The organism is Streptomyces sp. NPDC050619 (assembly GCF_040654815.1).
Classification (GTDB): domain Bacteria; phylum Actinomycetota; class Actinomycetes; order Streptomycetales; family Streptomycetaceae; genus Streptomyces.
Window position 1 is genome coordinate 1 of the sequence record NZ_JBFAIR010000017.1, and the last position, 53,640, is coordinate 53,640.

General features: G+C 68.9%; 63 protein-coding genes and 1 pseudogene (1 of these 64 only partly in view). 37 read left to right on the forward strand and 27 right to left on the reverse strand.

The genetic code is table 11. The annotated features are described in order from the left end of the window. Positions 1-124: 124 nt before the first annotated feature. Entirely contained in the window at positions 125-730 is a 606-nt protein-coding gene (locus tag AB0I77_RS26520; protein ID WP_363285188.1) for a Uma2 family endonuclease, read from the reverse strand. Between the two features lie 235 nt (positions 731-965). On the opposite strand from AB0I77_RS26520, the gene AB0I77_RS26525 reads away from it, so the two are divergent. From AB0I77_RS26525 to AB0I77_RS26535, 3 genes are all read left to right on the forward strand, one after another. Further along, positions 966-1,763, forward strand: coding sequence for a hypothetical protein (locus AB0I77_RS26525; RefSeq protein WP_363285189.1), 798 nt, complete (start codon positions 966-968; stop codon positions 1,761-1,763). A 117-nt stretch (positions 1,764-1,880) separates the two neighbouring features. Next, positions 1,881-2,147, forward strand: a complete 267-nt coding sequence (locus tag AB0I77_RS26530) for a hypothetical protein (protein ID WP_363285190.1) — start codon at positions 1,881-1,883, stop codon at positions 2,145-2,147. Beyond that, a complete protein-coding gene (locus AB0I77_RS26535; protein WP_363285191.1) occupies positions 2,144-2,596 on the forward strand; it encodes a hypothetical protein in 453 nt (150 codons plus the stop codon). The genes AB0I77_RS26530 and AB0I77_RS26535 overlap by 4 nt, the downstream gene beginning before the upstream one ends. A gap of 78 nt (positions 2,597-2,674) precedes the next feature. On the opposite strand, the gene AB0I77_RS26540 is transcribed toward AB0I77_RS26535, so the two are convergent. The 5 genes from AB0I77_RS26540 to AB0I77_RS26560 are packed head-to-tail and all read right to left on the reverse strand — an operon-like array spanning position 2,675 to position 9,450. After that, on the reverse strand, positions 2,675-4,414 hold the full coding sequence (locus AB0I77_RS26540; protein WP_363285192.1) for an RICIN domain-containing protein: 1,740 nt from the start codon (positions 4,412-4,414) through the stop codon (positions 2,675-2,677). Between the two features lie 40 nt (positions 4,415-4,454). After that, the gene (locus tag AB0I77_RS26545) at positions 4,455-5,264 is read right to left on the reverse strand and encodes a carbohydrate ABC transporter permease (RefSeq protein ID WP_363285193.1); all 810 of its coding nucleotides are present in this window, start codon (positions 5,262-5,264) and stop codon (positions 4,455-4,457) included. Beyond that, positions 5,261-6,244 (reverse strand): sugar ABC transporter permease, encoded by a 984-nt coding sequence (locus tag AB0I77_RS26550; protein WP_363285194.1) that lies wholly within the window; start codon positions 6,242-6,244, stop codon positions 5,261-5,263. The genes AB0I77_RS26545 and AB0I77_RS26550 overlap by 4 nt, the downstream gene beginning before the upstream one ends. A 9-nt stretch (positions 6,245-6,253) precedes the next feature. Then, complete coding sequence (locus AB0I77_RS26555; protein ID WP_363285195.1) at positions 6,254-7,504, reverse strand: extracellular solute-binding protein; 1,251 nt, start codon at positions 7,502-7,504, stop codon at positions 6,254-6,256. Positions 7,505-7,545: 41 nt separating this feature from the next. Then, positions 7,546-9,450 (reverse strand): beta-L-arabinofuranosidase domain-containing protein, encoded by a 1,905-nt coding sequence (locus AB0I77_RS26560; RefSeq protein ID WP_363285196.1) that lies wholly within the window; start codon positions 9,448-9,450, stop codon positions 7,546-7,548. Between the two features lie 197 nt (positions 9,451-9,647). Between AB0I77_RS26560 and AB0I77_RS26565 the strand changes: the two genes are divergently transcribed. After that, on the forward strand, positions 9,648-10,703 hold the full coding sequence (locus AB0I77_RS26565) for a LacI family DNA-binding transcriptional regulator (RefSeq protein WP_363285197.1): 1,056 nt from the start codon (positions 9,648-9,650) through the stop codon (positions 10,701-10,703). A gap of 206 nt (positions 10,704-10,909) precedes the next feature. Here the strand turns inward: AB0I77_RS26565 and AB0I77_RS26570 are convergent, their stop codons facing one another. Continuing rightward, a complete protein-coding gene (locus AB0I77_RS26570) occupies positions 10,910-11,344 on the reverse strand; it encodes a cupin domain-containing protein (RefSeq protein WP_363285376.1) in 435 nt (144 codons plus the stop codon). A gap of 220 nt (positions 11,345-11,564) precedes the next feature. Between AB0I77_RS26570 and AB0I77_RS26575 the strand changes: the two genes are divergently transcribed. Then, positions 11,565-11,720, forward strand: coding sequence for a hypothetical protein (locus AB0I77_RS26575; protein ID WP_363285198.1), 156 nt, complete (start codon positions 11,565-11,567; stop codon positions 11,718-11,720). A 76-nt stretch (positions 11,721-11,796) separates the two neighbouring features. On the opposite strand, the gene AB0I77_RS26580 is transcribed toward AB0I77_RS26575, so the two are convergent. The 3 genes from AB0I77_RS26580 to AB0I77_RS26590 all read right to left on the reverse strand — a co-directional run bounded on the left by AB0I77_RS26580 (position 11,797) and on the right by AB0I77_RS26590 (position 13,382). Further along, positions 11,797-12,462, reverse strand: coding sequence for a class I SAM-dependent methyltransferase (locus AB0I77_RS26580; RefSeq protein WP_363285199.1), 666 nt, complete (start codon positions 12,460-12,462; stop codon positions 11,797-11,799). A 76-nt stretch (positions 12,463-12,538) separates the two neighbouring features. Next, positions 12,539-13,003, reverse strand: a complete 465-nt coding sequence (locus AB0I77_RS26585; RefSeq protein ID WP_363285200.1) for a hypothetical protein — start codon at positions 13,001-13,003, stop codon at positions 12,539-12,541. Positions 13,004-13,184: 181 nt separating this feature from the next. Further along, on the reverse strand, positions 13,185-13,382 hold the full coding sequence (locus AB0I77_RS26590; RefSeq protein WP_363285201.1) for a hypothetical protein: 198 nt from the start codon (positions 13,380-13,382) through the stop codon (positions 13,185-13,187). A 226-nt stretch (positions 13,383-13,608) separates the two neighbouring features. On the opposite strand from AB0I77_RS26590, the gene AB0I77_RS26595 reads away from it, so the two are divergent. Genes AB0I77_RS26595 through AB0I77_RS26605 form a run of 3 tightly spaced genes read left to right on the forward strand, consistent with a single transcriptional unit; the run spans position 13,609 to position 15,247 of the window. Further along, positions 13,609-13,869, forward strand: a complete 261-nt coding sequence (locus tag AB0I77_RS26595; protein WP_363285202.1) for a hypothetical protein — start codon at positions 13,609-13,611, stop codon at positions 13,867-13,869. After that, positions 13,841-14,368: a DUF6879 family protein gene (locus tag AB0I77_RS26600; RefSeq protein ID WP_363285203.1), complete on the forward strand. Its 528-nt coding sequence runs from the start codon at positions 13,841-13,843 to the stop codon at positions 14,366-14,368. The genes AB0I77_RS26595 and AB0I77_RS26600 overlap by 29 nt, the downstream gene beginning before the upstream one ends. Positions 14,369-14,392: 24 nt before the next feature. Then, positions 14,393-15,247 carry a helix-turn-helix transcriptional regulator gene (locus tag AB0I77_RS26605; protein WP_363285204.1) on the forward strand — a complete coding sequence of 285 codons (855 nt, stop codon included), beginning with the start codon at positions 14,393-14,395 and terminating at the stop codon, positions 15,245-15,247. A 61-nt stretch (positions 15,248-15,308) separates the two neighbouring features. Here AB0I77_RS26605 and AB0I77_RS26610 read toward each other — a convergent pair whose 3' ends face one another. After that, the gene (locus tag AB0I77_RS26610; RefSeq protein ID WP_363285205.1) at positions 15,309-15,602 is read right to left on the reverse strand and encodes a GntR family transcriptional regulator; all 294 of its coding nucleotides are present in this window, start codon (positions 15,600-15,602) and stop codon (positions 15,309-15,311) included. Between the two features lie 159 nt (positions 15,603-15,761). Between AB0I77_RS26610 and AB0I77_RS26615 the strand changes: the two genes are divergently transcribed. Further along, entirely contained in the window at positions 15,762-16,103 is a 342-nt protein-coding gene (locus tag AB0I77_RS26615; RefSeq protein WP_363285206.1) for a hypothetical protein, read from the forward strand. Further along, complete coding sequence (locus tag AB0I77_RS26620; protein WP_363285207.1) at positions 16,103-16,474, forward strand: hypothetical protein; 372 nt, start codon at positions 16,103-16,105, stop codon at positions 16,472-16,474. The genes AB0I77_RS26615 and AB0I77_RS26620 overlap by 1 nt, the downstream gene beginning before the upstream one ends. Before the next feature lie 271 nt (positions 16,475-16,745). Here the strand turns inward: AB0I77_RS26620 and AB0I77_RS26625 are convergent, their stop codons facing one another. From AB0I77_RS26625 to AB0I77_RS26645, 5 genes are all read right to left on the reverse strand, one after another. After that, positions 16,746-17,831, reverse strand: coding sequence for an IS630 family transposase (locus AB0I77_RS26625; RefSeq protein WP_363285208.1), 1,086 nt, complete (start codon positions 17,829-17,831; stop codon positions 16,746-16,748). A 42-nt stretch (positions 17,832-17,873) separates the two neighbouring features. After that, on the reverse strand, positions 17,874-19,655 hold the full coding sequence (locus AB0I77_RS26630) for a serine/threonine-protein kinase (protein WP_363285209.1): 1,782 nt from the start codon (positions 19,653-19,655) through the stop codon (positions 17,874-17,876). A gap of 246 nt (positions 19,656-19,901) precedes the next feature. Then, positions 19,902-20,180 (reverse strand): helix-turn-helix domain-containing protein, encoded by a 279-nt coding sequence (locus tag AB0I77_RS26635; RefSeq protein WP_363285210.1) that lies wholly within the window; start codon positions 20,178-20,180, stop codon positions 19,902-19,904. A 171-nt stretch (positions 20,181-20,351) separates the two neighbouring features. Further along, a complete protein-coding gene (locus tag AB0I77_RS26640) occupies positions 20,352-21,611 on the reverse strand; it encodes an MFS transporter (protein WP_363285211.1) in 1,260 nt (419 codons plus the stop codon). A 106-nt stretch (positions 21,612-21,717) separates the two neighbouring features. Further along, positions 21,718-22,476 carry a GntR family transcriptional regulator gene (locus tag AB0I77_RS26645; protein ID WP_363285212.1) on the reverse strand — a complete coding sequence of 253 codons (759 nt, stop codon included), beginning with the start codon at positions 22,474-22,476 and terminating at the stop codon, positions 21,718-21,720. A 222-nt stretch (positions 22,477-22,698) separates the two neighbouring features. Between AB0I77_RS26645 and AB0I77_RS26650 the strand changes: the two genes are divergently transcribed. Genes AB0I77_RS26650 through AB0I77_RS26660 form a run of 3 tightly spaced genes read left to right on the forward strand, consistent with a single transcriptional unit; the run spans position 22,699 to position 24,276 of the window. Then, positions 22,699-22,893 (forward strand): hypothetical protein, encoded by a 195-nt coding sequence (locus AB0I77_RS26650; protein WP_363285213.1) that lies wholly within the window; start codon positions 22,699-22,701, stop codon positions 22,891-22,893. Further along, positions 22,868-23,401: a DUF6879 family protein gene (locus tag AB0I77_RS26655; RefSeq protein ID WP_363285214.1), complete on the forward strand. Its 534-nt coding sequence runs from the start codon at positions 22,868-22,870 to the stop codon at positions 23,399-23,401. The genes AB0I77_RS26650 and AB0I77_RS26655 overlap by 26 nt, the downstream gene beginning before the upstream one ends. Positions 23,402-23,424: 23 nt before the next feature. Next, positions 23,425-24,276 carry a helix-turn-helix transcriptional regulator gene (locus AB0I77_RS26660; protein ID WP_363285215.1) on the forward strand — a complete coding sequence of 284 codons (852 nt, stop codon included), beginning with the start codon at positions 23,425-23,427 and terminating at the stop codon, positions 24,274-24,276. 25 nt (positions 24,277-24,301) lie between these two features. On the opposite strand, the gene AB0I77_RS26665 is transcribed toward AB0I77_RS26660, so the two are convergent. Next, positions 24,302-24,571, reverse strand: coding sequence for a winged helix-turn-helix domain-containing protein (locus tag AB0I77_RS26665; protein WP_363285216.1), 270 nt, complete (start codon positions 24,569-24,571; stop codon positions 24,302-24,304). Between the two features lie 184 nt (positions 24,572-24,755). Here AB0I77_RS26665 and AB0I77_RS26670 point away from each other — a divergent pair, with 184 nt between their 5' ends. From AB0I77_RS26670 to AB0I77_RS26680, 3 genes and pseudogenes are all read left to right on the forward strand, one after another. After that, a complete protein-coding gene (locus tag AB0I77_RS26670; RefSeq protein WP_363285217.1) occupies positions 24,756-25,079 on the forward strand; it encodes a hypothetical protein in 324 nt (107 codons plus the stop codon). Further along, the gene (locus AB0I77_RS26675) at positions 25,079-25,444 is read left to right on the forward strand and encodes a hypothetical protein (protein WP_363285218.1); all 366 of its coding nucleotides are present in this window, start codon (positions 25,079-25,081) and stop codon (positions 25,442-25,444) included. The genes AB0I77_RS26670 and AB0I77_RS26675 overlap by 1 nt, the downstream gene beginning before the upstream one ends. A 325-nt stretch (positions 25,445-25,769) precedes the next feature. Continuing rightward, positions 25,770-26,525: pseudogene (locus AB0I77_RS26680) on the forward strand (DUF6879 family protein). Positions 26,526-26,573: 48 nt separating this feature from the next. On the opposite strand, the gene AB0I77_RS26685 reads toward AB0I77_RS26680, so the two are convergent. Next, positions 26,574-27,494 carry an NAD(P)-binding domain-containing protein gene (locus AB0I77_RS26685; RefSeq protein ID WP_363285219.1) on the reverse strand — a complete coding sequence of 307 codons (921 nt, stop codon included), beginning with the start codon at positions 27,492-27,494 and terminating at the stop codon, positions 26,574-26,576. 59 nt (positions 27,495-27,553) lie between these two features. On the opposite strand from AB0I77_RS26685, the gene AB0I77_RS26690 reads away from it, so the two are divergent. Next, entirely contained in the window at positions 27,554-27,994 is a 441-nt protein-coding gene (locus tag AB0I77_RS26690) for a MerR family transcriptional regulator (RefSeq protein WP_363285220.1), read from the forward strand. 119 nt (positions 27,995-28,113) lie between these two features. Here AB0I77_RS26690 and AB0I77_RS26695 read toward each other — a convergent pair whose 3' ends face one another. Further along, a complete protein-coding gene (locus tag AB0I77_RS26695; RefSeq protein WP_363285221.1) occupies positions 28,114-28,590 on the reverse strand; it encodes an Lrp/AsnC family transcriptional regulator in 477 nt (158 codons plus the stop codon). Between the two features lie 101 nt (positions 28,591-28,691). Here AB0I77_RS26695 and hisC point away from each other — a divergent pair, with 101 nt between their 5' ends. From hisC to AB0I77_RS26715, 4 genes are all read left to right on the forward strand, one after another. Continuing rightward, entirely contained in the window at positions 28,692-29,813 is a 1,122-nt protein-coding gene (gene hisC / locus AB0I77_RS26700) for a histidinol-phosphate transaminase (RefSeq protein ID WP_363285222.1), read from the forward strand. 47 nt (positions 29,814-29,860) lie between these two features. Beyond that, entirely contained in the window at positions 29,861-30,439 is a 579-nt protein-coding gene (locus AB0I77_RS26705; RefSeq protein WP_363285223.1) for a YitT family protein, read from the forward strand. A gap of 139 nt (positions 30,440-30,578) precedes the next feature. Then, complete coding sequence (locus AB0I77_RS26710) at positions 30,579-32,387, forward strand: 5'-nucleotidase C-terminal domain-containing protein (RefSeq protein WP_363285224.1); 1,809 nt, start codon at positions 30,579-30,581, stop codon at positions 32,385-32,387. Between the two features lie 78 nt (positions 32,388-32,465). Next, positions 32,466-32,759, forward strand: coding sequence for a hypothetical protein (locus AB0I77_RS26715; RefSeq protein ID WP_363285225.1), 294 nt, complete (start codon positions 32,466-32,468; stop codon positions 32,757-32,759). Positions 32,760-32,819: 60 nt separating this feature from the next. On the opposite strand, the gene AB0I77_RS26720 is transcribed toward AB0I77_RS26715, so the two are convergent. From AB0I77_RS26720 to AB0I77_RS26735, 4 genes are all read right to left on the reverse strand, one after another. Then, positions 32,820-33,470: a hypothetical protein gene (locus tag AB0I77_RS26720; RefSeq protein WP_363285226.1), complete on the reverse strand. Its 651-nt coding sequence runs from the start codon at positions 33,468-33,470 to the stop codon at positions 32,820-32,822. 152 nt (positions 33,471-33,622) lie between these two features. Next, positions 33,623-34,324 (reverse strand): GntR family transcriptional regulator, encoded by a 702-nt coding sequence (locus AB0I77_RS26725; protein WP_363285227.1) that lies wholly within the window; start codon positions 34,322-34,324, stop codon positions 33,623-33,625. Positions 34,325-34,502: 178 nt separating this feature from the next. Beyond that, positions 34,503-35,858: an aspartate aminotransferase family protein gene (locus AB0I77_RS26730; RefSeq protein WP_363285228.1), complete on the reverse strand. Its 1,356-nt coding sequence runs from the start codon at positions 35,856-35,858 to the stop codon at positions 34,503-34,505. A 122-nt stretch (positions 35,859-35,980) separates the two neighbouring features. After that, entirely contained in the window at positions 35,981-36,496 is a 516-nt protein-coding gene (locus AB0I77_RS26735) for a hypothetical protein (protein ID WP_363285229.1), read from the reverse strand. A gap of 129 nt (positions 36,497-36,625) precedes the next feature. On the opposite strand from AB0I77_RS26735, the gene AB0I77_RS26740 reads away from it, so the two are divergent. Both AB0I77_RS26740 and AB0I77_RS26745 read left to right on the forward strand, forming a co-directional pair. After that, positions 36,626-37,456, forward strand: a complete 831-nt coding sequence (locus AB0I77_RS26740; protein ID WP_363285230.1) for a response regulator transcription factor — start codon at positions 36,626-36,628, stop codon at positions 37,454-37,456. After that, positions 37,456-39,171, forward strand: a complete 1,716-nt coding sequence (locus AB0I77_RS26745; protein WP_363285231.1) for a HAMP domain-containing sensor histidine kinase — start codon at positions 37,456-37,458, stop codon at positions 39,169-39,171. The genes AB0I77_RS26740 and AB0I77_RS26745 overlap by 1 nt, the downstream gene beginning before the upstream one ends. Positions 39,172-39,240: 69 nt before the next feature. On the opposite strand, the gene AB0I77_RS26750 is transcribed toward AB0I77_RS26745, so the two are convergent. Both AB0I77_RS26750 and AB0I77_RS26755 read right to left on the reverse strand, forming a co-directional pair. Then, a complete protein-coding gene (locus tag AB0I77_RS26750; RefSeq protein ID WP_363285377.1) occupies positions 39,241-40,029 on the reverse strand; it encodes a VTC domain-containing protein in 789 nt (262 codons plus the stop codon). A 56-nt stretch (positions 40,030-40,085) separates the two neighbouring features. Further along, on the reverse strand, positions 40,086-40,748 hold the full coding sequence (locus AB0I77_RS26755; protein ID WP_363285232.1) for a DUF4956 domain-containing protein: 663 nt from the start codon (positions 40,746-40,748) through the stop codon (positions 40,086-40,088). 94 nt (positions 40,749-40,842) lie between these two features. On the opposite strand from AB0I77_RS26755, the gene AB0I77_RS26760 reads away from it, so the two are divergent. The 5 genes from AB0I77_RS26760 (at position 40,843) to AB0I77_RS26780 (ending at position 47,241) form a co-directional block, all read left to right on the forward strand. After that, entirely contained in the window at positions 40,843-41,451 is a 609-nt protein-coding gene (locus tag AB0I77_RS26760) for a type 1 glutamine amidotransferase family protein (RefSeq protein ID WP_363285233.1), read from the forward strand. Then, positions 41,448-41,909: a MarR family transcriptional regulator gene (locus AB0I77_RS26765; protein ID WP_363285234.1), complete on the forward strand. Its 462-nt coding sequence runs from the start codon at positions 41,448-41,450 to the stop codon at positions 41,907-41,909. The genes AB0I77_RS26760 and AB0I77_RS26765 overlap by 4 nt, the downstream gene beginning before the upstream one ends. 89 nt (positions 41,910-41,998) lie before the next feature. After that, a complete protein-coding gene (locus tag AB0I77_RS26770; RefSeq protein ID WP_363285235.1) occupies positions 41,999-43,975 on the forward strand; it encodes a serine/threonine-protein kinase in 1,977 nt (658 codons plus the stop codon). A gap of 109 nt (positions 43,976-44,084) precedes the next feature. Continuing rightward, on the forward strand, positions 44,085-45,668 hold the full coding sequence (locus AB0I77_RS26775; protein ID WP_363285236.1) for a substrate-binding domain-containing protein: 1,584 nt from the start codon (positions 44,085-44,087) through the stop codon (positions 45,666-45,668). Between the two features lie 118 nt (positions 45,669-45,786). Further along, positions 45,787-47,241 (forward strand): M20/M25/M40 family metallo-hydrolase, encoded by a 1,455-nt coding sequence (locus AB0I77_RS26780; protein WP_363285237.1) that lies wholly within the window; start codon positions 45,787-45,789, stop codon positions 47,239-47,241. Positions 47,242-47,366: 125 nt separating this feature from the next. On the opposite strand, the gene AB0I77_RS26785 is transcribed toward AB0I77_RS26780, so the two are convergent. Further along, positions 47,367-48,116, reverse strand: coding sequence for an SLATT domain-containing protein (locus AB0I77_RS26785; RefSeq protein WP_363285238.1), 750 nt, complete (start codon positions 48,114-48,116; stop codon positions 47,367-47,369). A gap of 230 nt (positions 48,117-48,346) precedes the next feature. Between AB0I77_RS26785 and AB0I77_RS26790 the strand changes: the two genes are divergently transcribed. From AB0I77_RS26790 to AB0I77_RS26805, 4 genes are all read left to right on the forward strand, one after another. Continuing rightward, complete coding sequence (locus tag AB0I77_RS26790; protein WP_363285378.1) at positions 48,347-48,691, forward strand: YbaB/EbfC family nucleoid-associated protein; 345 nt, start codon at positions 48,347-48,349, stop codon at positions 48,689-48,691. 68 nt (positions 48,692-48,759) lie between these two features. After that, complete coding sequence (gene recR, locus AB0I77_RS26795) at positions 48,760-49,359, forward strand: recombination mediator RecR (RefSeq protein WP_363285239.1); 600 nt, start codon at positions 48,760-48,762, stop codon at positions 49,357-49,359. Next, the gene (locus AB0I77_RS26800; RefSeq protein WP_363285240.1) at positions 49,352-50,011 is read left to right on the forward strand and encodes a DUF5063 domain-containing protein; all 660 of its coding nucleotides are present in this window, start codon (positions 49,352-49,354) and stop codon (positions 50,009-50,011) included. The genes recR and AB0I77_RS26800 overlap by 8 nt, the downstream gene beginning before the upstream one ends. 52 nt (positions 50,012-50,063) lie before the next feature. Beyond that, positions 50,064-50,222: a hypothetical protein gene (locus tag AB0I77_RS26805; RefSeq protein ID WP_363285241.1), complete on the forward strand. Its 159-nt coding sequence runs from the start codon at positions 50,064-50,066 to the stop codon at positions 50,220-50,222. A 50-nt stretch (positions 50,223-50,272) separates the two neighbouring features. Here AB0I77_RS26805 and AB0I77_RS26810 read toward each other — a convergent pair whose 3' ends face one another. Next, positions 50,273-50,680, reverse strand: a complete 408-nt coding sequence (locus tag AB0I77_RS26810) for a hypothetical protein (protein ID WP_363285242.1) — start codon at positions 50,678-50,680, stop codon at positions 50,273-50,275. A 135-nt stretch (positions 50,681-50,815) separates the two neighbouring features. On the opposite strand from AB0I77_RS26810, the gene AB0I77_RS26815 reads away from it, so the two are divergent. The 5 genes from AB0I77_RS26815 to AB0I77_RS26835 form a co-directional block, all read left to right on the forward strand. Continuing rightward, positions 50,816-51,565, forward strand: a complete 750-nt coding sequence (locus tag AB0I77_RS26815; protein ID WP_363285379.1) for a helix-turn-helix transcriptional regulator — start codon at positions 50,816-50,818, stop codon at positions 51,563-51,565. After that, the gene (locus AB0I77_RS26820; protein WP_363285243.1) at positions 51,562-51,744 is read left to right on the forward strand and encodes a DUF397 domain-containing protein; all 183 of its coding nucleotides are present in this window, start codon (positions 51,562-51,564) and stop codon (positions 51,742-51,744) included. Before AB0I77_RS26815 ends, AB0I77_RS26820 begins: the two co-directional genes overlap by 4 nt. Positions 51,745-52,052: 308 nt before the next feature. Beyond that, positions 52,053-52,991, forward strand: a complete 939-nt coding sequence (locus tag AB0I77_RS26825) for a hypothetical protein (RefSeq protein ID WP_363285244.1) — start codon at positions 52,053-52,055, stop codon at positions 52,989-52,991. A gap of 25 nt (positions 52,992-53,016) precedes the next feature. After that, complete coding sequence (locus AB0I77_RS26830; protein WP_363285245.1) at positions 53,017-53,412, forward strand: hypothetical protein; 396 nt, start codon at positions 53,017-53,019, stop codon at positions 53,410-53,412. A gap of 117 nt (positions 53,413-53,529) precedes the next feature. Continuing rightward, positions 53,530-53,640, forward strand: partial view of a hypothetical protein gene (locus AB0I77_RS26835; protein ID WP_363285246.1) — the 5' portion only. It continues 891 nt past the right edge of the window; 111 of the gene's 1,002 nt are visible here — the first part of the coding sequence; its start codon is at positions 53,530-53,532; its stop codon lies beyond the right edge, outside the window.

Sequence of the window (53,640 nt, forward strand, 5' to 3'; positions counted from 1 at the left end):
AGTGCCTCGAAGAACCTCGCCTTCAGCACCTCAAAATCCACGATCCCCGCAACTCCCTGAACTCCAGGGTGTTGCGGGGATCAGTAGAACCCGCGGGGTCGGACGGGGGGCACCGGTGCGTCGATCACACGTCAGTCGCCTCGGGGGCCTGGAAGCCGGTGGTGTCGAGCGTGCAGTCGAACGGCGCGGGGATCTCGAGCTTCTCGCCGAACGGCTTGGTGAGGCGGGCCGTGTAGCCGTCGGCGGTGGGTGCCCACAGCACGGTGGCCTTCTCCTCCTGCATGTCGAGGATCAGGTAGACGGGGACTCCCGCCTTTCCGTACGTCACGACCTTGTCGGTCAGGTCGTCGTCGCGGGTGGCGGAGGAGGTCAGCTTGGCGACGAAGGAGAGGGCTTCTCCGTCGAGGCGGTTGCTGGTCGTCTCGAGTGTCCGCTCGTGTGCTGCGTGGATGTCCGGCCCGTAGGCGCGCTCCACTCCCGGAAAGACGAACAGCAGGGGAGCCTGGCTGATGAGGTGGGCGTCGGGCAGGTGTGGCTCAAGTTGCTTGCACACCAGATTCATGACGCGGGTGTAGTAACCCCTCGGCCACGGCGACACGACGATGTTTCCCCTGATGATCTCGGCCTTGTAGCCGTCCGGCACGTTCAGCCTGTCGAGGTTGTCCAGCATCGCCTCGAAGCTGTGGGGCTCCGTGCCGCTTGTCGTCGGTCGCTCAATCATCAGTGTCATGATGCGCCCTCCCGTTTTGGTCGGCCATACGCCACTCAGGGTAGGCAAGCGAATACGTCCGCCCGCGTGAGTGCCTGCCCTTCACTCTGAGGAGTGAAGTACGCCAACTTCCGCCCGGGAAAAGCCTGTTCCGGCTTGCATTCGTCGCTCTGCGTGCCCATAGAGTCACGGCAACAGAAACGCCCCCGCGGTGCGCGAACACCCGGGGGCTTGACACCAGGAGCCACAACTCCCGATGCGCATTCATCGTACGACGCCCAAGCGCGCCTTTTCGGTGTTCTCGAACGCCCTTCTCCGCGACCGGAGCATCTCCTGGTGCGCGGTGGGCGTACTGACGTACCTATTGAGTCTCCCGGACGAGGCCCGCGTCACCATCCGCACGCTTGCCGATCAGCGCAAGGAGGGGCGGGCCCGGATCGCCGCCGCCCTGCATGAGCTGGAGGATTCCCGGTATCTGCGGAGGGTGGTGCGCAAGAGCCGGGAGAGTGGCCAACTCTTCACCGTCTACGAGGTTTTCGACACTCCGTACGAGGACGAACCACCCGCGGGTGAAGAGGAAAAAGTTCAGAACCTGGCCTCCGGTGAGAGGGCCGTCGCACCGTCGGACGCTCTCCCTTCGGGAGAAAAGACCGGGGAACAAGAACCTCCCTCCCCGCCGCCCGCGCGCGCCGCGCTCGCCGCGAAGCTGCTCGGCTCGCTCGGCCGCACCGACCCCCGGCTCACGCTGGGCGCCGCCGAGGCGCTGCGGCTCGCGCCGCTGGTCGAGGAGTGGTGGGACGCGGGGGCAAGTAGTGCGCAGCTGCGGGCGGCGCTGACGGACGGTCTGCCGCAGCCGGTGTACTCGGCGCGCGCCCTTGTCGAGGACCGGCTGCGCCGTAAGCGCCCGGCGCGGGCAGCCGCGGTGGCGGCCACCCCGGTCACGACCGTCGAGGTCGAGCTGCGCACGCCCGGCGCCTCCGCGTACCGCGAGGCCGCACGGCGGGGCGGGGCGCTGGCGCGTGCGCTGATGCAGGGGCGCGCGGCGGTCGCGTAGGCGCCGACAGACTCCCGGCCGGCGACCGCACGGACCGGGCCCTTCGAAAGAAATGGAGTGCCGATGACCGTCACACTCGTACGCCCAGAGGTGGTATACCGCCGGTATACTGTCCTCATGGCTGACACCACGATCAAGGTCGATCCCGCTGTCCGAGACCGCCTTCAGGAGCTGGCCCGGGAACGTGGGATGAGCATGCGTGACCTCGTGGCCGAGCTGGCCGGGGCCACACCCACCAAGGAAGAGCTGCGCAAGCGGTACGAGGAGACCAAGGCGTACGTCGAGGAGCACTTCCTGGGCAGGCCGTACACCGAAGAGGACGAGAAGGCCGGCGAGAAGCTGTGGGCCGACCTGGAGGCCGGGCGCATCGGGGAGGTGCAGTGACGGGGGAGGAGCGGTATCCGCTGCCGCGTGCCGTCATCTTCGACGACACGGCCGCGCTGGCCCTCGGCGCGGGGAACAGCATGGCCTCGCGACTGGTCGTCGAGGCCGAGAAGGACGCCGCCCTGCGCGTCTACATCCCGGCGCTCAGTCTTGCCGCCGCGGAGCGCGAGCGGGCGGGAGTCGCCGAGCATCTCGGTGCGCTGCCGTCCGTCAACATCGAAGGGCTCGATTTCGCGGCGGCGGCAGCCGTGGGCAAGCGTCTGCGGACCGCGACGGCGGGCGACGAGGAGCAGGACGACAAGGGGGAGGCCGACTGGAGCGGCGCCCATGTGCTGCACCTCGCCCTGCCCACCGTCGAGTGGCCGCGCGGCCGACCCGTCCTGACCAGGACGCCCACCCGGTATCGCGGGACCGGCATCCGTACGATCCGCATCGTCGAGCGGGGCTGACCCGGCTCACGCCCGAGTCACACGAGTGCGCCCCCGGCCGACATCCGGGGGCGTACCCGTACACCTGGGGATCCGGCCTCAGCGCGAGGTCAGCCTCCACAGGTGGTCCGCCGTGCCGTTGTCCGTCCACTGGAGGACCTGGGCGCCGGGAGATGTGCTCATCTGGTCCACGCCCAGCAGCAGTCCGCTGTTGTAGTTGGCGATCTTGTAGTAGCCGTCGCGGGCCGGGATGAGTTGCCAGAGGTGGTCGGCGGTGCCGCTGTTGCCCCAGATCAGGGCCGTGCCACCGTCGGCGGTGCTCATGGTGTTGATGCCCAGCACCAGGCCGCTCTTCTGGTTGACGATCTTGTACAGGCCTGAGCCGGCCGCCACCAGGGTCCAGTTCTGGTCGGTGGCGGTGGTGGGCGTCCCCTGGAGGACCGCGGTGCCCTGAGCGGTGGCCCCGTTCTGGGTGCCCAGGGCGAGGCCGCTGTTCCGGTTGGTGATCTGGTAGCGGCCGGCCAGGGAGGTGGAGGTGCCGCTGGGGGTGACCGTCACGCGGTAGCCGTCGGACGCGTTCATCGTCACCGGCACCGTGATGGAGCCGCCCGAGACCGTGTAGTCGGCGTCCGAGATGGTGATCGGGCCGGGGGAGGCCGTCGTCCGACCGGTGTGCGGGCTGTACTCCACCTTGACGTGGACCGTGCTGCCGAAGGCCGACAGGGAGGAGAGGCCGTTGACCGTCACCGCGCAGGAGCCCGTGCAGCCGCCTGCCACGACGCTGATCTGGTTGCCCGCCGCGTTGCGGGAGGCGAAGCCGTCGATGCCGGTCTGCGCGGGAGGCGTGGTGACGAGCATGTTCCCGGACATGTCGCCGTACCACTTGTACGTCCAGTACGAGCCGTTCGGCGAGCCGCCCGTGCCGGTGAGGGTGTCGCCGAGGGTGCCGTACTGGTTCCAGAAGGCGAGTTCGGCGTCCTGGACGCCGGTCCGCTCGAACTTGGCGACGTAGGGAATGAGGGCGCCGGAGTTGCCCATCTCGGAGGGCGTGCCGTACTCCTCGATCGAGATCGGGCGCGGGCTGATGCCGAGGCTCGACTCCAGCGCGCGGTACGCGGAGACGTGCGCGGCGATGTCCTTGCTGCCGTTCAGCTCGTGCCAGGCGATGATGTCGGGGACGGTGCCGCTGGCCTTGGCGTCCGTGAGGAACGAGCTCATCCGGGACTGGTTCCAGGACGCGTCACTCGGGCCCTGGATGGGGGTCGTGGTGTCCTTCGTCCGGATCTGCTTGTACGTGCGTGCCCAACCCGCGTTGAAGGCACCCGCGTTGGCGGTGTCCCAGGTCCAGTCGGGCTCGTTCCAGATCTCGTACGCGCTGATGTTGGTGGCGCCCGAGGACTTCACGGCGGTGACCTGCTTGTCGACCGCCGACAGCCAGTCGCTCCAACTCACCCATTTGTAGGGGAAGTTCGGGTACCAGTCCGGCATGCGGACGACCACCTTGGAGCCCGAGCGGGCCGCCTTGGGTGCTACGACCAGTGCGTCGCCGCCGGGCTTGGACGCGCCGTTGGGCAGCTGGCTTCCGCCCGGGGCCATCTGCACGTAGGTGTGCGCCTTGAGGGCGCCCGCCAGGCTGTCGGAGGGCGTGGACGCGTCGGCGAGGCCGTAGAGGCTGCCGCTCGCGACGTGGGTGACCGGGCGGAGGGTCTGGTTGGCGTTGACGACCAGGGTGGTGGCGGAGGTGGGGACCGCCTCGGCGGACGGCACGGTGGTCGCGAGTGCCGCGACGGCCAGCGCGGAGGCGCCGAGGGCGGCGGTCAGGGGTCTTGTGCGGCTCATGACAGGGGTTCTCCTAGAAGGAGGGAAGGGGAGGGGGTCGTCAGTCCTTCACCGCGCCCGCGGTGACACCCGCGGCCACGTAGCGCTGCGCGAGGACCAGCAGCACCGCTGCGGGGACGGACGCGATGACGGCGGTGGCCATGATCGCGTTCCACTCCTGGTTGTTGTTGCCGATGTACTTGTAGATGCCGAGGGTGATCGGCCTCCAGTCGCCGCCGCCGTCAAGGGTGTTGGCGAAGACGAAGTCGGACCAGGCCCACAGGAAGCTGAAGAGCGAGACGGTGACCACGGCGTTGCGGCTCACCGGCAGGACCACCGACCAGAAGGTGCGGAAGGTCCCGGCCCCGTCGATGCGGGACGCGGCGATCAGCTCGCCGGGGATGCCCGACATGAACGCCGTGAAGATCATGACGCCGAACGGCACGGCGATGGTGGAGTCCGCGATGATCAGGCCCCACCAGGAGTTGAGCAGGCCCAGGTCCAGGAAGATGCCGTAGAAGCCCATCGCCATGACGATCCCGGGGATCATCTGGGCGACCAGGAGGACCAGGCCGAGGGCGCCGCCGCCCAGCGGGCGGAGCTTCGCCAGCGCGTAGCCGGCGGGGGCGGCCAGGACGAGGGTGAGGGCGACCGTGCCGAGGCCTATCAACAGACTCGTGCCTAGGTACGGCAGCTGGTCGTCGAGGACGGCCTGGTAGCCCTCGAAGGTGGGGTGCAGCGGGAACAGGTCGGGCGGGGTCTTGCGCATGTCCTGCTGCGGGGTGAGGGACACGTTCAGCATCCAGTACACCGGGAACAGCATCAGGGCCGTCAGCAGGAGCCCGATGAGGGTGTAGCGCCGTGACTTCATGCTTCCCGCCTCCTCTGGCCGGACTGCACGCGGATGTACAGCAGGCCGAAGCCCAGGGCGATGAGGATGAGGATGTTGCCGACCGCCGCCCCCGGGCCGAACTTGGGCAGCAGGGTGCCGAACCCGAGCTGGTACGACCAGGTCGCCAGGGTGGACGAGGCGTCGCCCGGGCCGCCCTTGGTCATGATCCAGATCAGGTCGAAGACCTTGAGCGTGTAGACGAGACCGAGGAGCAGAGTGATCGCCGACACCGGGCGCAGCAGGGGGAAGGTGATACGGCGGAACTGCTGCCAGGCGCCCGCCCCGTCCAGGGCCGCCGCCTCGTACAGCTCGCCCGGGATGTTCTGCAGCCCGCTGTAGAGGATGACCAGGTTGAACGGGATGCCGATCCAGACGTTGGCGATGATCACCGAGGTGAGCGCCCAGTCCGGCGAGGTGAGCCAGCCGACCGCGTCCACGCCGAAGAAGTGGAGGAAGTAGTTCACCACGCCCGACTCGCTGTTGAGCATCCACGACCACGAGGACGCCGACACGATCAGCGGGAGCAGCCACGGGATCAGGAACAGCGCGCGCAGGGTCGGGGCCAGGCGGAAGTGCCGGTTGAAGAAGACCGCGAGGGCCAGCCCGATGGCGTACTGGAAGGCGATCGACACGAAGGTGAAGATCATGGTGTGGCGCATCGCCGGGCCGAACGTCGGATCGTCCAGGACCGTACGGAAGTTGTCCCAGCCGGAGAACGGCGCGTCCCCCGACACGAACGACCGCACGGTGTAGTCGCGCAGGCTCAGATCGAGATTGCGGTAGAGGGGATAGACGTAGAACGCGGCGAGGTAGGCGATCAGCGGGGCGACGAAGGCGAGCGCGGTGAGCCTGCTCCTGCGCCTCAGCCGACGCCGCTGCCTGCTCCGTAGCGGCTGGGAGTCGGCCGCCTTCGATACGACCCGGTCCCGTGGTGGGCGGTCGACCCGGGCGATGGTCATGGTGTGGACCTAGCCCTTCTCGGCGCTCGACTGGGCCGTGTCCAGGGCGTCCTGCGGGCTCTTGCCGCCGGACAGGGCCGACTGGACGGCGGTCCACATCGGCTGGGAGATGGTCGGGTACTTCGAGCCCAGGCCGCCGCTGGTGCGACCGCGGGCCGCGGCGAGAGCGGACACCCACGGCTTGAGCTTCGGGTTCGCCGCCACCTGCTCGGTCTGCACGGCGGCCGTCGGGGCGATGTACGTCAAGGTCGTGTCCGTGGCCAGCAGGTTCGTGTCGTTGGTCAGACACTCGACGATCTTCTTGCTGACCTCGTAGCGCGCGCTGTCCTTCTGCACGGGCACGGTGACGAACTCGCCGCCCGTCGGCACCGGCGCCGAACCGCCGTTTTGCGCGGGGATGTTGAGGACGCCGTAGTCGAAGCCGGCCTTGTCGGCGTTGCCGAGCTGCCAGGTGCCGTTCTCGCCGAAGGCGTAGTCGCCGGTGGCGAACTCCTGCCAGCTGGTGGTCTGCGTGTTCTGGAGGACGTCCTTGGGGGCCAGCCCGTCGTCCACCCACTGCTTCCACAGCGACAGCGCCGCCGCGCCCTTGTCGGAGTTCAGCTTGGTCAGATCCCCGCCCGCGCCCCAGAACCACGGCAGGAACTGGAAGCTGCCCTCCTCCGTGTTGATCGCGGAGAAGGTGATGCCCTTCTTCCCGGCCGCCTTGACCTTCTTCAGGGCCGCGGTGAGGGAGTTCCAGTCCTTGATGGACGCCGGGTCGACGCCCGCCGCCGACAGCACCTTCTTGTTGTAGTAGAGGGCGAGCGTGTTGGCGCCGATCGGGACGCCGTAGGAGGCGTCGTCGATGGTGCCCGCGCCGATGATGTTCTTCTGGATCGACGCCGTGTCGAGCCCCAGATCGCTCGTCTTGTTGAGGATCCCGGCCTCGACGAGCGTGGAGACGACCGGGTTGTCCACCAGCATCACGTCGGGCGCGTTGCCCTGCTGGGCCGCGAGCAGCGCCTTGTTGCCGAGGTCGGTGGTGTCGTACGCGGTGCGCTTGACGGTCACCCCCGCCTTCGTCCCGCACTCCGTGACGAGCTTGCCCCACGGGGAGGAGGCGTTGTCGAACTGCGGGTACGGGTCCCAGAAGGTGTACGTCCCTCCGGACGCGCCGGAGGAGCCCGAGCCGTCGTCGGAGCCGCCCGAGCAGGCGGTGAGCGAGGCGAGGGTGCCGACGGCGGCGAGTGCGGCCAGGAGTGTGCGGCGGGTGGGTATCACGGGGTGACCTCGTTGTCGTGGGACGGAAAGACAGGGGGGCTTCAGGAGGTGGGCAGCCAGACGCGCATGCTGCCGTCCTCGCGGTTGGCCCAGGCGTAATAGGGGACGGCGGTCAACTCGACGGGTTCGCTGTCCTGTCGGGGCGACTCACCAGCGGGGGCGTACGGCCACCAGCCCGCCTCCGGGATGCGCCGCCGGCTGCCCGCCGCCACGACCGTGGTGACGCCGCCGAGCAGGTCCGGGCGGTGCTTCACGGCGAGCGGGCGGGTGGTGTCGATGACGATGTCGTCCAGGCCGCCGCCGGGGTGGTCGACGCCTTCCAAGCAGTAGACGAGAGGCCCGCGTTCGATGGCCACGCAGCCGCGTACGGCGTCCACGCGCGGGTCGGCGGCGGTGAGGCGGGGGTCGAGGCCGAGCTCGAGGACGATCCGGTCGCCGGGCGCCCAGGTCCGTTCCAGCCGCAGCCAGCCGTCGTCGGCCAGGGAGGAGTCGTACGTCTCCTCCCCGCATCGCACCCGGAAGTCGCGGCACCACTGCGGGATGCGGAGGGAGAGGGTCCAGGGGCGGTCGGCCGGGGTGTCCTCGACGGTGAGGGCGATGGTGCCGTGCCAGGGGTAGTCGGTCTCGGCACTGATGACGGCGAGGTCGCTTTCGTATCGGCCGGTGACGTACTGGTGGATCTGGAGGCCGTCGTCGTCGCCGCTGGCCAGGTAGTGCTCCAGGGAGGCCAGCAGCCGCATGACGTTCGGCGGGCAGCAGGCGCAGCGGAACCAGCGGGTGCGGCGGGCCGACTGGTCGCCGCCGGGGTCGGTGTGGCCGTCGCGGACCTGGAGCGGGTTGACGTACAGCCAGCCCTCGCCGTCCAGGGACACCCCGGCCAGGAAGCCGTTGTACAGGGTGCGTTCGATCAGGTCGGAGTAGCGGGCCTCGCCGGTGAGCAGGGCCATGCGCCAGCTCCACTGGACGGAGGCGATGGCGGCGCAGGTCTCGCAGTACGCGCGCTCGTTGGGCAGCTCGTACGGGTCGCCGAAGTCCTCCTCGTCGTGATGGGCGCCGAGGCCGCCGGTGAGGTGGGTCTTCGTGGTGGTCATGGCCTGCCACAACCGCTCGGCGGCGGACCGGAGTTCGGCGTCACCGGTCTCGGTGGCGAGGTCGGCCGCGGCGGCCAGCAGGTAGAGCTGCCGTACGGCGTGACCCTCGACGTTCGTCGCCTCGCGCAGCGGGACGCGGTCCTGGCAGTAGGCCTCGCCGCCGAGCAGTCCGTGACCGTGCCGGTCGACGAAGTAGGCGGCGAGGTCGAGGTAGCGGCGCTCGCCGGTCTCCCGGTACAGCTCGACCAGGGCGGTCTCGACCTCGGGGTGGCCGTCGATGCCGTCGATGGGTTTGCCGCTGCCGGGCGGGCCGAAGACGGAGTCGACGTGGTCGGCGAATTTCCGGGCCACGGTGAGGAGTTCGGGCCGTCCGGTGGATCGGTGATGTGCCACGGCGGCCTGGATGAGATGCCCCGCGCAGTACAGCTCGTGGCCCCAGCGCAGGTCCTGGTACCGCTCGCCGCCCTTGACCAGCTGGAACCAGGTGTTGAGGTAGCCGTCGGGCCGCTGGGCGGCGGCGACGAGGGCGGTGATGCGGTCGACGTGGGCTTCGAGGTCTGAGGCCGGCCCCTGGGTGAGCTGCCAGGCCGCGGCTTCCAGCCACTTGTAGACATCCGTGTCGACGAAGGGGTAGGCGCCCTGGAACTCGCCCGCCCCCGTGCCTGCCGCGAGCCGCAGGTTGTGCAGGTTGCCCGCGGACTCGAGGAGGTCGGGGCCCTGCGGGATGGAGGTGCGGGCGTTGACCTCGCGCCGGGTGTGCCAGAGGCCCGCGGTGATGCCGACGGCGGCGGGACGGAACGCGGCGCGGGCGTCCGGGGTGAGGCGGACGGGGCCCAGGGGGGTAGGGCGGGGCATGGCTCTCCGGGGTAGTGAGAAGCGTGTTTGAGCAACCGGTTTGAGCAACCGTTTTCCTGAGGGGAAAGTAGAGGGCAGCGGAGAAGTCGGGTCAAGGGATGCGACAAGAGATTTTTCAGCTTGCCCACGGACTGGAAGTCGATTCCCGTGCCTGTCACGATGGTGGGCACCGCTCCCGCCCAGGAAAAGGTTTGCTCGTGACCCATGCTGCAAGTGCAGGCGCAGGTGCTCCAGGCTCTCCCCCCGCCGGCCCGGCCCGCCTCACCGACGTCGCCGCGCTCGCGGGCGTCAGCGTGGGCACGGCCTCGAAGGCGCTCAACGGCGGCGGGAGGATGCGCCCGGAGACCCGGCAGCGGGTGCTGGACGCGGTGGCGACGCTCGGCTTCCGCCCCAACCAGCACGCCCAGAACCTGCACACCGGCCGCAGCTGGACGGTCGGCCTGATGACCACGGACGGCATCGGCCGCTTCAGCACCCCGGTGCTCCTGGGTGCCGAGGACGCGCTCGGCGCCGGCAAGATCTCGGTCCTGCTGTGCGACACCCGCGGCGACGCCATCCGCGAGCAGCACCACCTGCGCAACCTCATCGACCGCCGGGTGGACGGCATCATCGTCACCGGCCGCCGCACGGACCCGCGCCCGCCGCTGACCGGCGTCAGCGGCCTGGAGACCATCCCCGTGGTCTACGCCCTGTCACCCTCCACGGACCCGGCCGACACCTCCGTAGTCTCCGACGACCGGGGCGGCGCCCAACTCGCCGTAGAACACCTCCTGTCCACCGGCCGCACCCGCGTCGCCCATGTCACCGGCCCCGAACACCATGCGGCGGCCCGCGACCGGGCCCGTCACGGAATCGGGCATCTCACGGACGCCGGACTGGAGCTGTCCACCGGCCGCGTCCACTTCGGCGAGTGGAGCGAGGCCTGGGGCCGCCGCGCCGCCGAAGCGGTCCTGCGTACGGCCCCCGAGACGGACGCCTTCTTCTGCGGCAACGACCAGATAGCAAGGGGCGTCGCGGACACGCTCCGCGAGCGCGGCGTGAACGTCCCCGGCGACATCGCGGTCGTCGGCTACGACAACTGGGACACGATGGCACTGGCCTCCCGCCCGCCCCTCACCACGATCGACATGAACCTCGCGGAGATCGGCCGTATCGCGGCACTGCGCCTGCTGGAGGCGATCGACGCGGAGGGGGGTGCGCTGCCGGGGGCGCATACGGTGGCTTGTCGGTTGGTGGTGCGGGAGTCGACGTGAAGGGGTTACTCCTGCGGTGTCATCTCCCTTCCCTTTCCCTTGACGTGTCGAGCGCCGCATGGGACGGATCGGTCGAATCGCGTGTCCCCCAGGTGGCCGGCTCGGGGCTTGTTCTGGCGGCAGTCCGGCCGACACCAGTGATGGATGGTGTCGGCCTTCTCGTCACGAACATGGTTCAGGACTGGAATGGAGTGGAGTGGAGTGGACTACTGGAAGTCGCAGCCTGGATTGGGGGCGTCCTCGGACAGCGGCGCGCCGTGCGGCAACACGTAAAGGACGTCCAGGACCAGTGGAGTGGTCCCGAGGTTGCGGCCGATATGCACGTAATCGGAACCGCTCGGCTCCGTGATGGAGCTGCCGGCCTGGTAGATGCCGTCGGGTTCGCAGGTCGAATCGAAGTGACTCAGGGTGCCCTGCTTGACAAAGCCATACAGGGGTCCGTCGTGGTAGTGCCACCCGGTGCTCTGACCCGGTGGGACGGTGATCTCCCGGAGGATGTAGTCCTTGTCGCCGATCGTGGTCTGTGAGATTACTGTGCCCTTGACTCCCGGACCGGGAGGAGTGGCCTGGGCGGACCCCGCGACGAGCGACGAGCCGAGGGCTATGACTGTTATCAGCCCTGTGCGGAGTAGGTTGCGCATCGACAGCCTTTCCATGGGGGGAATGGGGAGAGAGGCAGGCGCCCCGACTGTGGAACATGCCTCTCCGCAAGTGCCGTGTTCGTTCCACGATCATCGCGCATCACTGGTGCGTCCCGTGCCCCGGCCACGCCCAGACGTCCGGATGAAGTGCGGGACCTGGCCGCGGAGTTGGCGGCTCACGGCCCTGGCGGAGCGGTGCCGGCACTGGGCCGAGCCGCCCATGGAACTGCGCACTGAGCCAAGCATGGTCAAGCAGTGCGCGGACGCGTTCGAGGCGGTGGGGCTGGCACTGATCGCGGTCGTTCTCGGAGTCTTCGCGGCCCTCGAATCCGAGGTCAGCGCCAGAGCCAACTTCAGGGAAAGAAGCGTGAGTTGAACTGAAGACTCCCCGCATATCGCGACGTAAGGAGCGAGGGGCACGTCTTTTGGCGTGTCAGATCAGACAGCGCTTTTCAGGCGCGGGCCCGGACGATGAGCGTGCCCACTGTGCGCGGACCGGGCGGTGCGGCCAGCACCTGCGTTCGTACGTCCGTGTAGCCGTACCGGTCGAGAAGCCGCTCCCACACCGCCGGCTCGTAGTCCCAGCGCTTCACCACGAGAGGGTCCTCGTCGGGGCCGCGCGGAATGTAGGAGGCCTGGCAGCCGTAGCAGCCCTCCACAGGCGGTCGCTGTGAGAACACCAGCGTGCCGCCCGGCCGCAGCCGCTCACGTACGACCGGCAGCAGAGCGGCCGGCTCCGTGAACCACACTGCCCCGTACACCGAGTACACGGCGTCGAAGGGGTCGGCGCCACGCAGATAGGAGAGCGCGTCCGCACGCACCAGGGAAAGCCCCGGCATGCTGCCCCACCGCTCCTGAGCCGCATGCAGTTGCGCCGCCGACACGTCGACACCGACCGTGTCCATGCCGAGCCGTGCCAGGTGCGCCGCATTCCCGCCCTTGCCGCAGCCGAGGTCCAGCACACGGCCGCCGGGCGGCAGAAGGAGGGGTTCGGCGCCGGGGCCGTGGTCCGGGTACTGGGTCCAGTTGAACCAGGTCGTCTCGCCACGGGCGTTCAGCGGTCGACGCTCGGGCCGCTGCCGCGCGTAGGTGTCCCAGGCGCTCGTCGTATCCGTCACTGCCTGCTCCGCTCATAGGCCGGCCGCCCGGCTGTGACACCGGACGGCTGGAGTGTCGTACATGGGATGCCGGTTGTCAGCCGCTCTTGGGGCTGTCGTGGCATCCGGCGTGGCACTGGTTGCAGTCGGCGGTCGAGCGCCACAGCTCGGCGTCGACCATGTACCCGGCGGCCTGGATCGCGCGCACGGTCTGCTCGCGCGCCGCCGAGGCACCGCCCGGCGCCTGCTCGTCTTCGTTGGTGGGGACGTGGTGGACGAACCTGTCGGCGACGCGCTGGCAGAAGGCCGCGTAGTCGGTGGTGTGCAGGATGAACGCGTGCCATCCGTGGTCGACCAGTTCGCTCGGGGTGAGGGCCTGTCCCGGCAGTTTGCCGGAGGCGGCGATGAAAGCGGCGGCCTGGCCGACGATGCGGCGCGCTGTCTCCGCGTTGATCTCCGGGTGGTCGGCGGTGACACGACGGACGAGCCGGTTCATCAGCTCGGGGGCGAGCAAGGTTGCCGGGTCGGTGGTGCCGACGGGACGTTCTAACGCGATGGTCATGTGTTCCTCCTGTTGTGGACGGGTGACCTCGGGGTTGAGGGTCTGGCCCCGCCTGCTTCCTCGGGGTTGGGGCTGGGAGACGGATGGGAGATGGTGGGGGAGGGGGCGCCGCCCGGGCGGGCGAGATGCCTGCGCTTACGGCGCCGTTCCACAGGGCCTTGCCGCACCAGCGGCACGCCCGTCATGGCTGGTCGGCCGGCGGCACCAGGTCGTAGACCTCGCGACAGGTACGGCAGGCGAAGCGGTTGGCGCCTGAGCTGGAGCCCTGCTGGTCCACGTGAATGAGGCGGACACCTCGCGCGTAGTTCTGGTGCCAGGCGCACCAGCCGAAGGCGGTCGTGGTGTTCGTGGTGTCCGCAGTCTGCGCAGGCTCCGGCATGTCGACTCCAACCAGTCGGCCGCGCCCCGGGAGGCTCCGCCGCCTCGCCGGGGTTTTGTCTTGTCTCCCGACGCTAGGAGCGCGATGTGCAGCGAAACCAGCAATGTGCAGATCTTTGCAAGATGCTCTTTCCACAAGGGAGTTGACGGCTTCGCGCCCTTGACGGGGCCTCTCGTCCGCGCAACGGTGATGCAAAGAATTGCAAGGCTCGTGGATGGAGGCTGACGTGTCGCTACTGTTCGTCGGGATCGACCCCGCCACCGAAAAAGACAAAAGTCCCACAGTGTGGGTCGACCAGGAGAAGCAAGAGATCGTCTTCCAGGGCTGGAAACCAGGCCCCGAACTCGAAGCAGAATGCGCCGCGTTCGAGGTACCGGGACACGGGAAGGGCATCCCGGACGGCGAGGCCGTGATCCGCATTCCGGCCAGGATGGTGAACATGATCAGGGAGGCGTGCGATGCCATCGAGCGAGCCGACATTCGCTGAGCTGCTCGCGGGCTGCACGCGTTCCGCCGTCCACCTGGAGATGCGGGACCAATACGGAGTCAGTGACGAAGCCGACGGCCTCAGCGCCTGGCTGCGCACCGGCCAGCGCGACACGGATCCCGCTTCCGAGCACTGGGCGCCGTGGGTCGACCTGATCTCCAGCGCAGTCGTCCGAGGGGTTGTCGTGCGGCGAGCCCGCATCGTGTCCGAGCCTGTCACCGACTACATCCGGTACGAGCACGCTGGAACGGTCGTCAACGTCCATTCCGGCGAGCACGTGCGCTGGCTGCCCCGCCGCCGCGCCTCGGACATCGCGCTGCCGGGCAACGACTTCTGGCTGTTCGACGACCGTGTGATCCGCTGGAACCACTTCAGCGGCGACGGTGCGTGGGCCGGACAGGAGATCTCCGACGCCCCGTCGGCTGCCAAGCTCTGCTCCGAGGCCTTCGAGGCCGTGTGGGCCCGCGCCGTTCCGCATGACCAGTACGAGATCCACTGACAGGAAGCAGCAGTAGGCCAGCTCATGTCCTTCTCCCCGTCCTCGTCTGCCCAGGCCGCGCGAGAGGCCGTCGCCGGACGGTTGCGTGACCTACGCAGGGAAGCGGGGCTGACGATCACCGAGCTGGCCGGCCGGTGCGGCTGGCACTACTCGAAGACCTCCCGCATCGAGAACGCCCTCACCGGACCCTCGGCGAAGGACATCCGCCGGTGGTGCGCCGTCGCGCAGGCCGAGGACCAGGCACAGGACCTGATCGTCCAGTCCATCAACGCCGAGTCGATGTACAGGGAGTGGCGGCACCAGGTCCGCAGCGGGCTGAAGCACCTGCAAGACGGCTTGGTGCAGTTCTACCGCGACACCGAGCAGTTCCGCGTGTACACGTCCACCGTGGTGCCTGGGCTGCTACAGACCGAGGGCTACGCGGCCGGCGTCCTCGCCATCGCCGCCCGCTTCCACGACCGCCCCACCGATGACATCGCAGAAGCCGCGCGAGCCCGCATGGACCGCTCGCGCGTCATCCACGAGCAGGGGCACCGCTTCGTGTTCCTGCTTGAGGAGTCCGTCCTGCGCTACCAGATCGGGGACGCAGACGCGATGGCGGCTCAGCTCGGCCATTTGTTGACTGCGGGCGCGCTGCCGGCGGTGTCGCTCGGCATCATTCCGATGGCGGTGCGCGAGCGGACGCAGTGGCCGGAAGAGACCTTCCACATCTACGACGACACGCTCGCGTCCGTCGAACTGGTCTCCGCCTCGGTGAACGTCACTCAGCCGTCCGAGATCGCCCTCTACTCGAAGACGTTCGAGCGCTTGCGCAGCATGGCGGTGTACGGGGCGGAGGCACGCGCCCTCATCCTGAAAGCTATCGGGGCGCTGCACTGACCGGGGCGCGCAAGCTCCCGTACCACGCTGAAGGATCCGCGCGACGCAAGGGGCGGCCCCTTCAGGCGTTCGGCTCCCCCTCTTGGGGCACGCCGGACGGCTGCTCGACGACGAAAGATCCTTTGCCGCGCACGGTGACGATCAGCCCACGCTCGCGAAGCTCCTGTGCAGTACGTCGCGCAGTGAGTCGGGCTACGCCGTACTCGTCGGCCAGGTGGTTCTCCGAGGGGATGGGCCTGTCCGGCGCCAGCTCCCCGGACTCGATTTTTCCGGCGATGACGTCGGCCAGCTGAACGTAGAGCGGTCTCGCGCTCATGGGGTCCAGCTTGGCTTTCGGCTCTTCCTTATCGCTCATACGTCCAACGTAGAGCGGCAGGGACCTGCACGATCGTGTGGATCCCTCTGTACTTGTATGCAGAGGGCTGCATCTCGATGTAGCTTCGGAGACGGAAAGACCCCGGCGAGGTGGACAAGACCTCCCGGGGCACGGCCAACGCTTGTTAGGAGCGTCGACATGCACGACCTTATCCGCCGCACCCTCGAATGGCTGCGCCTCCTCTTCGCCCCGGGCACGGGTAAACGGCGCCGCCCCCACCGCCGCCCTTACCCTCGCCTCCACTTCACCGCTGTACGCCCCACCTCGCCCTTGCCCCCGCAACTCCCCCGCCACCGCTCGCCGTACGGTCTCGATCTCCGCCTCGACGGCACCGACTCCGCCCTCGTACGCCCGTATCTCACCGCCCATGACCGGGAAGCCGCCCTCCAGCAGCACCGCCGTCTCGCCCTGGTCCTCGCCGCCGACTTCGGGATCGACCTCGACCGGCACCTGATCGGCGTGGGGGAGGTGGCTGCCTGATGGAGCCGATCGCCGTTCCCCGACTCCTGCCGTGGCAGTCCCTGGAGGGCAAGTCGTGCTTCTTGGTCCCCGGCGGCAGCGGCGGGTATCTCTCGCGCCTCGCCGACGACATGGAAGCCGTACAACTCGCCACGGCTGCGGAGGTGGTGGGCCGCGCCCGGGAGGTGTTGGACGACCCGATGTCTCCGTATGCCGAAGTGCGGTACGCCGGTTTCCGGCTCGCCGAGTGCCTGAACGACGTTCTGCGTGTGGCCGAATCGCGAGGTCTGCGTCTGCCCGGGCCGGACACCGAGGCCGGCGAGGGAGATGAGGGCGCCCTGGATACCGGCGACGCCGGGACCGGTGCTCCCGAGTCGGGAGCCCGCCCATGAGCCCCCGTGCCGTCTACCGGGCGTACCGGCCATGACCTCTTCCGCCGGGTCGTGACCGACCACGCCCGTGTTGGCCGCGACGAGTAGCCTCCGCCGGGAGTCCAGTGCCGCACTCGTTCCGGCCGTGACCGTACGGATCGGCCGGAACGGGACAACAGGACGCGGGACTCCGCCCCCCCGCCAGGCCCGCCGAGCGACCCGATGTTGCCCCGCCGTCTCCACTCAGACGCAGTCGGCCGCAAGCCGCCGAACTCACCGGGGTGCGCCTCCACTAGTGTCCTGAGCCGTTAATTCGTGTGCAGTATGCGGCGAGGGTGTCGAGGATGGCGTCGGCGGTCTTCGTCCAGACGAACGGCTTGGGGTTCTTGTTCCACTCGTTGATCCAGCCGCGGATGTCCCGTTCGAGTTCGGCGACGCTGCGGTGGGCCGAGCGGCGGAGTTTGCGGCAGGTCAGTTCGGCGAACCAGCGCTCGACGAGGTTGAGCCAGGACGCCGAGGTGGGGGTGAAGTGCAGATGGAAGCGGGGGTGACGGAGTAGCCACTTCTTGACCGGCTCGGTCTTGTGGGTGGCGTAGTTGTCGAGAACCAGGTGCAGTTCGATATCGCCTGGAACGGCGTCGATGACCTTCAGGAAGCGCAGGAACTCCTGATGGCGGTGACGGCGGTAGTGCTGGGCGATGACCGAGCCGGAGGTGATGTCGAGGGCGGCGAACAGGCTGGTGGTGCCGTGCCGGACGTAGTCGTGGGTCATCTTCGCCGGCGTGGTCGGCGCCATCGGCAGCACGGGCTGGGTTCGGTCCAGGGCCTGTATCTGCGACTTCTCGTCCACCGCCAGGACCAGAGCGTTCTCCGGCGGGGCGAGGTAGATGCCCACCACGTCGCGGACCTTGGTCACGAACTGCGGGTCGGTCGACAGCTTCCAGGTCTCCACGATGTGCGGCTTGAGGCCGAACGCCCGCCAGATCCGCGAGACGGCCGACTGCGACATGCCCTCCGCCTGGGCCATGGAACGCGTCGACCAGTGCGAATCGCCCGTCGGTGGGGCCTGGTCCAGCGTTCTGGCGACCAGGGCCTCGACCTGCTCGTCCGTGATCTTCCGCGGAGCCCCCGAACGCGGCCGGTCCACCAGACCCTCCAGCCGATCCGCCAAGAATCGGGCCCGCCACTTGCGCACCGTCTCCCGCGAGACACCCAGATCGAGCGCGACCTGCGCGTTCGCCCGACCCTCCGCACACGCCAGCACGATCCTCGACCGCAACACCAACGCCTGAGACGCCGTCCGCTTACGCAACCAGCCCCGCAGCACCCGGCGTTCGTGATCGAACAACTCCAGCGACAACGGCTTCGGACCAGGCACCACCCCATCCCATGACCGCCCTTGAACTTCGGACTCAGGACACTAGCGCGTGAGGGTGCCGAGAACCTTCCCGAGCGTGATGGCCACGTCGAAGTCCCGATCCCATGTGAGTGCGACGAGGTCGTCGAACTCCGCCTCAGGGCGGAGCAGATTGAGGACGTCAGCTTCGAATACTGAGCCCGGTTCTGCGAGGCCGAGCGCCTCGTCGTGGAAGCAGCGGTACGTGTTGCGTGACCGGAACATGACCGAGTACCCACCGTCTACGAGCTCTCCCACGGAGACATCCCACTTCGCTTCAAGCGCCTGCAGTGTGCCGGCGACGCGGTCGGCGTCGAGCGGCTCGGTCAACAGATCCACTCCCACCGCTTCTCGGGCCGAATCCAACGGAAGCGTCTTGTCCCAGAGCACCGAGAGGTGGCGCTCGAAGCCGATGTCCTCGCGAACTGTTTTGTCGAACTCCAGGTAGTCGGTGTCCAGATTCGTACGCATCCAGCGGGTGATCCAGAGGATCGGGGCGTCGATCAGATTCGCCCGCAACGAGCCATTGCCTGCACCGTAGACAGATTCGCGGATGCTCGTCAGCAGCTCTTCGCAGTGGTAGTCCTTGCAGAACCGGAACAAGTGAGCCGACCGCCGTGGCAGACCGTCCCAGCGCGAAGACCGAGGGAGGGGGAAATCAGCCAGAATCGTCTCCAGCTCGCGTTGGAGTCCCGGCTTGGCGGCCGACAACACGAGAGCGTCGTCGTTCTCGTCCCACCGCCCGGCGCTCTCATAGTCGAACTTCGCCTTGCACGAGGCATATACAACGGCTTGAGCACACGTATTGAACAGCTCCGTGCTCACCCGGTACGCAACCTCGCAGTGATAGTTGAGGTTGAATCGGTCGAGCTCTCCGTCGGCGACCCGCTCGAAGACATGCTTCGCCGACAGCACGTCTCTCGCGGCACGGCCGAGGATCCGCTCGACCTCGCCGGACGAGCTGTCGGCGGACGCTTCGTTGGGGCGCAGATCATCGGAGATCTCCTCGATTGTCGAGTCGAGCCGCTGAAGGGTTACCCGAAGCATGCCGCGTACGGTGTCGATGCGGAGCCGCTGCGCCTCGTCTTGGAGCAGCATCGGTTCAATGATCAAGTCGAGGTCTGCCAGGAAGGGGTAGCGGTCGCGCACAAGCGCGTGTCGTCGCCCTCGGGCGTTCTGCTTCGTGAACATCTCGGTTATGACGAGGCCGAGCGCAAAGATGTCCGCCGGCTTGCCGATACCGAGGGCGTTGTTCCTCACCATCTGCTCGGGAGCGAGGTAGTTCCGGTTCACCAAGAGGTCCCCGCGATTCGTGAGCGAGGAGTCCTTGAAATGCGCGATGCCGAAGTCGGCCAGGACGAGCCGGCGGGCATCAGGGTCGACGAGGACATTCTCAGGTTTGATGTCGCGATGCACAATGCCGTCGCCGTGCACGTACGCGAGCGCATCGCAGAGCTGGCGCGCGTAGTCGAGAAGCACGTCAGCATCGGTTTCGTCGTTGATCACGTTTCGCAGCGTCATAGGGTAGAAGTCCATGACGTAGTAGAAGAAGTTCGCGTCCTCTGAACGCGCGTGGATACTCACGACGTTCGGGTGGCTCGATGTCTGTCCGTACTCGATCTCCTGCTTGAAACGCCTGTTGCGAGCGGAGTCCGCGTCACGGTCCTTCTTAATCCGTTTGACTGCGAACACCTGACCGTCGGGCTTACGGCGGACCTTCCACACCACGGCTGATCCGCCCTCTCCCGGAGCTGAATCGCGCTCGTAAGTGACTCCGTCGATGATGAACGGTTCGCGCTTCGGCATGAACCCACCCTACTGACCTCCTCGGGGCGGTGACGTCGGCCAATTGCCGCCAGGACCAGAGCGTTCTCCGGCGGGGCGAGGTAGATGCCCACCACGTCGCGGACCTTGGTCACGAACTGCGGGTCGGTCGACAGCTTCCAGGTCTCCACGATGTGCGGCTTGAGGCCGAACGCCCGCCAGATCTGCGAGACGGCCGACTGCGACATGCCCTCCGCCTCGGCCATCGAACGTGTCGACCAGTGCGAATCACCCGTCGGTGGCGCCTGGCCGAGCATCCTGGCGACCAGGGCCTCGACCTGCTCGTCGGTGATCCCTTCGTGGTGGCCCCGAACGCGGTCGGTCCGCCAGGCTCTCCAGCCAGTTCGCGGCGAACCGGGACCGCCACTTGCGTACCGTCTCTCGCGAGACGCCCAGATCGTCCGCGACCCGCGCGTTCGGCAGGCCCTCCGCGCACGCCAGCACGATCTTCGACCGCAGCACCAGTGCTTGAGACGCCGACTGCTTGCGCAACCAGCCCCGCAGCACTCGGCCTTAGTGATCGGACAACTCCAGCGGCAACGGCTTCGGACCAGGCATCACCCCACCCTATAACCGCAAGCAAACTAACGACTCAGGACACTAGCCCCATGCGCACCCCGGCCGCCCACCGGTTGTCAGCCGCCGTAGGACGCAACGGCCGGGAGCAGTTGTGAAGCCTCAGCGCGCGAAATCAGGGGCCTCTTCCGTGGGCAACGTGCGCGTTGTTCGAAGCGGTGAAAGGAAGTTGGGGAGGACGCTCAGTGTCATACCGGCTGCGCCGATCCACAAGGTGCCTGTTGCTCCGAAAGCAGAGCCCGAGACTCCACCCAAAAGACCACCGAGGGGAATTCCACCCCAGGATACGAATCGAGCTGTTGCGCTCATCCGGCCCAGGAGTCGATCCGGCGTCAGGGCCTGCTGGAAGCTTGATTGAGCTACAACGCGGATGACTCCCCCCATTGAAAGAGCCGCTAGTCCGATCGCAGCCACATACACGCTCCAACCCGTTCGCGCCAACGGCATGAGAACGGTCAACGGACAGGTGACCAGTGACGCGAGCCAGATGACCGGACCTTGCCCGACCCGCTTCGAGACCGTGGTTGCCAACAATGCGCCCAGCAAGGCACCACAACCCATTCCCGACAGAATGAGGCCAATGCCGAAGGATTGGAGACCTATCTCCCGCTCCAAAAAAACAAGCAACATGGTTTGATACATGACCAGGAAGAGGTTGAATATCGTATCCCCCAGCATGATTGCGCGTAGGATAGGGTACTGGAAGGCGAACTTCAATCCCTCCTTGATCTCTCGGCTCAATTGAGGGTGCTCACTCGGCTCTGGCTTCTGTTCGCGTTTCCGGATAGTGATCGCGAGCAGCGCCGACATAGCCATCCCGGCCGAACTCACCAAAAGCGTTGCAGGGGCTCCGACCAGGCCGACCAGCGGCCCTGCCGCCGCCGGTCCACTGATACTGGTCACCGAGCGTATTGCCGACAGTTTTGAGTTTCCTTCCACGAGATTGCTGCGTCCCACCAAGTGCGGGAGATAGCTGACGTACGCGACATCGAAGAAAACTGTCAACACTCCATGAACCAAGGAAACTGCGTAGAGCCACCAGACGGTGAGAAGGTCTGCACGCCACGCCACCGGTATCGTCAAGAGGGCCAGCGCGCGAACGAGATCTGTGCTGATCATCACCGATCGCTTCCGCATGCGGTCCACCCAGGCGCCTGCCGGCAGCCCGACCAGGAGCGACCCTGTCGTAGTCATCGCAGCCAGTAACCCGACCTGGAACTCGTCAGCATTCAATGCCGCGATGGCAACCAGAGGCAACGTCAAAAAGATGATGCGGTCGCCCAATTGGCCGAGGGCGGTGGCGGCAAATAAACGCCCGAAATCCCGATCTCCTAAGAGTCCGAGCCGGGAGTATTTTGGCATTCGTTTCTCCTGCTGTCGGAAGTGAAAAGTCGCGCTGATCGCTTCAACGGCTGTGGATCAAAGGTTGTGGATCAACGTTTACGGATCAACCTCTACGGATAGACGTCTACGGACGGTCGACGCCGAACTCGTAGACCACTTCCCGACGCACGTCCGGAATGACCATGTCGGCAGTTTCCACCGGACGTCCGCCGGTGTCGTAGATGGTCCGCTCGATCTGGAGCACGAGGTCCCCCACGCTGATCCCCAGCAGGTTCGCCTGTGCCTGGGTGGCACGTGCCGGGCGCGGTACCTCGACCACGGTCTCGATGACCACACCGATGGAGCGCATGCGCTCGACCACCCCCTTTCCCGCCAGGGGGCCCATTTCGGGCAGCACGATCGGCGTTCCATCCGTGATAGCCATCGGCTCCCAGGATTCGGAAAGTTGGACGGGGTGCCCCTCAGCGAGAAACTCGTAATGCGTGTTGACGCAGAGGTCTCCGGGGCTGATGTCCAGCCGCTCGGCGATTCCTTCAGGGGCGGGGACGCGCACCTGGCTGTGTGAATCCCAGGCGTCGGCCCGGCCCCGCTCCCTCGCGTCGGACCAGGTGGAGGAGCCGGTCCGGCGCTCGCGGTGCCGCGAGCGGACCAACCGCAGGCGCTGGCGCGGTATGCGGACGTAGGTACCGGAGCCGGCGCGTCCTTCGAGGAGACCGTCGATGATCAAGCGGTCCACGGCCCTCTGCATGACGTTGCGTCCGACCCCGTACTCCTCGGCGAGCCGTGCCCGGGACGGCAGGCGCTCTCCGATCTCCCACTCTCCCGCGAGAATCCGTGCGCGCAGCACATCGGCTACTGCGAGGTACGGCGCCTCTCGGGGCATGGGCAATCCTCCGGTGGTTCTGCTCTGGCGCAGCTGGTCGTTCCCAGGGGGCGTTGGCAAGCTACTGCACCAGGTGAAAGCTGCTGGAGTAGAAATACGCTCGGCGTTCATGCGCCCACGGGCTCCCTGTTGTGGACGGGTGCCCTCGGGGTTGACGGTCTGGCCCCCTTACTGGTCGGGATCGACCCGGACACCGGTAAAAACGGGTCACCTACGGCCTGGATGGACCTGGAGAACGCGGACATCGTGATCCAGAGCTACACAGCCGACGAGAAGACGCGCGCCCAGTGCGTGGACAACACGGCACCTGGGCACGCCAAAGGCATTCCCGACCACGAGACGGTGATCCGGATCCCCGCACGCCTGGTGCCGATCCTGAGGGAGGCCTGCGATGCCGCAGAACGTACCCAGCTTTGACGAGCTCATGGAGGCCGCACAGCGCTCCGCCGTGCACCTCGAAATGCGCGACCAGTACGCCGTCGGCGACGAGGCGGACGACTTCAACACCTGGCTGAGCACCGGCCATCGGGACACCGATCCCACTTCGGAGTACTGGGCGCCGTGGGTCGACATGATCTCCCGCGCGGTCGCCCGCGGAGTCGTCGTACGTCGGGCCCGCATCGTGTCCGAGCCGGTCACCGACTACATCCGCTACGAACACGCCGGAGCCGTCGTCAACGTGGCCGCGGGCGAGCAGGTGCGCTGGCTGCCCCGCCCGCGAGCAGTCGACCTGATGCTGCCGGGCGCCGACCTGTGGATCTTCGACGGGGTGCAGGTCCTGTTCAACCACTTCAGCGGGGACGGCAACTGGGCCGATCCGGATATGGAACTGCGGACCGAGTCGAGCATCGTCAAGCAGTGCGCGGACGCGTTCGAGGCAGTCTGGGAACGCGCCATCCCGCATGACCAGTACGAGATCCACTGACAGAAAGCACCACTGGCCGGCTCATGTCCATCTCTCCGTCTTCCTCGGCCCAGGCCGCGCGCGAGAACGTGGCGCGGCAACTGCGCGACCTGAGAAGAAACGCCGGCCTGACGGTCACCGAGCTGGCCTCTCAATGCGGCTGGCACCACGCCAAGACCAGCCGCATCGAGAACGCCCGCACGCCACCATCACCGACGGACATCCGCCTGTGGTGCCGCGCAGCGGGCGCCACCGATCAGGTCCCCGATCTGATCGCAGCCTCCCAGCACGCGGAATCTCTCTACCGCGAGTGGCGACAGCGCGTGCGCACAGGCCTGGCCAAGCTGCAAGACAGCTACGTGGAGCTGTACCGGTCGACGGGGCTGCTACGCGTGTACTCCCCGGTCCTGGTCCCCGGCCTGGTCCAGACGGAGGGCTACGCGGAGGCCCTGCTGAGCATGAACGCCCGGTTCCTCGACGTCCCCGACGACGGGGCGGAAGCTGCTGCCGCGCGCCTTCAGCGCTCGCAGGTCATCCACGAGCCCGGACACCGATTCGTGATGGTCGTCGAGGAGGCAGTGCTCCACTACCAGCTCGGTGACCCGGAGGCGATGGCCGCCCAGCTGGGCTACCTCCTCACCGCCGGAGCACTGCCGCAGGTGTCCTTCGGCATCATTCCGACGTCGACGCGCGAGCGGACACTATGGCCGCAGGAGACGTTCGATGTGCACGACGACACGCTCGTCTCCATCGAGCTGATCTCCGCCGAGGTGAACGTCACCCAACCGTCCGAGATCGCCTTGTACTTGAAGGCGTTCGAGCAACTGCGCAGCATGGCCGTGTACGGGTCAGAGGCACGCGCCCTGATCCTGAAGGCCATGGAGGCACTGCACTGACCCGCCCCGATCTCCCGATGGGGCGTCAGCCGGCGGGCCCATCCTCCTCGGTCGCGTGCGTGGGCGGCTCGGGCGTCGCAATGACGTACGTCCCCTTCGCGGGCAGGGTTGCGACGAGCCCCCGCTTCCGAAGCTCCACGATGGCCCGACGCACGGTGCCGATGCTCACGCTGTGCAGTTCCGTCATGGCCCGCTCACCCGGCAGCGCGGCCCCTTCGGGCAGCTTGCCGGACGCGATGTCGGCGGCGATGGCGTCTGCAAGCTTCACGTACTCGTATCGCGGGAGATCTGTCATCCCTCCACGGTGACGCACCCCCACGCACACCGCAGAGGCAGAACGCGTCTCACCGCGTCGGAACGCGGTAGGTAGAAGAGGGGTTCAGGGGGACGCGGTTGAGGGTAAGGTCGATAACGACAAAGACCCCGGCGAGGTGGGCAAACCTCCCGGGGCGCGGCCGATCTGAACGGAACAGACCGACATGCGAAACCTTATCCGCCGTACCGCCCGTTGGCTGGGCCTCCTACTCGCTCCCGGCACAGGGACACACCGCGCAGGCGGTCCCTTCACCCACCGACCGGACAAGCCTCACCCCACCGCCGTCTCCCTCCCTCTCCACCGCTCGCCGTACGGCCTCCCCACCGACCTCGACGGCACCGACTCCGCCCTCGTGCGCCCGTATCTCACCGCCCATGACCGGGAAGCCGCCCTCCAGCAGCACCGCCGTCTCGCCCTGGTCCTCGCCGCCGACTTCGGGATCGACCTCGACCGGCACCTGATCGGCGCGGAGGAGGTGGCTGCCTGATGGAGCCGATCGCCGTTCCCCGACTCCTGCCGTGGCAGTCGTTGGAGGGCAAGTCGTGCTTCTTGGTCCCCGGCGGCAGCGGCGGGTATCTCTCGCGCCTCGCCGATGACATGGAAGCCGTACAACTCGCCACGGCTGCGGAGGTGGTGGGCCGCGCCCGGGAGGTGTTGGACGATCCGATGTCTCCGTATGCCGAAGTGCGGTACGCCGGTTTCCGGCTCGCCGAGTGCCTGAACGACGTTCTGCGTGTGGCCGAATCGCGAGGCCTGCGTCTGTCCGGGCCGGAGGCCGGGGCCGGCGACGGTGGCGAAGACGACGAGGGCGCCCCGGATACCGGCACTCCCGGGACGGGAGCCCGCGCATGAGCCCCCGTGCCGTCTACCGCTACGTTTCGCATACCATCCGCCACGTCCCGGAGCGCGGCGCGATCTATGCGGTGCACTGCGCGGCGCCCGGATGTGCGGAGGGATCCGGCCCTCGCGACACCCAGGAAGCCGCCCAGGATTGGGCTCTGCGCCACACCGGCTGTACCGGCCATGACCTCTTCCGCCGGGTCGTGACCGACCACGCCCGCGTTACCCGCGACGAGTAGCCTTCGCCGGGCGTCCAGTGCTGCCGCACTCGTTCCGGCCGTGACCGTACGGATCGGCCGGAACGGGACGCGGAACACGGGACACGGAACCGATATGTATGGCACGACGGCTGCGCTTCAACGGCACCGACAGCAAGAACGGCGGATGCCCTGCCGCTCACGAGGACCTCGACAGCGGTTAGATCATCGTCCAGGAGGGGAAGCCGCTCACCGACCCCCAAGAACTGGCCCAACTCCAGCACTTCGGCCCGGAGGACGCCGCCGTGGCCGTCCCCCGTGAATTGCTCGTCAACCACGGCCCCAAGGAGATGGAGCGCGTGCCCAAGCTGATCGACTTGGAGGAGTTCGGCCGGCTCTTCGAGACGTTCGAGCACTCTGCCTGGCACCTGGAGACGCGGCGCGGCTACGCCTCCGACCGCGAAGACCCGGCGTACGGGGAGTTCCTCGCCACCGGCACGGCCCCGTGCGACCTCGACAGCGACTGGTGCGCGAACATCCGCGAGCAGACGTCTGACGGCAAGTACGTGGGGCGCGTTCGTGTCGTCGACGACCCGCCGGCCGAAGGGCAGTTGTTCCTGCTCAGCTATGCGCGGTGCAACGCTGCCACGGGTGAGGACGTGCGGAATCTGTGGCGTGCGGATGCCGAACGGGTGCACCTTCCCGCCACGGATTTCTGGATCTTCGACAGTCGGCTGGTCGCTGTCCTCCGCTTCGACGAGGCGGATGCCTTCCATGACGTCGAGCTCATCACGGAGCCCGCCGAGGTGCTGCGGTACTGCCAGGTGCGGGATGCCGCGGTACACGCGTCCATCCCGTACGAGGAGTTCGCGACGCAGCTGGGCACGAAGGGCTAGTGGTGCCGTATCAGGCAACGTTCGCCCTGTCGGGGACGCGCCGGAGAATCACGGAGCCTGTGTCGCCTTCAGAGTCGCCTTCTTGAAGACTTCGAACACGGCCAGGTAGTTCTTGCCGCCGTGGCCGTCCGCTATCGCCCGCGAGGCGATCTCCTGCATCAGCCGCGGCTGGTCGGTGTGCACGCCCTGCTCCTCGGAGGTGCGGGTGATGTGCTCCAGCGCGTTCAGGTTCATCTCCAAGGTGCCGAGATCGCCCGGGTAGTTGCCCTTGTCCAGGTCGGGAGCCTCCTGGGCGAGCATCGGGCCCAGAACTGCGGGCATGAACCAGTCGACGGCCAGTTCGGCGAACTCCACCGCCGAGACCCCGGCCGAGCCGACCATGGCGGTGGCGTGCAGATAGCCGTTCATGGTGGCGTACATCATCTCCAGCAGCGCGGTGTTGTACAGCACCGCCAGACCGGGCTCGGAACCGAGGTACCGGGGATCGCCCATGCTCGCCAGCGTCGCCCGGTGCTCGTCGAAGACGTCCTGCGAACCGCTGTAGAGGAAGACGGATTCGGGGTGTCCGACCAGCGGCGGCGGCACCATGATCGCGCCGTCCAGGTACGAGGCGCCGCGCTCGGTCGCCCAGCTGACCGCCGCGTGTGCCTCCTTCGGGGTACCGGAGTTGAGGTTCACCAGTAAGCGGCCATTCAAGGCGTCACCAGCGGAGTCGAAGACCTCGTACATGGTCTCGTAGTCCTTGAGACACATGATCGTGACAGGGCTCGCGGACACCGCTTCGGCGACGGTCCCCGCACGGTGAGCGCCCTTGGCGACGAGGCTGTTGGCCTTCTCGGGGGTGCGGTTCCAGACGGTCGTGGGGTGGCCGTGGTCCCAAAGTGTCCCGGCGAGGGCGAGGCCCATGGGACCGAGGCCGATGACGGTAACGGGCGCGTGCTGCGGGCTTACCGATTGCTGGTTCGTCATGCGGAATAGACTGATGTCTCACACCGATGTGAGAGTCAACCGAACGTGGTGGTCGTCACATGCGCATGGGGGAGTTCTCCCGGCGGACCGGGGTCAGCCAACGCCTGCTGCGCTACTACGAGGAGCAAGGGCTGCTCAAGCCGTCGCGGCGGCCAAGCGGGTACCGCGAGTTCACGGAAGAGGACATAGCCACTGTCCGGGGCATCCGCATACTGCTCGGCGCCGGTCTCAACACCGCCACCATCGCCGAACTGCTGCCCTGCATGGTCGACGACGGGCAGATCCTGGCGCCAGCCTGTGCCGGCATGCTGCCCGACCTGAACCGGGAACGTGAACGCATCAACGAGGCCGTGGCCGGCCTGCTGGCCGCACGCGACACGCTGGACGCCGTCATCGCCGCCGCGGCGCCGACCGGGACCGACGATCCGGAGGCCTGCTACGCGGCCGGTGCCGCAAGGCGGCCCGATGACGCCGATTCGTTGTCGCGCGGCATCACGTGATGCGTGCCGCACTCGTTCCGGCCGTGACCGTACGGAGCGGCCGGAACGGGACAAGGGGACCCGGGGCTCCGCCCCGCCCAGGCGAACAACGGGCTACAGAACGGCGAGTGGTGCCGCGTTCAGGAGCCGCTGCCTGCGAGTGACTCGAGCAGGGCGCGGGTCCGGTTGGGCATCACCTCCGAAAGTGACACGGCCGTGCTCGAGCGGACCACCCCCTCGATGCTGAGCATGGCGGTGGTGATGCGGTGCAGATCCGCGGTATCCCGTGCTACGACCTTGGTGAGCAGGTCGGCCTCGCCGGTGGTCGCGTGGACCTCGACGACCTCCGGGATGTTCTCCAGCAGGCTCATCGCGCCGGCCCCCTCGCTCTGGCTGATCTCGAGGGACACGAACGCGACGAGGGTGTAGCCCAGGGATGCCGGCGACACGCGCTGGCTGAAGCCGAGCAGGAGACTGGCTCGATCCATCCGCTGAAGACGTGCGTGCACGGTGTTGCGGGACACCCCGAGGACCTTCGCCAGCTGAAGGATCGTCGAGCCGGGGTCATCGTCGAGAGCCAGTAGGATCCGGGCATCGAGCGGGTCGATCGACTTCATGCTTGTCATTCTGCCCTGAATTCCCCGTGCCGTTGTGCGTCCATCCCACCCTGAGGGGAAGAGCTTGTAAATCCGTTCCCTGCCCTTCGATCATCGTCGCCATGACCAACCCAGCCGTGTCCACGGCGCCCATGCCCCGCCGCACCGTGTCTGTGCTGCCGTCCTACGTCGCTGGACAACGGGCCCAGTCCGAGATGATCGCGTCGCTCGCCTCCAATGAGAGCCACTACGCGCCGCTCCCGTCCGTGCTCGATGTCGTCGCGCACTCCGCGGCGCGGCTCAACCGATACCCCGACAGTGGCGCGGTCGTGCTCCGCGAGCGCATCGCGGAGCACCTCGGGGTGACGGCGGGTGAGGTCGCGATCGGGCCGGGCAGCGTCGGCGTACTGCAGCAGATCATCGTCTCGTTGTGCGATCCAGGCGACGAGGTCGTCTTCGCATGGCGCTCGTTCGAGGCGTATCCCCTTCTCGTGACCCTCGCCGGAGCACGCCCGGTCCCGGTGCCGCTCGGCCCCGACGAAGGACACGACTTGGAGGCGATGGCCGCCGCGATGACCGACCGCACGCGCATCGTCCTCCTGTGCACCCCCAACAACCCCACCGGAGTGCCGATCACCGGCGCTGCGGTGGAGCGCTTCCTCGCCACCGTTCCCCCGCAGGTACTCGTCGTGATCGACGAGGCCTACTTCGAGTACGGCACCGACCCGGCCGCCGTCGACGCGATCGGCGCCTATCGAAACCATCCAAACGTGTGTGTTCTGCGCACCTTCTCGAAGGCGCACGGCCTCGCCGGGCTCCGCGTCGGCTACGCGATCGCAAGGCCCCGGATTGCCGACACACTGCGGAAGACCGTGATTCCCTTCGCCGTGAGCGACCTGGCCCAGCAGGCCGCGGTCGCGTCCCTCGACGCCGAGTCGGAGATGCGCGACCGGGTCGCCTCGGTCACTTCCGAGCGCGATCGCGTCATCTCCCGTGCCCGCGGCGCCGGTTGGGACGTGCCCGACTCGCAGGCGAACTTCGTCTGGATCCGGGCCGCCGACGATCGCCGGGAGGGAATCGTCAAAGCGTTCGCCGCGGCCGACATCCTGGTCCGTGGATACGCCGGCGACGGAGTCCGGATCACGATCGCCGACTCCTTCGCGAACGACCGCGTCATCCGCGTGCTCGCCGAGCTGAACAGCGTAAACAGCGCGGAACTGAACAGCGCCGGAGACGAGCAGTGACCGGCAACCTCGCGACCACCCCGGCCATCGAGTCAACGAAGCATGGCGTGGCTGAGGACCTCCTGGCGATCCTCACCGGCACCTTCATCGCATCCCTCGGACTCTTCCTCGTCCAGGTCAGCGGGACGGTCACGGGCGGCACCGCCGGCCTCGCACTCCTGCTCAGCTACACGATCGATCTGCCGTTCGGGCTGATCTTCCTCGCCGTCAACCTGCCCTTCTTCGTACTCGCCGTCTCGAAGAAGGGGTGGAACTTCGTGATCCGCACCGGGCTTTCGGTCGGCATCTTCTCCCTGATGGCCTCTCTCCACCCGACAGAGATCGCCCAGATCGACATCGACCCGGTTTACGCCGGGCTCGCCGGCAATCTGCTCGCCGGCATGGGACTCCTCGTCCTCTTTCGGCACGGGTCCAGTCTGGGCGGCTTCAACATCTTCGCCCTGATCGTGCAAGAACGCATGGGCCTGCGTGCCGGATACGTCCAGATGATCCTCGACGTCATCGTCGTGGCCGTATCCCTCACGGTCGTCTCCCCTCCCAAGGTTCTGCTTTCGGCCGCGGGCGCCGTCGTCCTCAACATCGTCCTCGCCTTCAACCACCGGCCAGGACGCTATACCGGGACATAGCTGTCCTCATTTCCCTTTGTTGACCCGCTCATGGCCTGCCCCTGGTTCTCGCCACGAGGAAGCGCGGCCACCATCTACGCGTGTAGCCCCCGCACGGCACCACTCCACACCTCCGCGCTCCCTCCACCCAGGAGACCCCATGCCCGTCAGTCCCATGAACCGCCGTGAGTTCGTGCAGAAGTCGGCCGTCACCGGTGCGGCCGTAGCAGTCGTGGGGGCCGCCGCGGTCCCCGCGCAGGCAGCGGAGGACCGCGCGCCCCAACACACCCCCCGCACCTGGTCGTTCTCCATCCTCGGCACCACCGACCTGCACAGCCACGTCTTCGACTGGGACTACTACACCGACGCCGCCTACCAGGACAGCAAGGGCAACTCGGTCGGCGTCGCGCGGGTCGCCACGCTCGTCAAGCAGCAGCGCGAGGCCAAGGGCGAGGAGCACGTGCTGCTCGTCGACGCGGGCGACATCATCCAGGGGACGTCACTGGCGTACTACTACGCGCGCGTGGAGCCCATCACAGGAGAGGACGCCCCCCAGCACCCGATGGCCGTCGCCATGAACCACATGCGCTACGACGCCGCCGCCCTCGGCAACCACGAGTTCAACTACGGCATCGACGTGCTGCGGAAGTTCGAGAGCCAGTGCCGTTTCCCGCTGCTCGGCGCCAACGCGCTCGACGCGAAGACACTCCGGCCCGCCTTCCAGCCGTACACCGTGAAGCGGATCCGCGTCCCCGGCGCCCCCGACATCAAGGTCGGCATTCTCGGCCTCACCAACCCCGGCATCGCCCTGTGGGACAAGGACAACGTCAGCGGGAAGATGGTGTTCCCGGGCCTCGTCGAGCAGGCGAAGAAGTACGTGCCCCGACTGCGCGCCCTCGGCTGCGACGTCGTCTTCCTCACCGACCACTCCGGACTCGACGGCTCCACCTCCTACGGCGACGCGCTCCCGTACGTCGAGAACGCCTCCAACCTCGTCGCCGAGCAGGTCCCCGGCATCGACGCGATCCTGGTCGGCCACACACACGTCGAGGTGTCCTCGTACACCGTCAAGAACGCGGAGACCGGCGAGGACGTCCTGCTCTCCGAGCCGTACTGCTGGGGCTACCGCCTGACCGTCTTCGACTTCGAGGTCGAACTGCGCCACGGCCGGTGGGAGGTGACGAGCAAGGCGGCCCAGACCCTCGATCCCAAGGCCGTGGAGGAGGACACCGAGATCACCCAACTCCTCCAGGCTGACCACGAGTTGGTGGTCAAGTACGTCAACACACCCGTCGGCACCTGCACCGAGGACCTCCCGGCGGCGGACTCCTGCTGGAAGGACGTCCCCATCATGGACTTCATCCACGAGGTGCAGATGAAGGCGGTCGCCGCCGGGCTGTCGAGCGCGGACGCCGCCCTGCCGCTCATCTCGGTCGCCGCGCCCTTCAGCCGCACCGCCGACATCCCGGCCGGCGACGTGACCATCAGGGACATCGCCGGGCTCTACATCTACGACAACACCCTCTACGGCAAGAAGCTCACCGGTGCCCAGCTCAAGGACTACCTGGAGTACGCGGCGAAGTACTACCACCAGGTGCCGAGCGGCACGAAGGTCGACACCGCCACCCTCACCAACGCCAACAGCTTCTGGGACTACATGTACGACACTGCCGCGGGCGTCGCGTACGAGATCGACGTCGCCCAGGCGGAGGGCTCGCGGATCAAGAACCTCACCTACGACGGCACCGCCGTCACCGACGACCAGGTCTTCGTCGTCGCCGTCAACAACTACCGCGCCAACGGGGGCTCCGGCTACCCGCACATCGCCGCGGCGGACATCGCGTACAGCTCCACCAACGAGATCCGCCAGCTGATGATCGACTACGTGACGGAGAAGAAGACCCTGGACCCGGCCGACTTCGCGGTCACCAACTGGCGGCTGACGCAGGACGGTACGCCTGTGTTCTGAGCTGCCCCGATCAGACAGAGAGAAAAGCCGCATATCGTCATATCCTGGGAAATCGGGTACTGACGAGAGGTGAGTGCGATGCGCGTACTGCTCAAGGCGAACCTGGACACGGAGAAGGCGAACGATGCCATCCGGAACGGCACCCTCGGGAAACTGATCCAGGAGTCGGTGGAACAGATCAAGCCCGAAGCGGCCTACTTCACCGCCGACAACGGCAATCGCACCGCCTTCCTGGTCTTCGACCTGAAGGACGTCTCCCAGATGCCGGCGATCAGCGAGCCGTTCTTCCTCAACCTGGGTGCCAAGATCTCCTACACCCCGATCATGAACCTCGAGGACGTGCAGAAGGGCCTGTCCCAGGTGGGTCGCTGACCGTCGGCGGAGCCCTGTGGCTCAGCTGAAGGGCTCAGCTGAAGGGCTCAGACGAAGGGCTCAGCTGAAGACGATCATCGATCCCTGCGCCAGGCTCCGCGTCGCCGCCGCGTGCAGCCCGAGCCACACATGGCGCTCGCGGGCGAAGGGGCTGGGGTCGTAGGGAGCGGGTACCGCCGGCTCCTCCAACTCCGTGGGGGTGAGCGGGGGTTGGGGGGCCGCCGGGGGGTTGGCCGGGTCGATGCCGATGGTCTGAGCCACGACTTCCAGCTCCCGCAGCAGCGTTTGCGACGAGCCCAACGGGCCGCCACCCGCCAGGAGTTCGTCGTTGGCGAGGGGGTGCGGGAAGTCCACGGGGACGTACGCGCCCGCGTGGTCGTAGTGCCAGACCAGGTGCGACTGCTGGGCCGTCGCCTCGAACATCTCCAGCAACTGCTCGTAGTCGCCGCCCAGTGCGTCCACCGGCGTCACCGGCAGCCCGCAGACCTGGAGGAGGTAGGCCCGGCGCAGGAAGTGCAGCGCGTCGTAGTCGAAGCCGGCCACGGGGGCCACGTCGCCGGACAGTCCCGGCATGTACTGGTACACCGGCACCGGCGGCAGCCCGGCCTCGGCGAGCACCTTGTTGTATTGCGCGAGTTCCTCGGCGAAGGGGTTGTCCGGGGTGTGGCACAACACGTCCACAAGCGGCACCAGCCACAGGTCACAGGCCAAAGGTCAGCTCCTCGGTCACTCGCAGTGCGCGGTGGTCACAGGGTGGTCAAGGAAGGGTAATCGGTGCGGCGCCGGGTGCGCTGCAGTCGTGCGGGACCCATATGGGGCCCGCCCCTCGCCTCCTGCGGTTCCCCTACCCGAGCCCGCCCCGCTCACCCGGCGGCGAGCCGTTCGATCAGGGCGAGGGCGTGGGCGTTGTGCGCGGCGACGACCGACCGGGCCGCCGTCATGTCGCGGCGGGCGAGGGCGTCCACCAGCTCGGTGTGCCCGGACCACAGGCGACCGCGCAGGTCGGTCATGCGGCGCAGGTGCTGCACCGTGCACACCCAGGTCTGGACGCGCAGCCGGTGCAGGAAGTCGGAGAGGTAGGGGTTGCCGAACAGATTGCCCAGCTCGCGCCAGAAGCGCAGGTCGTAGCCGATCAGGATGGTGAGGTCCCCGGCGGCGGCGGCGCGCTGCGCCTCCTCGCCCCGGCGGCGCACGCCCGCGATGGCGGCCGCGGTGCGGGGGTCGTCAAGAGACCGGTGGTCCCGGTGGCGGTCGTCGAGCGACTGGAACATCCCGTCGGTGACCAGGTTGCGGGCCTCGATCATGCCCCGGAAGTCGGCGGCCGAGTACTTGTGCACCGCGAAGCCGCGGTGCTGGTCGGCTTCGAGGAGCCCCTGTGCGGAGAGGTCGACCAGCGCCTCGCGCACCGGTGTCGCCGAGACGCCGTACTGCTCGGCGATCTCCTTCACCGTGAACTCCTGCCCCGCCTGTAGCCGGCCGGCCAGCACCTCGTCGCGAAGCGCGTCGGCGATCTGCTGCCGCAGGGTGCTGCGAGTCACCGCGAGGTTGCCGCTACTGGCGGGCATGGTCGGTGCGTCTCCCTCGTCGCGTCGGGCTGGCGTGCACGTATATGTCTACGAGCACGCCACCTTACGCGTTCGAGTCGCCCCGATACTTGGTACTTACGCCCGGGTATCCGGCGTTTACTCCCTGTGCCGAATCCAGTAACCCTCCGTGCACTACGAACCTCGTAACTCCCGTGTACTACGCGGTGTACTGGTCCGCGACCGAGAGCGCCGCGTCCAGCGCCGCGAGCCCTTCCTTGAGCTCCGCCTCGCTCACGTTGCACGGCGGCACGACATGGGTCCGGTTCATGTTGATGAACGGCCACAGTCCCTGCTGCTTCGCGGCGGCCCCGACCGCGGCCATCGGCGCGTTCGCCTCCCCGGCCGCGTTGTACGGCACGAGCGGCTCCCGGGTCTCCCGGTTCCTGACCAGCTCGACGGCCCAGAACATGCCGACGCCGCGCACCTCGCCCACCGACGGATGCCGCTCGGCCAGCTCCCGCAGCGCCGGCCCGACGACGTCCGCCCCGAGCCGGGCCGCGTTCTCGACCACGCCCTCCTCGGCCATCACGTTGATCGTCGCGACGGCCGCCGCGCACGCCAGCGGATGGCCCGAGTACGTCAGTCCGCCCGGGTACGGCCGCTTGGCGAAGGTCTCCGCGACGGCCCCGGAGATCGCGACACCGCCGAGCGGCACATACCCGGAGTTCACGCCCTTCGCGAAGGTCATCAGGTCCGGTACGACGTCGAACAGGTCGGCCGCGAACCACTCGCCGGTCCGCCCGAACCCGGCCATGACCTCGTCCAGGATGAAGACGATGCCGTACTTGTCGCAGATCTCACGGACGCCCGCGAGATAGCCCGGCGGCGGGACCATGATCCCGGCCGTCCCCGGGATCGTCTCCAGGATGATCGCGGCGATCGTCGCCGGCCCCTCGAAGGCGATCGTCGTCTCCAGGTGCTCCAGGGCCCGCGCGCACTCCTGCTCCTCGGTCTGAGCGTAGAAGCGGGAGCGGTACAGGAAGGGCGCCCAGAAGTGCACGACACCGGCCGCGGCACCGTCGGAGGCCCAGCGGCGCGGGTCACCGGTGAGGTTGACCGCCTGCTGCGTGCCGCCGTGGTACGAGCGGTACGCCGACAGCACCTTCGTACGGCCCGTGTGCAGCCGCGCCATCCGCACGGCGTGCTCCACGGCGTCGGCCCCGGCATTGGTGAAGAAGATCTTGTCCAGGTCGCCGGGCGTCCGCTCGGCGATCAGCCGCGCAGCCTCCGACCGCGCCTCGATCGCGAACGCGGGCGCGAACGTCGTCATGCTCGCGGCCTGCTCCTGGATCGCGGCGACGACCTTCGGGTGCTGGTAGCCGATGTTGGTGAAGACGAGCCCGCTGGAGAAGTCGAGGTACCTCCGGCCGTCGTAGTCCCAGAAGTACGACCCCTCCGCGCCGGCGACGGCGAGCGGGTCGATGAGCTCCTGCGCGGACCAGGAGTGGAACACGTGCGCACGGTCCGCGGCCTTCACGGCGGCGCCGGCCTGAGGGCTGGGCTGAGGGGTCATGGAGTGAGCGTAAATGTCCGCGATGCGGAAGCGGTATCGGCGTCCTGTCTGTGGACGGGGGGTTTCCGCGACAGTGTGTCGCGCGTCAGCGCCTGTCCGCCCGCCTCAGCGCCTGTCGGTCATCAGTCGTCGGGGTCGGCGACGCGGACGGCCCTGGCTCCGTCCTTCGTGCACGTGATCTCGTACGTGAGGTCGTCCGCGTCGTCGGCGCTCGGCTCGGCCTCCAGACGGGCCGCGGGGGCCGGTCCGCGCAGGACGTCGTCGTCGAATCCGTACCCGTCGGACGGGCTCCAGGAGACGAGGTACACATTTCCGTCGGAGCGGCACTCGACGACGGCGCTGCCGCCGGTGAAGCGGACGGATTCACTCCGGGGGGAGCCGGAGGGGGAAGGAGAGAGGGATTCGGGGGAGCCAGGCGATCCGGGGGATCCGGGGGATTCGGAGGGCGAAGGCGTCGCGCTCGAGGTCTCGGTCTCAGGGGCCGATGCCAGGGCCCGCCGCACCGCCGCGTCGTCCAGCGCACGTCCGTGCGCACCCACGTCGGCGTCGGCGCTCGCCAGCTGCCACGCGCCGAGCCCGCCCGCGCCCGTGCCGACCGCCACCCACGCGGCGGTCACCACCGCGCTCCGCCACCTCATCGCCACCTCCTGAGTACAAGCACAAGCCTCCCGCACTCTTTCCTAACGTCCGGTTAAGCCACGTACAAGGACGGGGCCCGGCGCCCGCCCACCGGTCCGCAGCGCCAACTCCCTGACTACGGTGTCCACATGGCACATCTACTGGTCGTGGAGGACGATCCGGCGCTGCGCGCCGCCCTGGTGCGTGCCCTGAGAGAGAAAGGTCACGCCGTCGCGACGGCGCCCAGCGGCATGGCCGGACTCGACGCGGCGGTGACCAGCCCGCCCGACCTGATCGTGCTGGACCTGGGGCTGCCGGACGTGGACGGCGGCCAGGTGCTGCGGATGCTGCGGGCGGTGAGCGACGTACCGGTGATCGTTGCCACCGCGCGCGACGAGGAACCGGAGATGGTCGCGCTGCTGGAGCAGGGGGCGGACGACTACATCGTGAAGCCGTTCGGCGCGGCGCAGTTGGACGCCCGGATCAAGGCGGTACTGCGCCGCCTGGGCACGCCCGAGGCGGCGGAACCGCTGAGGGTGGGCGGCCTCACCGTGGACCCGGCGGCCCGCGAGGTCACCCTGGACGACAGGGCCCTGGACCTCACCCCACGCGAGTTCGACCTGCTCGCCCATCTCGCCCGCCGCCCGGGACAGGTGGTGTCCCGACGCGAACTCCTCGCCGAGGTGTGGCAGCAGCCGCTGGGCGGCGCGGACAAGACGGTCGACGTCCATCTGTCGTGGCTGAGAAGGAAACTGGGGGAGACGGCACAGGCACCGCGCTATCTGCACACGGTCCGCACGGTGGGGGTGAAATTGGCGGCGCCTGAGGTGGGGGGTGGGTCTGAGGCTGGGGGTGGCTCTGGGGGTGCGTCTGAGGTGGGGCGTGGGTCTGAGGTGGGGCGCGGGCCTGGGGGCGAGCGCCGACCTGAGGCTGAGCCCGGATCCGAGGCCGAGCCTGGACCCGAGGCGGGCGGCGGCTAGTGCGGCGCCGGCTGCTGCTGCTCACCGGTGCCACCACCGCGCTCGTGCTGACCGCGCTGCTGGTGCCCCTGACGCTGCTCACGCGCACCCATGCCGCCGACCGGGCCACCGCGGAGGCGACCGCGCGGGCGCAGTGGGTGGCGGCCGCCACCGGCCCCGGCCTGGCGGCGCCCGTGGCTGGGACCGCAGCCGGCTCTGCGACCAGGGCCGGGAACGGGTCTGCGCCCACGGCCGGGAACGGGTCTGCGACCACAGCCGGGTCCCGGGCGGCGACCGTGACTGCGGCCGGGATCGGGTCCGCGACCGGGACTGCGGCCGGGTCCGGGAACGGGACTGCGGCCGGGTGCGGGACCGGGTTCGTGACCACGGCTCGGACCGTGACCACGGCTGGGACCGGAACTGCGGCCAGGTCCGCGACCGGGACTGCGGCCAGGTCCGCGACCGGGACTGCGGCCGGGACCGGGACCACGGCCGGAACCACGACCGCCACCGGCCCCGGGACCACGACCGTGCCCACCGGTCAGGCGACCGGAACCACGACCGCGACCGTGCCCACCGGTCAGGCGACCGGGACCACGACCGCGACCGAGCCCACCGGTCAGGCCACCGGACGGGAAGACGCGGAGCAGATACTGCGCGGCGTCAACGGTCCCGGCTTGCCGAGGGTCTCGCTGCTCCTGGCCGATGGCACCGTCATCGGTGCCCCGGCCCGTGTGACGGACGCGGTGCGGCTTGCTCGTACCGGGCGGGCCTTCACCTACGAGCCGCCGGACGGTGGGCGGGTCGTGCTCGTGCCGGTGCACGGGGCCGCCGACGGCACGGCGGTTGTCCAAGCGGCGCTCAGCAGAGGCCAGTTGTACGACGGTGTGCTCACGTCATGGTTCGTGCTCGCCGGTATCGGTGTCGGACTCGTCCTGCTCGGGCTGCTGCTCGCCGACCGGCTGGGCGCACGGCTCGTCGGTGCGACCCGCTCACTGGCCCGGACCGCGGACCGGCTGGCCGCCGGGGATCTGGAGGCGCGGGCCGAGCCCGCCGGGCCCGCGGAGTTGCGGCTGATCGCCGGGCAGCTGAACCGGCTCGGCGCCCGCATCGACGAGCTCCTCACCGCCGAACGCGAGAACGCGGCCGACCTGGCGCACCGGCTGCGCACCCCCGTCGCCGCCCTCCGGCTGGACGCCGAGACCCTCCGCGACACCGCAGAGGCGGAGCGCATCGCCTCCGGCGTGGCCGCGCTGGAACGCGGGGTCGACGAGGTGATCCGAAGGGCGCGGCGGCCCTTGCGGGAGGCGGCGCCCAGCACCGACCTGGCCGCCGTCGCCCGGGAACGGGCCGGGTTCTGGCTGCCGTTGGCGGAGGACCAGGGGCGTGCCGTCGACGTCGACACCCCGGTCAACGAACTCCCCGTCGCCGTACCCGAGGACGAACTCGCCGCCGCGCTCGACGCGCTGATCGGCAACGTCCTCGACCACACCCCGCAGGGCACGGCCTTCCGGGTCGAGGCGCGGGCGACGGCCACCGGGGCGGAACTGTCCGTCGCGGACGAGGGCCCGGGCTTCCCGGGCGCGCACACCGCCGAGCGCGGCAGCAGCGGCGCGGGTTCCACCGGTCTGGGCCTGGACATCGCCCGCCGCACGGCGGAGGAGGCGGGCGGCCGGTTCGAGGCGGAGAGCGCGCCGGGGGCACGGGTGACACTGACGTTCCCGGCCTCTGCGTAGGGCCCTGGCCCTACGTAACGCCCCCTACGTAACGCCCCTGCGTAACGCCTCCTGCCCACGCCCCCCTGCTCACCCGCGCGGAAACACCGCCCGCACCGCCCTCACCCACAGGTTCGCCCCCAGCTCCGGGCGCAGGGCGGCCGTACCGGCGCTGTACTTGGTGAAGTCGGCGGGGCGCAGGCCGTAGCGGTTCAGCATGCGGTCCGCCTCCGTCAGGTGCCCCTTCGTCTTCGTCTCGACCATCACGAGGCCGCCGTCGGCGAAGGCCTCGCGTCCCGTGGCGGGCTCCCGGACGACCAGCCCGGCGTCGCACGTCACCCGCTGCCCGTCGGCGACGAACGTCACCCGCCGGTAGTCGGTCACCAGCGCGGGCACCAGGCCGTGCGGGGCCTCGATGCCGTACGACCTCCGCAGCACGTCGGCCAGGAACTCCCGCCGGGGCCCGTCCAGCGGATGGTCGCTCCCGGCCATGCGCTGCCGGTACTTGACCGTCTCGCCGCGCCCGCTCTTGAGCTTGATCTCGAACTGCCGCTCCCCGCTGTCCTCGTAGACCCGCTCCCGGACCCGGAAGCGCAGCCGGCGCCCCTGGCGGTGGTCGTGGAAGGTGCGCAGGCCGGGGGTGTCGTAGTACACGGAGTGGTACCGGAAGCGGCGCAGCCCGTCGATGGAGAGCGCCCGGAAGGGGCCTCCCACACCTGCCGGGCGCCGCGGATCGGTCAGCCGGGCGGCGAAGTCCTCGAAGACGGTGACGGGCACGAGGTAGCTGTTGTCGTGGCGGGCCAGCAGCTCCGCGCGGGCGTTGAGCTCGGCCAGGGAGAGGGGATGAGCGGCGGACGCGGCCCGCCCGACGGCATGCACGGCGGCATGGACGGCCGGTGCGCTCCAGCTGCTCACGGGCGCGGGCGCGGGCGCAGTCACACGTTCTCCCTGGCGGCGGGCGCGGCGGGTGCGGCCGGGGCGAGCCGGGCAGAGGTGCGCGGTGCTACGGCGTTGACCGGCGCCCCGTCACGCCGCGGCGCCCGGTAGCGGACCTCCAGCACCATCAGGTCCCGCACGTGGTCTATCTCCCGCACCGTCCACCCCAGCGGCTCCCCGAGCCGCCGCCACAGGTCGGCGCGCAGGTCGCGCTCGTCGCGGTGGACCACGTCGAGGGTGACGACGGTGCGCCGGTCCCGTGCGTAGAGCCGCGGGTGGTCGGCGGCGTACATGATGAGCAGCAGGACGCCCGCCAGTCCCGCGGCGACCGTGAGGTCCAGCCCGGGAAGCCCGCACAGCAGCCCCAGAACCAGGGTGATGAAGTAGTACGCGACCTCCTGGTGCTGCAAGGCGTCCGACCGGAGCCGGACGATCGACAGCACCCCGAAGAGGCCGAAGCCGAGCGTGAGCCCGCCGTTGCCGCCCACGCTGCCGAGCGCGGCGACGACCGCGAACAGGGCGACGTTCAGGGCGAGATACGCGGGTACCAGCTCCCGCCTGCGGTGCCGCGGGTAGAAGACGCCGAACGTCAGCAGCGTCACGGCCAGGAGATCGAGGCCCAGGTGGGTGGCGATCTGTCCGAGGTTCTCTGTGCTGTCCATGCCGACGACGCTAGGGAACGGGAGGTTAAGCGGACCCCCTCTCACGGGTTAACGACCACTTGACAGCATACTGCCATGGTGACAGCATACTTACATGAACAGACTTACCGTGCATCACGCCGTATACGACACGCTCGCCGACTGGGAGACAGGTCACGCGACGGCCCATCTCGCCCGCGCCGGGTACGAGATCCGGACGGTCGGCCCGACCCTCGAGCCGGTGCGATCCATCGGCGGGCTCCGCATCCAGCCCGACCTGGCCCTGGACGACGTACACCCCGAGGACAGCTCCCTGCTGATCCTCCCGGGCGCCGACCTCTGGGACACTTCCGACGATCTCGCCCCCTTCGCCCGCAAGGCCCGCGCCTTCCTCGCCGCAGGCGTCCCCGTCGCCGCGATCTGCGGAGCCACCGCCGGACTCGCCCGCGAGGGCCTGCTCGACGACCGCGACCACACCAGCGCGGTCTCCTTCTACCTGGCCGCGACCGGATACGGCGGCGGCGAGCGGTACGTCGACGCGGACGCCGTGCGCGACCGGGGACTGATCACCGCGGGTCCCACCGAGCCCGTCGCCTTCGCGCGGGAGATCCTCGGTCTCCTCTCGGTCTACGAGGGTGAGGTACTGGACGCCTGGTACCGCCTGTTCCACGACTCCGACGTCGAGGCGTACGCCGTACTGGAGAAGGCGGGGACGGGGCGGTGAGCCGGGAGCGACAGGACCTGCTGAGCCGCAGCGCGCTCGGCGTCTTCCGGCTGAACGGCCAATTCCTGGCCGTCTCCGAGGAGTTGGCGCGACCGGCCGGACTCACCGCCGCCTGGTGGCAGGTGCTGGGCGCGGTCCTCGGCGAGCCGCTGTCCGTCGCGGGCATCGCCCGCGCGATGGGCATCACGCGCCAGAGCGTGCAGCGCGTCGCCGATCTGCTCGTGGAGCGGGGGCTGGCCGAGTACCGGCCCAACCCCGCCCACCGGCGCGCCAAGCTGCTGGCGCCGACGGAGGAGGGGCGGGCGGCCGTGTCCCGGATCGGCCCGGGGCACGCGGCCTTCGCCGACCGACTGGCTCAGGCGTACGGCGACGACGCCGAACTCGCCGACGCCGTACGGGTGCTGGAACGGCTGTCCAAGGTGCTCGAACAGCTGGGCTCGCCTGTTACGGAACCGTAGACGAGCGCGAATCCCCGCGGCGTGTGCCCCGCACTATCCTCGGCCTCGGGCTTTGCTGACGGGACGGTGGGGGAAGGCGGCGCGCGACGATGGAAGAACTGGGCCCGGGGGATCCCCCGCAGATCGGCTCGTACCGGCTGCTCGCGCGGCTCGGCGCCGGCGGGATGGGGCAGGTCTATCTGGCCCGGTCGGACCGGGGACGTACGGTCGCCGTCAAGCTCGTACGGGAAGAGCTGGCCGCGCGCGACGAGTTCCGGGCGCGGTTCCGGCAGGAGGTGCGGGCCGCGCGGCAGGTCGGCGGGTACTGGACGGCGCCGGTGCTGGACGCGGACACCGAGGCCGCGGTGCCGTGGCTGGCCACCGGGTACGTCGCCGGGCCCAGCCTCCAGCAGGTCGTCGGCCATGACCACGGGGCCCTGCCGGAACGCTCGGTACGCATCCTCGCGGCCGGCCTCGCGCACGCCCTGAAGGACGTCCACGCCGCCGGGATCGTCCACCGCGACCTCAAGCCGTCCAACGTGCTGGTGACCATCGACGGCCCCCGGGTCATCGACTTCGGCATCGCTCGCGCCCTGGAGACGGTGCCGGACGGGGGCGGGGGTCTGACCGGGACTGGCGCGCTCATCGGCTCGCCGGGCTTCATGGCGCCCGAGCAGGTGCGGGGGGATCGGATCACCCCCGCGTGCGACGTCTTCTGCCTGGGCTCGGTGCTGGCCTACGCCGCCACCGGCAGACTCCCCTTCGGCACGGCCGACAGCGGTGCGCCCGCCGTGATGTTCCGCATCGCGCAGGAGGACCCGGACCTGACAGGCGTACCGGAGGGCATCGCCGACCTCGTGCGCCACTGCCTGCGCAAGGACCCGGCCGCCCGCCCGACGCTCGACGCGATCCTGGAGCGTACGGGGGCTCAGGACACGGTCTCCGACGGGCGGACCCACGAGCCGTGGCTGCCGAGCGCGCTGGTGGCCCAACTCGGGCGGCACGCGGTGCGGTTGCTGGACACGGAGAGTCCGGGGAGTGCGGAGGGGCTGTCCCCGTCCTCCTCCTCGTCCCCGTCGTCCTCGTCCTCATCCTCGGACACGGCTGTGGTCCCCCTTCCGGAAGCCGCTCCGGAACACGCCGCCGCGTCGGACGACTCCTCACCGAACGCCTCACCGAACGCCTCATCGAACCCCGCCCCGGACCCTTACCCGTCGCTGGCCCCGCCACCGCCACCGCCCGCTCAGCCCGGTGCCGACGCCCCCGTGGACCACCTCCCCACGATGGTCACCGGCCAGGGCGACGGCCCGACGCCCCCTCCGACCACCCCGCCCGCGGCCCCGGTCCATCCCGCGTACGGCTACCCCCAGCAGCATCCCCAGCAACCCCACCCCTCCGCGCCCGGCTACGGCTACGGCTACCCGCAACAACCTCCCGCCTGGTCCGCGACCCCGCCGTACGACCCCACACCTCCGTACAACACGAGCACCCCGTCGACCTCCCGAACAAACGCCCGCTCCACCGCCGTACTAGTCGTGATCGCCCTGGTCGTCGCGCTCGCCGCCGGTGGCTCGGTCTACGCCCTGATGAACGGCGGCGGCGACGACCAGGCCGACGGCTCCCCCACCCCCTCCGCGGCCACCGGCGCACCGGCGGCCCCCGGCCCGACCACGCCCGACCCACCGTCCTCCACCCCCTCCCCCTCCTCGCCGACCACCTCCGCTCCCGCCGACGGCGCGATCCCGGCCGACTACCTCGGCACCTGGACCACCGCGATCGACAACGCCGACGGCCACCACACCCGCGAACTGACCCTCAAGCAGGGCGAGGCGGGCGACAGAGTGCTCTCCCTCGTCGCGGACGGTCCCGCCGGAAACGGCACCTACCACTGCGTGTTCGTGGCCGACCTGGTCGAAGCGCCCAGTGGGGACGGCCCGTTGCGGATCGGCCCCTCCACGGTCACGACCGGCGAGCCGCGCGCCTCCTGCACCCCGGGCGCCGCCAGCCAGATCAACCTGCTGCCGGACGGGTCGCTCCAGCGCGCCAACACCAGCACCGGCGAGACGCTGACCTACACCCGGTCATAGTCGAGGTTGAACGTAAGGCGAACTCCCGCCGACCAACCCGGAATACGCCCTCGCACAGACGTACGGTGACTCCATAGATCCGGCTCGGGGAGTTGCGGGGGCACCCAGGGTGGAGTGGCTGAGCGCAGAGAACGTCGTGGCCGTGTGTACCGCGGTCCTCGGTATCGCCGCGTCCGGCGTGATGGTCTGGTACGAACGCCGGACGCCGCGCCGCAAACGCATCGGCTACCGCGTCCAGATGGACAACCCGATAGGCGACGACGTACGCCTCGGCCGGGCCAACGTACGCCTGGGCCTCTTCGACGAGGCCCCGGACATGACGGACGCGACCCTCGTCCTGCTCCGCGTGGAGAACGACGGCTCGCAGGGCATCGACCGCGACGACTACACGAGCCCCGAAGCGCACGGCCTGACCGCGGTGTTCAGCGACCGCACCATCCGCGGCGTCTCGGTCACCCAGCCGTCCGACACCGACCACCTGATGGACCACTTCACCGCCGCCAGGGGCTTCGGCTACGACGGCAATACCCTGCGCGTCCCCCGCGTCCCGCTCAACCGCGGCGACCATTTCAAACTGCTCGTGCTGCTGTCCGGCGGCGACATCGGCAGCGAGATACGGCTCAGCGGCGGCATCCGGGACGGCGAGGTCCACCCCAACCGCAGCGCGACCCCGGACGAGAAGCCGCCCCTGTTCAGCCGCGCGGCCCGGATGATCACCATCATGCTCACGGCGTCCGTGCTCACGCTCGCCACGATCGTCGTCACCCGCGACGACTCCCGCCCCCCGATCGGCTGCGCGAGCGGCTCCCTGACCCTCACCGGTTCGACGGCGTTCGCGCGGGCGCTGCGCGAGGTGGCGCAGAAGTACGAGGGTGACTGCGAGGGCGCGTCCATCGAGGTGGATCCGCACGGATCGACGGCGGGGATACGGGAGTTGGAGGCGGCGGGCGCGGAGCGCAAGGCCAAGGGGACGCAGGGTTCGCCGCCGCTCGTCGCCCTGTCGGACGGCCCCAAGCCGACCGGTCTGCCCCAGCTGCGCGAGAACCGGGTGGCGGTGTCGGTCTTCGCGCTGGTCGTCAACGACGACATCCCGCTGACCAACCTGTCGGCGCAGGACGTACGACGCCTGTACCGCGGCGAGATCAGGAACTGGCGGGAGCTGGGCGGCCCCGACCTCGCCGTGCACCTGGTCAGCCGGGACGCCAACTCGGGCACGAGACAGGTGTTCCAGCGCCGGGTGCTGGGGCGCGGCGAAATCGCCAACTCGTCGGTCGACTGCGTCCACAAGGACGATCCGACGGCCCCCGTCCTGCGCTGCGAACTCGACTCCACGGACCAGGTCCTGGCGACGGTCGCCGAACTCCCCGGCGCGATCGGCTACAGCGAACTCAACGAGGCCACCCGCTCCAAGGGCCTCCACCTCCTCCGCCTCGACGGCCACACCCCCTCCGTGGACGCCATCGAACACGGCACGAGCGCCTACCCGTACCGCGAGATCGAGTACGCCTACACCTACGGCCAGCCCCCGGCCGACTCCCTGGCCTCCAGCTTCCTGACCTACCTCGCCCGCGGAAACGGCCAGGACGTGATCCGCACCCACGGCCACATCCCGTGCTCGACACCGGAGGGCCTGAAACTCTGCGCGGGGACCAGCGGAGGACTGGCAGGGGATTCAGGGGATGCAGGGGATTAGGGCCTGTCCGGCCCCGAGACGCCCCCTTGCCCGCTGCTGTCGTGTCCACGAGCATTCGTTGATGGGTCGGCCGGCCGCATCGACAGCCACGGGAGGACGCACGCATGAGGACGCACGCATGAGTCCCAGCCCCACCAGAAGGACGCTCCTGACCGCGACGGCCGCGGCGGGCGCGGCAAGCGCGACGGCGCTGGGTGCGGCATGCGAGGACGAAGCCGCACCATCCGGCACCAGCTCACCCACGCCCCCCACCGCCCAACCCAACACCAGCTCACCCACGCCCTCCACCGCCCAACCCCCCACCCGCGAACTCCGCGCCCTCCTCCGCGAGATAGACGCGGACCGCATCGAGGCGACCGTCCGCAAGCTCGTCTCCTTCGGCACCCGCCACACCCTCTCCGCCCAGGACGACCCCAAGCGCGGCATCGGCGCAGCCCGCGACTGGCTCCTCGCCGAACTCCGCTCCTACGCCGCCGACTCCGGCGGCCGGATGACGGCGGAACTCCAGTCGTACGTCCAGGAGCCGGCGTCCCGCATCCCGACGGCGACGAGGATCACGAACGTGATCGCGACACTGCGCGGCTCGGTCACCCCGGAGCGGATCTACGTCGTGTCGGGCCACTACGACTCCCGGGTCACGGACGTCATGGACGCCACGTCCGACGCACCGGGCGCGGACGACGACGCCTCCGGCGTGGCCGTCGTACTGGAACTGGCCAGAGTGATGGCGAAGCGTCGCCCCGCGTCGACGATCGTGTTCGCGGCGGTGGCGGGGGAGGAGCAGGGCCTGTACGGATCGGCGCACATGGCGCAGGAATTGAAGGCCGCCGGGGCGGACGTGCAGGGCATGTTCACCAACGACATCATCGGCAGCCCGACGGCGGACGACGGCACGCGCGACCCGTACCGCATCCGCCTGTTCGCGGACGGCGTCCCCTCCTCCGAAACCCCCGAACAGGCCGAGATCCGCCGCTCGGTGGGCGGTGAGAACGACTCGGCGACCCGCCAGCTGGCCCGCTTCGTCCGGGACGTGGCCGACAACGACGCGACGGGCATGCACGTCCGCGTCGTCTACCGCCGCGACCGCTACCGCCGGGGCGGCGACCACATCCCGTTCCTGGAACGCGGCTACCCGGCCGCCCGCTTCACCGAACCCGCCGAGGACTTCGCCCACCAGCACCAGGACGTACGCGTCGACGAGTCGGGCAAGCAGTACGGCGACCTACCGGAGTTCTGCGACTACGACTTCATCGCGCGAGTGGCCCGAGTGAACGCGGCATCACTGTGGACCCTCTCCCAGGCCCCCGGCACACCTCGCGGCGCCAAGATCGTGACCTCCACCCTCACGAACTCCACCCAACTGATCTGGACCCGCGGCACGGAACCGGACCTGACCGGCTACGAGATCGTCTGGCGCGAGACGACGTCCCCGGAGTGGACCCACGTGATCCGGGCGGGAGACGTCACGTCACACGAGGCCGACCTGTCGAAGGACAACGTGTTCTTCGGAGTGAGGGCGGTGAACCGAGCGGGACTCCGGAGCCCGGTGGCGTTCCCGTCCCCGCAAGCGTGATTTCAGCCCGTCCGGCGTTTGAGGACGAGGCCCTTCGGGCCGACAGCGGGGGTCTGGGGGCGCAGCCCCCAGGGACGGGAAGGGTAGGGGCGGCGGGGGGCGAAAGAAACCCGTCCACACCCCCCTCACCGAGGCTCAGGCGGCCGCTGCCGAGGCATATTGGGCCGAGCCCCACCCCCCGGCGGCACCGAAAACCTTCCCCCGCCACCCCCCGACTCCTGACGACCCCCCACACCCCCCGCCGACTGAATCCCCAACGGCGCCGCCCCCGTCCGAAACTCCACCATCCACTCCGCCGTCTCCCCCCGCACCAACTCGGTCACATCCTCCGAGAACCTCCGCAGCACCCCGAGACACCGCTCGGCAGCCTCCCCCGCCGTCCCCTCCGCAGGCCCCAGCACCTCCCGCACACTCTCCGACGCCCAGTCGAACTGAAGCGCCTGGAGCCTGCGCTGCACGGCCTGAGCCGTGGCCACGTCCCTTATCCACCCGGACGTCACCCCGAAGTACCGGTCCCCGGCCACGCACGCCGCCGCCAGCAGCAGCGCCAGATATCCCCAGGGCGCGACCCCGCCCAGCACGCCGGTCATGTCCAGCAGGGGCAGCGCGGCCCCGGCCACCGCCCCGCCGGCCGCACCCGCGCGCAGCGCCCGCGCCGCCCGCCGCTTCCCGACCCGGTCGGCGAGGTACCAGGCGGCCGTCTCCAGCGCCCCGCTCTCCACCCACCGGTACAGCTCGTCCAGTCGTACGGCGGGCTCGCCCCAGTCGCCGAGCGGGAACGCCCGCCCGGTCAGATCGCCCGGCCGCAGCCCGGCCGCCCCCTCGCCCCGCCCGTCCTGAGGCGGACCCTCGGGCTGCATCTCCGGCTGACCCACCCGCACTCCCTACTGACCATGACCTACTGACCACGACCTACCGACCCTCCTCTTCCTACTGCCCCATGGCTGTCCAAGACGTAGCTTTCGTCTCTTTTCCGCCCGGAAGAGGCCCTTGATCAGGTACAGAATCTCCGGCCGACTCACTCGAAAGAGTGCTGGAGCGACGGCTCCCCTGACCACGTAGGCTCATGCTGAACGGGAAAACCCGTACGGATGAGGAGCTGATCGTGATCCCCGGTGGTGGCCAGCCCAACATGCAGCAGCTGCTGCAGCAGGCCCAGAAGATGCAGCAGGACCTGGCGAACGCGCAGGAGGAACTGGCGCGGACCGAGGTCGACGGCCAGGCCGGCGGCGGTCTGGTGAAGGCCACGGTCACCGGCGCCGGCGAGCTGCGTGCCCTCAAGATCGACCCGAAGGCGGTGGACCCCGATGACACCGAGACCCTCGCCGACCTGATCATCGCGGCCGTCCACGCGGCCAACGAGAACGCGCAGACTCTCCAGCAGCAGAAGCTGGGCCCGCTGGCCCAGGGCCTGGGCGGCGGCAGCGGTATTCCCGGCCTGCCTTTCTAAGAGGGGCACCGGCCAACTACCGTACGGACAGAAGGACCCTCAACCAGCAGGGAAGGACGGGCAGTCCGTTGTACGAAGGCGTGGTCCAGGACCTCATCGACGAGCTGGGGCGGCTTCCCGGCGTCGGTCCCAAGAGCGCGCAGCGGATCGCCTTCCACATCCTCCAGGCGGAACCGACGGACGTACGGCGGCTCGCGCACGCCCTCCTGGAAGTGAAGGCGAAGGTCCGCTTCTGCGCGACCTGCGGCAACGTCGCACAGGAGGAGCTGTGCAACATCTGCCGCGACACCCGCCGCGACCTGACGGTCATCTGCGTGGTCGAGGAGCCGAAGGACGTCGTGGCGATCGAGCGCACGCGTGAGTTCCGGGGCAAGTACCACGTCCTGGGCGGCGCGATCAGCCCGATCGAGGGGGTCGGGCCGGACGACCTGCGCATAAGAGAACTGCTGGCCCGCCTGGCGGACGGCGCGGTCACCGAGCTCATCCTCGCCACGGACCCGAATCTCGAAGGCGAGGCCACGGCCACGTACCTCGCCCGCATGATCAAGCCCATGGGCCTCAAGGTCACCCGCCTGGCCAGCGGCCTCCCGGTGGGTGGCGACCTGGAATACGCGGACGAGGTGACCCTCGGTCGCGCCTTCGAGGGGAGACGACTCCTAGATGTCTGACGCCAAGCTGCACGCGACCAGCCAGAATCCCGACGACTTCGCGGTCCAGATCGCGGACCAGGTGGAGAGTTTCCTGGTGGCCGTCTCGGAGGTCGCGAAGGGCGACGAGCCGGACTCGGCGGTCCCCTTCCTCCTCCTGGAGGTCTCCCAGCTTCTCCTGGCCGGCGGTCGCCTGGGCGCGCACGAGGACATCCTCCCCGACGAGCGCTACGAGCCCGACCTGGGCCCGGAGCCGGACGTCGACCAGATCCGCGAGAACCTCGCGCGTCTGCTGGAACCGGTCGACGTCTACTCGGAGGTCTTCGACCCCTACGAGCCCCGCAAGGCGCCCGTCCCGGCCCGCATCTCCGACGACCTGGCGGACGTCATGGCCGACCTGCGCCACGGCATGGCCCACTACCGCGCGGGCCGCACCACGGAGGCCCTGTGGTGGTGGCAGTTCTCCTACTTCTCCAACTGGGGCTCGACGGCCTCGGCGACACTGCGCGCCCTCCAGTCGGTGGTGGCCCACGTCCGCCTGAACCAGCCCCTGGACGAACTCGACGGCCTGGACACGGACCAGAGCCTCGGCGACGACACCCTCGAGGTGGAGGCAGGCAAGGTGATGGTGGAGGAGATCGCGGAGCCGCTGGGGTTGCGGACGGTGAAGTAACGTAACGGGCGGTGTTCGTGAGGTGTCTCTGGTAGGCAGGACGGGAAGCCCGATGAGCCAGTACAGCCGCTGGACCGAGGTCAAGCGCCGGATGCGGGAGAACCAGCCAGAGGCGTCCGACGCCGAGTGGGAATCCCGCAAGCAGACGGCGCGTAAGGCGACTGAGGCGTACGTCGCGGGCCACCGCCTGCGGGAAATCCGGTCACGGTGACCATCGAGTACGGAGACCGGGCCGTCGGCGCGGCCTGACCGCTGCGCGCCTCAGCCCCGCCGCGCCGCCTCGGCCCCGAGCAGACCGGGATCCACGAACGGTGCGGTCGGGGTCGGCTCGCTGTACCAGCGCAGGGGCCACGTGTTGCCGTCCAGCGCCGGGATTCCGATGTACGTGATCGTACGGTCGCCCTTGCCGCCGAACCGCTGTACGCCGAGCGGCCAGCTGTGCTTCCGTACCTCACCGGGCGCGAGCAGGAAGTACATCCACCGGAACCCGACGGCCTCGCACACGATCGGCCCCGCGTCCCCGTCGGTCACCTCGATGATCCGCTCGGCGACCAGTTCTCCTCGTACGCCCTGGATCCGTACGGCGTCGAAGTGGACGCCGGCCACGCGGAGTTGGTGGCCGGAGGCGGGGATCCAGTCGGGGCGGTGAATTGCGTTCGTCATGGTCACACAGTGGCGTTCGCGAGGCTACGCTCGGTAGCGACTGAGGAGATACACGCCGGGGTGTATCCGTCGGAGGTGCGTGCCGTGTCAGGTCAGTACAACTCCCAGGTGCCTGTGGCCTGGCGTTACAGCGGGAACCAGATGAAGCGCTGGCGGACCAAGGCGAACGTGAGCCGCGAGCAACTGGCCGCCGCCTCCAACTACTCGCCGGACACCATCAAGTCCATGGAGCAGGGTGTGCGGATGCCGACGTCCCGGGTGCTCGATGTGGCTGATGAGTTGTGCCAGGCGGAGGGGTTTCTGAGCGCGGCCAAGGAGTACTTGCAGCGGGAGAGGTTTCCGGCGCGGGCGCAGGACTTCATGGCACGGGAGCGCGAGGCGATCAGCCTCTGGTGGTACGAAGTCATGCTCATCCCCGGGTTGTTGCAGACCAAGGTGTACGCACGAACACTGATTGAGAACCGCTACCCGCCCTTGGGGCAGGAGATCGTGGAGGAGCGGGTCGCGGCGCGCATGGAGCGTCAGGAGATCCTCACGCAACGGCCGCCGGTGGCCTTGTGCTTCGTCCTTCACGAGGCGGCGCTGCACAGTCCTTACGCGAACAGGGAGCAGTTGGACTGGCTGGTGGAGGTGTCTCGGTTCCGGAACGTCGTGTTGCAGGTGCTCCCTTTTGAGCGGGCCATCAGCGACGCCCTCATGGGGCCGATGGTGCTGCTGGAAACGCATGACCACGAGCGGTTCGCTTTCACGGAAGGGCCGTTCGCCAGCGAACTATCGGCTGACCCAGAGGTTGTCAGCCGCGTGACCCAGCGGATTAGCATGATCCGCGCACAGGCTCTCAGTCCCGCTGAGTCAGCCCGCTTCATCGAGGGGACGGTGGATCAGTCATGAGCGACCAGTTGACGTGGTTCAAGTCGAGCTACAGCGACAACGAAGGCGGCGCCTGCGTCGAAGTCGCCCTCTCCGCCACCATCCACATCCGGGACTCCAAGAACCCCACAGGCCCCGAACTCCACCTCACGGCACCCGCCTGGACGGAGTTCATTTCCGCAGTTCAGCCCGGGGCTTGAGCCTCGGGCTTCGAGCTCTTCCATTGGGTTCTGGGATGGGTGGAAAACCTACCCAACCAACCAAGTCTGTACGTGAGTTGAGGCAGCGTCCCTCGAACGGGTGACGTTCCGTGATCGGCTTGCGCCGGAGAGTAAAGCCGCTCTAGGTTCGCGGCAATAGATCGGCCCCGGTCGGTGCGCCAACACCGGCTCCGGGGCCTGGACCTACGCATCGAATACGAGGTTCGATCGTGGCTTACGCCAACCTTAGTCCTGCCCTGCCGTCCCCCGCCCACCCCATGGCCAAAACGGGGTACGGAAAGCGCGCCGTGGGTGACGAAGACCCGCACGCCGACCCGGACTTCGCACATCTGAGCCCCCGCGAGCGCGAGATCGCCGTCTTCGTCGACCACCTCGAAGACGGCCATGCCATGGGCTACAAGGTCATCGCGGCTGAACACCCCCACTACGGCCAGCAGGCCGTCCGCACCGTGATGGGCCGCATCACGCTCGCGGGCCACCTGCGCTGGATCAAGGAACACATCACCGTCGAGGACAACTCGATGCGGTGGGTGACACGTACGTACTGGTCGCGTACCCGCAGGTCGCCGGAGTGGTGGGCGGAGTTCGCGCGGGAGCGGCACGGCAAGGACGTGACGGAGCACTACCAGCCAGGGCTGGCCCGTATCGAGGAAGCCAAGGAAGCCGAGGAAGCCGAGGAGGCGACTCCGGACGCGGAGCAGGTCACCGACGAACCCAGCACGGCCTACCAGACGCTCGCCGAACTCCGCGCCGCCGACCCCCGTATGCCTTTGTCCGACAGCGACTGCCGTTCCCTCGAACCTCTCGCCGCCGACTGGCTGTCCCGTGGCGCGACGCCGAACGACATCACCAAGGCCGTGACCGACGGGCTGCCGCCCGCCGTCGCCAACCCGGGCGGATTCGCCCGTAACCGATTGGAGAGCAAGATGCCCCCGAAGAAGGCGAAGATCCGGCAGAAGGCCGCCCGCCGTGCCCGGGTGACGCGCGTGATCATGGCCTGCGGTCTGTGCGACGCGGACGAGCGCACGGTGGAGATCGTGAACGGGCTGTGCAGCGAGTGCCTGGCGCTGTGCGAGGCGGACGGGCCGGTGTGCGAGCCCGTCCCGGAGACGTTCCTTCCCGGCCCGCGCCAGGGCGGCGGCCTGCCGGGTGCCGACGAGGTCGTGGACGTCACCGAACGCGTCGACGAGCTGCGCCGTGCGGTGGGGCTGAGGCGTTGGAGGTGACCGGAGTACGAGGCGGGAGTGGCGTATGAACGTGCAGGACGCGCCGGTCAGGGCGCCGCAGATGTCCGTCGAGGAGTTCGAGGAGCTGGAGCGTCACGCGCCCGAGACCGTCTGGCTGGAATTCATCGCAGGCCGGCTGACGGTGAAACGTGGCCCGGACGGCGACCGGAGCGAGATCGTCGCCTGGTTGCAGCGGCTATGGGCGGTGCGAGTCCGGGGCCCGTGGCTTTACAGCTACCGGGGCTTGCAGACGGGGATCGACGGGACCGGCCGTATGCGTGCGGACGGCGTGCTCGCACCCGCGCGACACTTCAGGGGTGCTCCAAGGCCGTCAACCGCGACAGATACGCAACCCTTTCGGTTGGCACACGCGGAGCGGTGGGCATGGAATGTCGCATTTCGATCGGTCGGTTTCGCATGATCGTGGCAGCCCCCCATCGCCTTTCTTGGAAGGTCGTGTTCTGCCGTGACCCCCCACGTTTCCGGTCTGGAATTGCCGCCGATTTACTGCCCTTTGGAGACTGCCATCCACCCTCGTGTGCGGCAGATCGAGAAGCGGGCCGTCGAATGGATCGGCAGTAGTGGCATGTGTGCCAGCGAACGGGAAAAAGCTTGGGTCGTAGCCACCCACAGCACCGACTTCATGGCC

Coding starts and splice junctions, on each gene's coding strand:
- AB0I77_RS26520 (WP_363285188.1), bottom strand. CDS start 730: ATGACACTGATGATTGAGCGACCGACGACAAGCGGCACGGAGCCCCAC.
- AB0I77_RS26525 (WP_363285189.1), top strand. CDS start 966: ATGCGCATTCATCGTACGACGCCCAAGCGCGCCTTTTCGGTGTTCTCG.
- AB0I77_RS26530 (WP_363285190.1), top strand. CDS start 1,881: ATGGCTGACACCACGATCAAGGTCGATCCCGCTGTCCGAGACCGCCTT.
- AB0I77_RS26540 (WP_363285192.1), bottom strand. CDS start 4,414: ATGAGCCGCACAAGACCCCTGACCGCCGCCCTCGGCGCCTCCGCGCTG.
- AB0I77_RS26545 (WP_363285193.1), bottom strand. CDS start 5,264: ATGAAGTCACGGCGCTACACCCTCATCGGGCTCCTGCTGACGGCCCTG.
- AB0I77_RS26550 (WP_363285194.1), bottom strand. CDS start 6,244: ATGACCATCGCCCGGGTCGACCGCCCACCACGGGACCGGGTCGTATCG.
- AB0I77_RS26560 (WP_363285196.1), bottom strand. CDS start 9,450: ATGCCCCGCCCTACCCCCCTGGGCCCCGTCCGCCTCACCCCGGACGCC.
- AB0I77_RS26570 (WP_363285376.1), bottom strand. CDS start 11,344: ATGCGCAACCTACTCCGCACAGGGCTGATAACAGTCATAGCCCTCGGC.
- AB0I77_RS26575 (WP_363285198.1), top strand. CDS start 11,565: ATGGAACTGCGCACTGAGCCAAGCATGGTCAAGCAGTGCGCGGACGCG.
- AB0I77_RS26585 (WP_363285200.1), bottom strand. CDS start 13,003: ATGACCATCGCGTTAGAACGTCCCGTCGGCACCACCGACCCGGCAACC.
- AB0I77_RS26590 (WP_363285201.1), bottom strand. CDS start 13,382: ATGCCGGAGCCTGCGCAGACTGCGGACACCACGAACACCACGACCGCC.
- AB0I77_RS26600 (WP_363285203.1), top strand. CDS start 13,841: ATGCCATCGAGCGAGCCGACATTCGCTGAGCTGCTCGCGGGCTGCACG.
- AB0I77_RS26605 (WP_363285204.1), top strand. CDS start 14,393: ATGTCCTTCTCCCCGTCCTCGTCTGCCCAGGCCGCGCGAGAGGCCGTC.
- AB0I77_RS26610 (WP_363285205.1), bottom strand. CDS start 15,602: ATGAGCGATAAGGAAGAGCCGAAAGCCAAGCTGGACCCCATGAGCGCG.
- AB0I77_RS26615 (WP_363285206.1), top strand. CDS start 15,762: ATGCACGACCTTATCCGCCGCACCCTCGAATGGCTGCGCCTCCTCTTC.
- AB0I77_RS26620 (WP_363285207.1), top strand. CDS start 16,103: ATGGAGCCGATCGCCGTTCCCCGACTCCTGCCGTGGCAGTCCCTGGAG.
- AB0I77_RS26630 (WP_363285209.1), bottom strand. CDS start 19,655: ATGCCGAAGCGCGAACCGTTCATCATCGACGGAGTCACTTACGAGCGC.
- AB0I77_RS26640 (WP_363285211.1), bottom strand. CDS start 21,611: ATGCCAAAATACTCCCGGCTCGGACTCTTAGGAGATCGGGATTTCGGG.
- AB0I77_RS26645 (WP_363285212.1), bottom strand. CDS start 22,476: ATGCCCCGAGAGGCGCCGTACCTCGCAGTAGCCGATGTGCTGCGCGCA.
- AB0I77_RS26650 (WP_363285213.1), top strand. CDS start 22,699: ATGGACCTGGAGAACGCGGACATCGTGATCCAGAGCTACACAGCCGAC.
- AB0I77_RS26655 (WP_363285214.1), top strand. CDS start 22,868: ATGCCGCAGAACGTACCCAGCTTTGACGAGCTCATGGAGGCCGCACAG.
- AB0I77_RS26660 (WP_363285215.1), top strand. CDS start 23,425: ATGTCCATCTCTCCGTCTTCCTCGGCCCAGGCCGCGCGCGAGAACGTG.
- AB0I77_RS26665 (WP_363285216.1), bottom strand. CDS start 24,571: ATGACAGATCTCCCGCGATACGAGTACGTGAAGCTTGCAGACGCCATC.
- AB0I77_RS26670 (WP_363285217.1), top strand. CDS start 24,756: ATGCGAAACCTTATCCGCCGTACCGCCCGTTGGCTGGGCCTCCTACTC.
- AB0I77_RS26675 (WP_363285218.1), top strand. CDS start 25,079: ATGGAGCCGATCGCCGTTCCCCGACTCCTGCCGTGGCAGTCGTTGGAG.
- AB0I77_RS26685 (WP_363285219.1), bottom strand. CDS start 27,494: ATGACGAACCAGCAATCGGTAAGCCCGCAGCACGCGCCCGTTACCGTC.
- AB0I77_RS26690 (WP_363285220.1), top strand. CDS start 27,554: ATGCGCATGGGGGAGTTCTCCCGGCGGACCGGGGTCAGCCAACGCCTG.
- AB0I77_RS26695 (WP_363285221.1), bottom strand. CDS start 28,590: ATGAAGTCGATCGACCCGCTCGATGCCCGGATCCTACTGGCTCTCGAC.
- hisC (WP_363285222.1), top strand. CDS start 28,692: ATGACCAACCCAGCCGTGTCCACGGCGCCCATGCCCCGCCGCACCGTG.
- AB0I77_RS26710 (WP_363285224.1), top strand. CDS start 30,579: ATGCCCGTCAGTCCCATGAACCGCCGTGAGTTCGTGCAGAAGTCGGCC.
- AB0I77_RS26715 (WP_363285225.1), top strand. CDS start 32,466: ATGCGCGTACTGCTCAAGGCGAACCTGGACACGGAGAAGGCGAACGAT.
- AB0I77_RS26725 (WP_363285227.1), bottom strand. CDS start 34,324: ATGCCCGCCAGTAGCGGCAACCTCGCGGTGACTCGCAGCACCCTGCGG.
- AB0I77_RS26730 (WP_363285228.1), bottom strand. CDS start 35,858: ATGACCCCTCAGCCCAGCCCTCAGGCCGGCGCCGCCGTGAAGGCCGCG.
- AB0I77_RS26735 (WP_363285229.1), bottom strand. CDS start 36,496: ATGAGGTGGCGGAGCGCGGTGGTGACCGCCGCGTGGGTGGCGGTCGGC.
- AB0I77_RS26740 (WP_363285230.1), top strand. CDS start 36,626: ATGGCACATCTACTGGTCGTGGAGGACGATCCGGCGCTGCGCGCCGCC.
- AB0I77_RS26755 (WP_363285232.1), bottom strand. CDS start 40,748: ATGGACAGCACAGAGAACCTCGGACAGATCGCCACCCACCTGGGCCTC.
- AB0I77_RS26760 (WP_363285233.1), top strand. CDS start 40,843: ATGAACAGACTTACCGTGCATCACGCCGTATACGACACGCTCGCCGAC.
- AB0I77_RS26770 (WP_363285235.1), top strand. CDS start 41,999: ATGGAAGAACTGGGCCCGGGGGATCCCCCGCAGATCGGCTCGTACCGG.
- AB0I77_RS26780 (WP_363285237.1), top strand. CDS start 45,787: ATGAGTCCCAGCCCCACCAGAAGGACGCTCCTGACCGCGACGGCCGCG.
- AB0I77_RS26800 (WP_363285240.1), top strand. CDS start 49,352: ATGTCTGACGCCAAGCTGCACGCGACCAGCCAGAATCCCGACGACTTC.
- AB0I77_RS26805 (WP_363285241.1), top strand. CDS start 50,064: ATGAGCCAGTACAGCCGCTGGACCGAGGTCAAGCGCCGGATGCGGGAG.
- AB0I77_RS26815 (WP_363285379.1), top strand. CDS start 50,816: ATGAAGCGCTGGCGGACCAAGGCGAACGTGAGCCGCGAGCAACTGGCC.
- AB0I77_RS26820 (WP_363285243.1), top strand. CDS start 51,562: ATGAGCGACCAGTTGACGTGGTTCAAGTCGAGCTACAGCGACAACGAA.
- AB0I77_RS26830 (WP_363285245.1), top strand. CDS start 53,017: ATGAACGTGCAGGACGCGCCGGTCAGGGCGCCGCAGATGTCCGTCGAG.